Genomic DNA, 57,671 nt, shown 5'->3' on the forward strand with positions numbered 1-57,671 from the left:
AGTTTGCCTTCAAGCCCTCCGCACATTCCCTCACGAGCATGCACTGCCTGTCAGCTATACACTTCCGCCACTACGGCGTGTTTGGGACTTTCACCCTTAAGTTCGGAGCGCTGCCAAGCGCACAAAAGACGACCACTTAATTGTGATCGTCTCCAAATAAAAAATTTTGTAAAGCATCTTTATCGGATATGTACTGACCTCGATTTCCCACCAACGTTTCAAATATCCAATAATTCGTTTTCTTGAGGAAACTAATAAAATGAATACTGCTTTAAATCATTTACAACTTTATGATATTTTTTACACACCACACCCGGTACATGAATATTCAGTTCTTACTGTTTGACCTAAATAAACATTTTTACCCTTATAAACAGCATGGTCAAGTGATACCGCCTTTTTGGTCCAAAGGGGGTGTATACCTTTTGTATAGATCCAAACTTCTGAATAACCTACATTGGTTGGATATTTTTCGGATGCTGCATAGTTGTATGCCATTCCTGCACCCAAACTTGCAACGATACCGCCAATAATAGTCATACCCAAAGCGGCGGCCATGAGTGTTCCTAAAATCCCCCCCAGTGCACTGTATGTATAGGTGTCAAAATTTCTTTTTGCATTTACATTAACATATTTCGTATCATAATACTCCCAAGTACTCATTGTACCAACCTCAGTAGGTTGAATAATTCTGTCATTGAAAGTAATACTAGTGGATATTGGACTGCTTGGACCATCACTTATAGTTAATTCAAAGTGATGTTTTTCTCCATTAATTAAGAATTCATTTTCACCAACCTGCTTCACTACCTCAACTATTTCATCTGTAATAGCCACAAATGTGTCTTTATTATCTGAACTTAATATCATGCTTTTTTCACCATCTATTATTCCCGCATAGATAAGGTTTTTTCAATGTTTCCCAAAGCCTTCATGGCAATTTGTTCGTTCTCCTTAGATAATTCCTCGTTATTCACAGCCGTTTCAACGTTTAATGTTTCAATGTGATTTTCAATTACGCGTTTATCAACTTTGCTTAGGTTGTCCAATACCCCAGGGGATGCCCCCAATTTTTGACTTTCGGCAAAGGCAGGTGAGACATTATTGAACACTAATATTACTATTAATCCCACAAGAATAGTTTTAAATATATTAATTTTCAATTTTTCCACTCCTTTTATTTTGTTATACCCAAAGACAAAAAAACAATTAACTTGGTGCCCCCTCTCAAAAACTTAATGTATACGCTATGAATACGAGTCTATCATTCAGTTTCAATATTTTAAAGGTTCTAAATACTCATTTTAAATCATACATTTTATGTTATTATTATGGTAGATAGGTACAAATAGTCATCTGGACTTGCTTGTCTGGTTATAGATCAACTTTGTTGATTTAGAATTCGTACAATTGAAATAGCAAGCTTTTGAATATGAGCCTGTTTGCACAGGCGAAAGGAGTGACAATATGTCTAAAGATAAACAACAGTGGTATCCTAGTATAGTGGGCTTAGGTGCATTTGTGCTCGGTACTATTTTGAACTTGATACTTGGTCCCGACATTTATGTCATACTTGGTTTTTTAACTGCGGCGATAATATTAACTAGCGCAAATACTATCTATCTGTTTTACAAAAAAAAGAAATCGACGAGGAGACGGAAATAAACCCGTTGTAAATCCGCATTTTCCTGACGATCCCCCATAACTAAGACAAATTAATCTCTTGTTATTAGTTATTTTACTTTTGGGGGGAGTACAGGAAACGCAATACATTTGTGTTATTAGTCAGCTACCATTACACTAATTACTTTTTTCATAATAATTTCCGCCTCACTAGTCTGTACTCTCTATAATCATTTCCGAATAAATAAAAAAGCGCTCCACGGAACGCATATCAGTTGCTTCTTTCTGCTATCCTTCTAATAATTGCAAAAAATTCGCTTAAACCCGCTTACCCCTCACGTTTATTCACTCCTGCTTTTCTTACGATATTTCCAATAGCAGCTAAGCACCGAGGACTTCTTGTAGCATTAGACCACCTAATCTATAATCGTCATTTATGTAATGGAGTTGAATAGTTTTATTACAATTATAAAATTCGATATGCTCTAAAATTATAGCATCTAGGTATAAAGAATCACTAGTAGGTGAAACTCCACCACTAGTAGATTCAAATTATCCGGATGGTTATGATTATTTTCCCTAACAAAAAACCTCCAGAACTAAAGATCCGGAGGCAATTCTTATTGTATTAAATTCGTTCATTGCATAACCAATGCTGGTACTGTATCATCTAGACTGCTTACTTCTACATCCTTGTAGTAATACTTCACGATATCTTCGTATGTCTTTCCTTCTTTAGCCATTCCATTCGCACCGTATTGGCTCATTCCGACACCGTGTCCATTTCCTTTCGTCGTAAAAATCAGGTAGTCATTTTTTTGTTCGATTGTAAAATCGCTTGAGCGTAATTGAAGCTTTTCGCGTACTTCACGACCTGAAAAGGCGTTACCTGCGAGGTTTAATTCATCAACGCGATTACTTTCTGTTCTCGTTACATCAATAGTAAGCTTTTTTTCCGCTGGTAAATCAATTGCGAGTGCCTCTTCCACTTGCTCCAAGGAAAAGACTTCTTGGTCTAAATAGTATGGTGAGTCCTCATCCCACGGGCTTGGCACACTCCGTAAGTATGGTATTTCGTTCACATAGTAATCCTCGGAATTCTCGGTATACCCATTACTTGTCGAGAAGAACTGCGGATCAATAGGCTTATCCTTATACGTAATAATTTTCCCCTTTGTAGCCATAACCGCTTCGGATATTTTCTCCATATTCTTCTGATAGTTCTTGCCCCACTTCGCACGTAACTCAGCATCATCATTATAAACCTGATCTTGAATTGTATCCGTGACATTGGAAGCCGCTTCCTCTGTTTGGTACATCATTTTATTGACAATATAGGTTCTTGCTGCCAGAGCCTGAGCCTTTAATGCTTCTGTTTCAAATTCAATTGGCATTTCAGATGCCACAACCCCCATGACATATGTCTCTAGTGGTACATTTTCCACTACCTCACTTTGAGCTCGCATTACTGCAACTTCGACAGCCGAATCATCTACCAACACTTCTTCCTGTTCCGGTGTTTGCTTATGTTCAATAGATTGTGACAATACCTCTGTACTCGAGATAAATGGAAGAACAACTAATGTCGGAACAGCCAGAATGAGAAAAGATATACTGAACAGAAATAAAGCCGGATATTTCCATTTTAAGCGCCCTCTATTCATAGGAAGGGGCTTCATATTTGATACGTTCGACAACCGTCTTTGAAGAGATTGATACTTTGATGCAGCTTTTTTCTTTTTTAATTTCTGGATTTGTTTCATAGAATTTTTGCGATTTTTCAATAGGGCATCCTCCTCTTTTAGACTTTTTCATATCTAGTAATCCTATTATTAAACTTATACAGTTCGTGAAAATAATAGAACTAGAAATTAAAAAATCTACTGTTGAAAGAGTTAATAGGACAACTAACCAGGGGGGTGGGTGCATCTTTTCGGGTTCTGGGCACATCTTATCCTAAGTTGGGCTCATCTCTCCGGCGGGTGGGTCTATCTGACCTGGGGGCGGGCTCATCTTTCCGGGAGTTGGGCGCATCTTATCCTGAGTTAGGCTCATCTATCGGGCGGGTGGGCCTATCTGACCTAGGGGCGGGCTCATCTTTCCGGGAGTTGGGCGCATCTTATCCTGAGTTAGGCTCATCTATCCGGCGGGTGGGTCTATCTGACCTGGGGGGCGGGCTCATCTTTCCGAAGTTTGGGCCTATCTGATCCGAGCGCGGGCTCATCTTTTCTGGTTTTGGGCCCATCTGACCAAGGAACGGGCTCATCTCACTACCACTCGGGCTCATGTCCTCCAATTTCGGGCCCATCCTCCCCAGAAAAGAGCACCTCCCCCTAACCTAACACAGCCCCCCACCGTTACTACACCACAAAAACAGCATTATCTCATTCCACGCTGCTTCTCAATACTCAAAAAACTTCTTTTCCTATATACTAAAACATGTATAAGCATATTTCCCCATTATTTTCCACATCTCAGATTAACCTATCCTATTTCCCATGATGCAAGGTATCACTGGATAAGATTTGTAGCTCTCATTTAAAACTTGTCCTATATTAGCAAGGTAGATTCATATACTTTTATTACAAGATCAGTAGTCTTTTTATCTAACGGTAATGTTAGACATAAACACCATCAAATACGTCCAATTAACCATAAAGGAAAGGAGGCATTCGGATGCCATTCAAAAAGATACACGGTAGGAACGTTCATTATCAGCTGCATAATCCCTCTTCGAATCCTAGCACCGACGAGACGATCATCTTCGTTCACTCGAACGCAGTCGATTTGCGTGCCTATGATTCAATCCTCAAGAATTTAGACTGTAACTATTCCATTTTACGTTACGATTTAAGAGGGTATGGGAAGAGCGAAAATGATATTCCCATAAACGAGCTGACGATTCAACACTTTATTATGGACCTACATGATTTAATAGATGCCTTACACCTAAAGTCTGTCCACCTTGTAGGCTGGCAATTAGGTGCACTGATTAGCGCAGGCTATGCTGCTCAATTCCCTACTATGGTAAAGACGGTTATGCTGATGGCAATGCCATGCCATCCTCCACATATGATTGAAAGTATCCGTACTCATCGCAGGGAATTATCAGCAAATCAAAAGGAAATTCCCTTTGATTACCTTGAAGCTATGGCCACTACGTTACCAAAGGGACACCCAGAACTGAAACGGCTGCGGGAATATGCTAAAGGAATTGAATTTGAATTATATGTTAAAGTGATGGATCTAAGTGTAAGCGCTGATCCGATTACTCCTATCAAGCAAATTTCTTGCCCGGTGCTCATATTATCCGGGGCAAAGGAGAGGCTATTTCCGTTTCATTATTTAAAATTACATACCGTGCATATTCCGCATTGCCATCATTTAATCATTCCAAATGCAGCAAGCTTCATCGTTTTGGAGCAACCAAAATTGATTGCTCAAATTATCGATGACTTTGTCACAGAGCAGCATGATACACCCGCTATAAAAGATTCTTTTATCCAAGATTTAGGGGAATCGATGCTTGAGTATGTCAATCAAATTCAAAACGAATGGTTACATAAGCTCCATGCTCATAAGCAGCTGCAAGTTAAAATGCTAGGATATTTTCGTGTTACGATTCAAGGTAAGCCTAGTGAAGTCGGATGGAATAAACGATTTGCTAAACAATTACTGCTTTACCTGTTACTGAACCGCTCCACAACGAGGGAGAATATTTGTGAGGCACTATGGCCGAATATGCCGATTCAACAAGCAAGAGCAAATCTACGAGTATATTTATCTCATCTACGAAAGCTATTAACCATTCCTGATAGTGAGTACTCCTTTTTAATCATTGATGGTAGCCATGTATATCTTCAAGGAGACATCCATTGCGATGTAACCACTTTACTAGAACAAATTCGCGAAGCAATGAAAGAGCGCATACCGAGTATTCGGCAACAGCTTATTGACCAGCTAGTTCAATCTCTTCCTATAGATCTTATAGAGGATACTCAAGCCACCGATTGGCTATTAGCATGGCATACGCAACTAGAAGAAGACATCATCGAACTTGTTCTCTGGAATGCTCAGCAATACCAAAAGCAAAAGGACTATGATTCAGCAATTCACCAGTTAAAAAAAGCGTTACAATTTTCTCCGGATATGGAACTCTATCAATGCTTAATCGACATCTATGAGGAAATTGGAAATCTAGATAAAGCAATGAAATGGCGGCAAAGAATGAAGCAATTCGATCACCTTTGAGGAAAAAAGATAGGCAATTCCTTGGTACTGAAATGAGTTGAATAAAATGGCATAGATAGTAAGGGTACAAAAATGATTTATGTACCCTTACCCTTTGCCAGCCAGGGGGACATTGAAACTTTCTAAGTAAAATCCACCTCTCCCTCCTTCCAAATCGCTTACCTTACATTCACGATTGGTTCTCGGATCTGGCTTTTCTTCCCTTTTTCATGATATAAATGACAAGCTACATAATGATTCTCCTCTACCTCTTGCCATTCTGGTTTTTCCTTGCCGCAAATATCCATCGCTAATGGACAGCGGGTTCGGAACACACAGCCACTTGGTGGATTGATTGGACTTGGCAATTCCCCTTGTAGGATAATTCGTTCCCTTGACTCTTCGATATCTGGGTCTGGAATTGGGATAGCGGAAAGTAGCGCTTGAGTATAAGGGTGAAGAGGATTTTCATAGAGATGCTCACTATCCGTCAGCTCTACCATATTTCCTAAATACATGACACCGATCCGATCTGAAATTTGCTTTACCATCGATAAGTCATGTGCTATAAATAAGAACGTGAGCCCTTTTTCCTCTTGAAGTTCCTTTAATAGATTGACTACTTGTGCTTGAACCGATACATCCAGTGCCGAGATTGGTTCATCCGCTATAATGAAATCAGGGTTAAGTGCTAACGCGCGGGCAATACCAATCCGTTGTCGCTGCCCACCACTGAATTCATGTGGATAGCGGTTTGCATGGTCACGGTTTAATCCTACCTCTTCTAGCAATTGATAAACTCTCTCCGTTTGTTCTTGTTTTGTTTTATATAGCCTATGAACCTCCATTGGCTCCGCAATAACCTCTCGTACGGTAGAGCGTGGGTTTAATGATGCATACGGGTCCTGGAAAATCATTTGCATTTTTTGACGTAGTTGGAACATCTTCTTCTCATCTAATTCATGCACATTCTGTCCTTTAAACAGAACCTTTCCTTCTGTCCGGTTATAAAGGCCGATAATCGTTCGCCCAATCGTCGACTTTCCACAGCCAGATTCCCCTACCAGTCCAAAGGTTTCCCCTTTGTTCACATGAAAGGTGACATCATTAACCGCCTTTAAAACCTGGTTCTTTCCCAGGTCAAAATATTTTTTCAACTGTTTAACTTCTAATATCTTTTCTTCCACCATATTCTACACACCTGCCGATTCCCAATATCGTCTCGCTATACAGAGCTCTTTCTCGTATTTTGTATCTTTCAAACTAATAATCTCAATTCCTCTTCCAGTCATTGGCGAATGAATCATCTTTCCATCCCCATAATAAAATCCAACATGATGAATACTTCCTTTTCCTTCTTCATAAGCAAAAAATAATAAGTCACCAGGGAGTAGTTGGTCAAAAGGAACCTCCTTGCCAAATGCAGCTTGATCGGATGCATCTCTACTAATCTGATAACCATTAGCCTTATGCATATTATAGGCAAAACCAGAGCAATCATAGCCAAACGAACTCATACCACCCCAGAGGTATTGTAATCCTACATACGCTTCAGCTGCTTCTATCATGCTATCTCCATTCCCTTTAGGACCGCCTTTATCCGTAGGAAAGATTTCTACTACCTGCTTCGGTAAAAATCTCGAACCATCTGGTGTCATAACCTCAACCCGGTCACCCTTAACCTGTACCACTGGTAAGCACGTCATATAACTCAATTTAAGTAACTTTTCTCCCGATTCATTCTCTAACCAAGCATGCTTTTCCCGAATTACGGCAGTTTCTGGTCGAATCCAGGAGGTTTTAGATACTGGCTGCAATTGTTTCAACGGCACCCATCCTGGATACCCGTTCGAATCCTTTTTTGAAGGCTGGCTTGGTATCGTAACCTTTGCCCATTCCCCCTCTATTTCTGTAACAACAGCGATTTCCCCATATAGCAACTGTGTCTGTACACGATTATCATTACATAAGGCCACTTTTTCCTCGTTAGATAACGCCGCTAACCATTTTTCTATATTAGTTGGATTAGCGATTCCCGGTTGGTCTATTTCTCTTGTAGACTCGGGATTCGTCCAAACAGTTGCCACCTGAACTGTGGCAACATGGAATGAATCTGGTAATGGAAAATCTTGCTTAAACATACATCGTATCCCCTTTCCAAATGGTGATTTAGTGTTCCACTAGGTATTCTTCATTTAATGCTTTGATTCCTAATCCAGCTTCCTCACCGAATGAGATAGCGCTATCACTGTAGGTAATCCCACCTTGGATCAGGTCCGCCGCTAGCATTAATGGGGCGTCAAAATCATAATAGTGTACATTAGGCTGACTAGCAGCGAAATGTGCTGCAGCTGTAATACCAATTTTCGTTTCAATCATACTACCAACCATACACGTTACCCCATAAACATCTGCTAGTTTCGCTATTTTAATGGCCTCCTGTATGCCACCAGATTTCATTAGTTTTATATTAATTAAATCGGCCGCTCCTAGCTCTAAGACTGTCTTTGCATCACTTGCGGAAAAGACACTTTCATCTGCCATAATGGGAATCTGGGTATTATCGGTGACATATTTTAACCCTTGTAGGTCATGTGCTTTTACCGGCTGCTCGATAAATTCAATTCCTAATCCAAGCTCTTCCATCTTTTGAATGGCTCGGACTGCTTCTTTTGGATTCCAACCTTGGTTAGCATCTAACCGTATCGTAATATCCGGCCCTACACGTTTACGGATCGCTTGAATACGTTGGATGTCTTTCTCGATGACATCTTTTCCTACTTTTACCTTCAGGACAGAAAAACCATCCTTCACATATGCTTCTGCATCCTGCGCCATTTCTTCCGGACTATTAACACTAACGGTATAATCCGTTGCGATATTCGTTTGATAGCCTCCTAAAAATTGCCCAAGGCTCATATTGGCATGTTGTGCAATACAGTCATAAATCGCCATATCCACTGCTGCTTTTGCACTTGTGTTCCCAACGATGACATGATTCAGCTTTTCAAAAATCCGTTCTCGCTCTAGGCATGACACCCCGATTAGAGCAGGGGAAATAACGTTTGTAATCGTATAATGAATACTAGCTAATGTATCACCTGTAATGACATGGGTAGGTGGTGCCTCCCCATAGCCAATGATGCCATTATCACAGATAACCTTTACTACAATGGTTTCAGCCACTGTCACGGTTCTGAGTGCGGTTTTAAAAGCCTTCTTCAAAGGAATGGCAGCGCTAAACGTTTCTATTTGCTGTATTTTCATTATTCTTGAACCCCCGGACATATGGTTAAGGTTTTATTTACGGTATTCAAAGTCGCTTCTGTACCTAATGGAACAGCGAAGTGCGGGAAGCAATGCCCAATTTTAAAGCCTGTCATTACCGGACAATGTAAGTCACCCAAATAATATTCGAACACTTCTTTTAGTGATAAGGAAGACTTATCCTTAGGGTCAGCATTGGCAAAGTCCCCAATAACAATTCCCGATACTTGATCTAGTTTCCCCGCTAGCTTCAATTGATTTAGCATAGAATCGATTCGGTATGGGAGCTCCCCTATATCTTCCAAACAAAGGATTTTTCCATTTGTTTCAATTTCAAATTCCGTTCCCAGTGTACTCGTAATAAGGGAAAGATTTCCCCCTACTAATGCCCCAGTACCTTCTCCTTCTACTAGCACTTCGAGTGGCGCTATACGCTCGTCATAAACAAGGGTTATTGGATGAAATAATTGGCAAAAGGAGTTGCTAGATATTTCATCAAAACTCGGGTCTGCTATGTCAGAGGCGGGCATCGGTCCGTGAAAGGTAACAAGTCCGGTCTTTTGCCTAATCGCAGTATGTAAATAGGTAATATCACTATATCCCCACATAATTTTGGGATTGTCTTTTATTAACTCATAATCAATCGAGGCAGCTATTCTCCCGGTTCCATAACCACCGCGTGCAAAGATAATGGCGCTGACTTCTTTATCGGCAATCATATCATGCAAATCTCTAAGGCGTTGTTCATCTGTTCCGGCTAAATAACCATATGTTTGATTGATATATTTCCCTAGCTTCACGTTGAGACCTAAATTCGTGAAAAAAGGAATAGCTTGTTGGAGGCGTTTCATATCTGGAGGGCTTGCAGGGGCAACTACACCAATGGTATCACCTTTACATAACTTTTTAGGAAGTAGCATCTGAATACCTTCTTTCTGTATGTAGATAATGAATGAAAAAGGAGTAGCTCACACTATCAGTGAGCCAATCCTTCGTTAAAAAAGTTTACTTCCGAGAGCGTCAAATTGTGTACATAGCCATGCAAACAGAAGACGCGAGAGAAGCCTTCTCCTATATGCAATGCTTCGATTAAATCCTTCCCTTATCTGCTTACATCAACTATACACACAATCCCTTTTGCTTATTTCTTATCCGCATACTTCAAGTCAAAGTATCCAACAGGGTGGCGTAGGATTCCTTCCACACCATCTGCTTCTAGTACTACAGTATTGTAGTAACGAATCGGGAATGCCATCATTTCATCTGCTAGCATTTTTTCCGCTTCGTATAAAGCCTCCCAACGCTCTTCTTCATTGGTTGCGGATTTACCTTTAGCGATTAAAGCATCATATTCTTCACTAGAGAAACCAGTACGGTTCATGTAAGAATCCGTGATAAAGCTCTCTAAGAAGTTAACTGGGTCATTATAGTCATTGATAAACGAACTACGTGAGAATTGTAGTTCTAATGCTTGTTGGGCTTCAGCGAATACATTCCATTCCTGATTAGTTAATTCCACTTTCACATCTAAGTGTTCCTGGAACATCGATTGTAATGCTTCCGCTACCGCTTTGTTCGTATCACTAGTACTGTAAGTTAACGTAATTTCTGGAAGCTCATCATAGCCTTCTTCCGCCATACCTTCTTCTAGTAACTGTTTGGCACGTTCTGGATCAAACGGTACAAGATCACCATTTACATCACGGAAATCCTCTCCTGTTGGACTTGTATAACCAGGATTAATGAACCCAAATGCTGGTTCTACTCCGTTTTTCACAACGTACTGAGCGATGTCCTCACGGTTAACCGCATAAGCAAACGCTTGGCGTATTTTCTTATTTTGGAATGGTTCCATTGTTAGGTTAAAACGATAGAATTCTAATCCACCATATGGACCGATAAATACATTATCTCCATCAATTAATTGGTCTGAAAGCTCTGGTGGAATACTCGCTGTATCTAAGTCCCCACTTTGGAACATTTGATACTGGGTATTGGAATCGTTAATCATAGCAAAATGAACTTTATCTAGCTTCACGACATCCGCATCCCAATAATGTTCATTCTTGGCGAACACCATTTCCTCATCATGCTTCCAAGACTCCAATTTAAATGGACCATTTCCAACAAATGTATCTGCTTCTGCATGCCATTTAGGATTATCTTGTGCCACTTGATGGTTAATCGGGAAGAATGCAGGGTTTGTTAATACATCTAGGAAGAAACCAGTTGGCTGCGCTAACACAACCTCCAATGTCTTCTCATCCTTTGCTGTGACCTTTACATCATCAGCAGACCCTTCCCCACTGTTATAGGCTTCAGCTCCTTCAATAAAGTAACCTAAAAATGCTGCAGGAGAACCTGTTTCTGGATCAAGCATATACTTCCAGGCATATACAAAATCCTCCGCCACCACAGGGTCGCCATTCGACCATTTAGCATCTTCACGCAAATGGAATGTGTACGTTAGACCATCGTCTGAGATGTCCCATGTTTCTGCGGTTCCAGGACCTGCTCTATGGTCGCTATCTAGTCTTGTAAGACCTTCCATCAAGTTATTCAGTGGATCCCATGATACAGCATCAAATCCAATCGATGGATCTAATGATGTTGGCTCTGTGCCATTATTCAGGCGAAGTACTTTGCCATCTGCATCTGCTGTTTCGCCATTGTCATCCCCATCTGGCTCATCAACGTTTTCTGTAGGATCTTCTCCATCAGTATCCTCACTGGCAGTACATGCAGCTAACACCACTACTGTTAATACTGCAAACAATAGAAACAGAAACTTCTTCATCTTTTATCCCCCTTATTCATTAGTTTGTGACCATCTTGGCCAGTAATTTTTTTGCCCGTTCATCCTGCAACCAGCAATCCACAGTGTGTGAATCACTAATGGTAGTAGATTCCGGGTAAACTTTATTACACACCTCCATCGCAAAAGGACATCTTGCAGTAAACGGACATCCTTTTGGAGGTGAGAATAAATCTGGTGGTGTCCCATCGATTGGCTTTAGTTTTCCTTTCATATCCAAGCGCGGAACGGAGTTTAATAAGCCTTTCGTATACGGATGCTCAGGGTTATAGAAAATATCCCGCTTTGTCCCTGTTTCGATAATCTTTCCTGCATACATCACAGCAATACGGTCGGCAATTTTGGCAACGACCCCTAGATCATGTGTAATTAGGATAATAGAGACACCTGTAACCTCTTGAATCTTTTCAAATAACTCTAAAATTTGGGCCTGAATCGTTACATCCAGTGCCGTTGTTGGTTCATCTGCAATTAATAGTTCAGGCTCACAAATTAGCGCTATCGCGATGACAATACGCTGTCTCATTCCACCACTAAATTGGTGTGGATACTGTTTCATTCGTTCCACTGGATTAGGAATACCAACTAGTTCCATCATCTCCAGAGCGCGTTTTTTGGCTTCGTTATCGGATAGTTTCCGGTGTTGCTTCAAACCTTCCGTAAGCTGGGTTCCTATCGTTAAAGTAGGATTCAGCGCCGTCATTGGGTCCTGGAATATCATCGAGATATCTACACCGCGAACAGAACGCATTTGCTTCTCCGAAATGTTAGTTAAGTCTCTCCCTTTGAACTTGATTTCTCCAGCCGTAATTTTACCGGGAGGATTTGGAATTAGGCGCATAATCGCATTGGATGTAACGCTTTTCCCACAACCAGACTCTCCTACGATTGCTAGTGTTTCGCCTTTATTTAAATGGAAGTCCACACCTCTTACCGCTTGGACGGTACCTCCATAGGTTGTGAAGGTAACATGTAAGTTTTTTACTTCTAGAATTTTTCCCATCCCTACACCTACTTCCTTAATTTCGGATCCAGCGCATCCTGTAATCCATCCCCTAGAACATTAAAGGCAAACATCGTAAAGGATATAAAAAATGCTGGGAAGAATAATGTCCACCAATTTCCAGATAGGATGGCACCAAGTGAATCATTGGCCATCACACCCCAGCTCGCGTTTGGTGACGAAATACCTAGTCCTATAAAGCTTAAGAATGCCTCTGCAAAAATTGCCGATGGTACGGTTAAGGTCATTTGCACAATAATTGGGCCCATCGAATTCGGTAACAAATTCTTTCGGATAATCCGAGGTGTTTTCGTCCCAAATGATTTAGAGGCTAGGACGTATTCATAGTTTTTAATCTGCATGACCTGGCCCCGGACAATCCTAGCCATGCCGACCCATCCCGTGACGGTCAGGGCAATAATAATCGTTGATAAACTTGGTCCTAATACTACTAGCAACAAAATAACAACTAGTAAATAGGGAATCCCATATAAAATTTCAATAATACGCATCATGAAATTATCCGTACGTCCACCCTTATAGCCGGATATTCCTCCCCAGATAATACCGATAGTAACGTCAATAAGTGCCGCCATAAACCCGACAAAGAGGGAAATTCTCGCTCCATGCCATGTTCGAGTAAATACATCTCTACCAGCACCATCTGTTCCAAACCAATGCTCTAACGAAGGTGGCTGATATTGTTTGGATAATACTTGTGTATTAGCATCGTATGGGGAGATAATCGGTCCGAAAATAGCCATCAAGATTAATAGAATTAAAAATACTAAACCAGCCATCGCTAAATAGTTCTTCTTCAATCTGCGCCATGCATCCTGCCAATAAGAAAGGGATGGCCTTGCCACAACTTCTTGTTCACGCTTATTCTTTTCCCGCCATGTAAACCATTCATCTGGTACATTATCTCTTGAGAAATGTTGGGGATTTTGATTTGCTTTCATATTATTCCCCTTCCTTCTTGCTTACTTTAATTCTTGGGTCTAATATTCCATAAGCGATATCTACTAGGAATAGCATAATGATTAAAAATGCACTATAAAATACCGTCGTTCCCATAATGACAGGAAAATCTCGGTGATTAATACTCTCTACAAAGTATTTACCCATTCCTGGTATTGCAAAAATTTGTTCGATAACAAAGGATCCAGTCATAATACCTGCAACTAAGGTTCCCATTATCGTAATAACCGGCATCAACGCATTACGAAGTGCGTGCTTGAAGATAATTTTCCATGGTGGTAATCCTTTTGCACGTGCCATTTTTATATAATCCTGTGTCAGGACCTCGAGCATTGTTGATCTCGTTAACCTGGCAATGATCGCCATTGGCCCTGTCGCAAGTGCTATGACGGGAAGGACCATATGCATGGGGCTTTTCCAAGTCGCAACCGGGAATATCTCCCAATCAACGGCTAGTTTTTGTATTAAAATTGTTGCTAGTATAAAGTTTGGTATGGAAATACCCAGTACTGCAATCCCCATCGCTAAATAATCAATGACGCCATTATGCCGTAGTGCAGCAAGGATTCCTAATATAATTCCAGAAATAACCGCAACAATAATCGTAACAATCCCTAATTCAGCAGATATCGGAAACCCTCTTCCTAATAAATCATTTACCGTCTGATTCGGTTGTTTAATAGATGGACCAAAGTCTAATGTTACAATTGACTTCAAGTAGAGAAGATATTGTATATGATATGGCTTATCAAGATTGTAATGTCTCTCTAAGTTTTGTTGGACAATCTCATTGGAATTCCCTTCACTGTTAAAGGGGGATCCAGGGACTGAGATCATTAGGATGAATGTCAAGGTTATAATGATCCAAAGTGTTATGACCATGATGAATAATCGCTTTAAAATATATTTCAGCACTGCCTCCAACTCCTGTATCGATACGCTCAAATAAGCGCAGATAATGTAGATAAGCTTCTAAAAATAAGCTATGATAACTTGCCTCTCTTTATGAGATAATCCTAATTTTCTTGTTTAAGATAGTGATAGATTTCCAAACCAACTCTGCCAATCAGTTCTGGTGACTCTAGCTCATCCAAGCCACTCGTTAAAATGGAAGCAATAAATGTACGCTTCTCCACATAAAAGACGCCTATATCATGACGAATTCCGAATACATTACCTGTTTTATTAGCAAGCTCCCATTCTGGTAGAGCACCAATCACCGTATCGTCTGCTTTTGGTATTTTTACTGGTAACGAATCTCGAATTTGTTGTTTCTTCATAATATCTATCATGTGCTCACAAGCATAAACGGAAATAAACTTTCCTGTTACTAGATTTCTCAGCATATCTGTCATTTCTTGTGCTGTTATCGTATTTCTACCTTCACGATCTACTTCCATTGTCATCATCTTATGATAAAACCTACTCTTCTCTAACCCGATAGCTTCCATCGTTTCCTGAATATACTGCGTACCTACTAAGTCAATCAGCATATTCGTTGCCGTATTATCACTCTGGATAATCATCAAGGTGATTAAATCATAGATGCTAACATAAGTCCCAGGGGTCAAATACTGTAAGACACCACTACCACCAACAACATCCTCCCGTTTTAACTCCAATTGATCGCCAAGGTTAATCTCGCCTTGGTGACTTCGAGCAAAAGCTGCAATCATGATCGGTACTTTAATCACGCTCGCAGAATAAAAGCCTTCCTGCTCATTCATTCCCCAAGACGCATTCCGATCTAAATCGAATAATGATATCCCCCATTTGCCTCCAGCTTGTACTGTAATTTCACGTATTCGCTCCGTAAGCTCCTTCAATACTATTCGCCCCTATTATGCATATTGTGTATAGTAAGCAAGCTCAATCATAACAAGTAGTGCTCGATAAGCTTCCAAAATATCGTTAGCCTGATATGTTACAATTGTCGTTCCAGGAATAATTTCCGTTCCCGGCATCATATGCGCCAATTCCGCGGCACCATAATTGACAAATTCTATCTTTAGGACTGGATTGTCCGGCGGAAGTAATGGTTTAACCTGATGACGATTTTCAATGGCTTGTTTAACCTTTTCTTGTAATAGTTCCCCTGCTTTTTTCGGTGTAAGGCTTTTTGTAGCAGATCTGGAAACGGCTTCCTTCACAATCACTGTCGTTATATTCGGAATTAGTTCTTCTGCTTCTTTTGCCGTTTCATCATCCCCTGACACCAACAGCACCGGTACACCATGGTATCCTGCAACCATCGCATTCATTCCTATTTCTCCAACCTGTTTATCGTTTATATAGAAATTCCGTACCATATGTATCATCGAGTGTGACATTACCCCTGGCATACCTGCTCTTGTATGGTAGCCAATAAACATCGCCCCACTAAAACTATCATCCAAACCATGCACCATGGAATACGTTTTAATTCCACCTGTAATCAGCTGTGCTTCTGGGTGGAGCTGGTCAATTAGTATATTATTCATTTTCATATGACTATCATTAACTAGTACTTCACCACATCCAGATTGAAATGCAGCATCGACCACATAATTCGTTTCATCGGTCATGATTTTGCGAGCACGTTCATAATTATGCATGGAAGCGCTAACAAACGTGTAATCTGGTAAACCTGTGATACCTTCCATATCGACTGATAGATAAAGTTTCATACTATGTCCCCTTTAGATGTTTTTATTAAATTATATGATTGGATTTGATATAGATGATTGGATAATGGAGTAGTGTCAAATAACAATAGGAAAATAACGAGCTTTGGGAGGAGAAATCATCATGTAGTAGTGGCAAAACTCGACATTTTCCCTTACGTAAGTTAGGTTAATATGATAATATTTTACCTTTTATATCATTAAATTGCAAGATAATTTATAATATTTATCATTGTTCCAATTAATGGAATATGCTGGTCTTATGGAGGGATTTTTAGAAATAAAAAAGTGAAGCACAAAATCAGGTGTGCTCCACTCTATTAATCTCTCGTATTTAATTAAGATAACTCTGCTACATATTTAATTTCATGTGGTTTTACGATATCTCCGTTTTCATCTACACGTTCAATATCGGCACCAAGGCTTGCTAATTTTCCAGCAAAGTTTACATAACCACGATCTAAATGCTTCAGTTCTGTTACTCTTGTTAAACCATTCGCACGAAGTCCAGCAAGAATTAATGCAGCTGCTGCACGTAGATCGGTTGCAGCTACTTCTGCACCTTGAAGTTCTGATGGTCCGTCGATAATAACATTACGTCCTTCAATTTTCATTTTCGCATTCATGCGGCGGAATTCTTCCACATGCATGAAGCGATTTTCAAATACAGTTTCTGTAATCACACTTGTACCATGGGCACATAGCATTAACGCCATCATTTGTGATTGCATATCGGTTGGAAAACCAGGATGTGGTAACGTTTTAATATCTGTAGCTTTTAAAACATCTGGACCGATAACACGGATGCCATTCTCTTCTTCAAAGATGGTTACACCCATTTCCCCTAGTTTAGAAATCAACGGTCTTAAATGCTCACTAACGGCATTCTCAATTAATACATTTCCACCAGTAATTGCTGCTGCAATCATGAATGTACCTGCTTCAATACGGTCTGGTATAATAGAATGAACCGTGCCATATAATTTCTCTACGCCATCGATTCGAATGGTTTCCGTACCTGCACCAACAACTCGCGCACCCATTTTATTCAAGAAATTAGCTAAATCAACAATTTCTGGTTCCTTTGCAGCGTTTTCAATAATGGTTCTACCTTCGGCTAATGTCGCTGCCATCATAATATTTTCGGTAGCACCTACACTAGGTACATCAAGATAAATCTTAGCACCTTGCAGCCTACCGTCAACCTCTACCTCTACAAAGCCATTTCCAACATGGACTTTAGCACCCATTGCTTCAAAGCCTTTTAGGTGTAAATCAATCGGTCTTGAGCCAATTGCACATCCACCAGGCATAGCAACATTTGCATGGCCATAACGTGCTAATAATGGACCCAAAACAAGAACGGAGGCACGCATTTTTCGAACATACTCAAATGGCGCTTCCGTCTTTAATTCCTTTGAAGCATCAATCAACACTTTATTATCTTCAAACTGAACATCAGCATTCATATTTCGTAGCACTTCATTAATTGTATAAACATCAGCTAGAGCTGGGACATCATGAACAACGCTAGTTCCCTCACTAGCAAGAATACTCGCAGCAATTACAGGTAGAACGGCATTTTTCGCACCCTCTACATGAACATTACCATTCAATTGCTGTCCGCCTCTTACGATGATTTTATCCATATTCCAAATCTCCTTCAGATCCAATTTCCCTATATTAATATTCATTTATTAGGATAGGTGTTCCAATCGTGTATTGGACATCACCATTGCCAAGTATCTCTGTAACAATTTGTACATTTACCGGCGTATCCTGAATGGTAATTTTTCGTCCCCAAAACGATGTATACCCATATATATATTCTGCATTTTTCGTTGATTTTATCGTGTCATATTGTTCCTTTACATGTTGCAAATTGAATTTTTCAATAAAAAAATCCGCAATATAACCATTTTCCATTATATCATCAGCCATAGTAGTCATACAAGAGAATATTTTAATATCATCTGTGAAATATTTCTTTGTTAATACCGACAATAATTGCATATAAGATGATTCCATTTCCTCGTTCCATGAGGTTCCATTAATTGTTATCACTAATTCTGATTTATAATGCTTGTCTTTGGGGAAAATCACACTATAATTTACGTTTATATCATGTTTTTTTTGAGTGTTTGTTGCTAAATATATCGTACTGTTTTCATTTTCTTGTTTTGTGATGGAATGGCTAGTACTTAGCTCTTGTATAAGTGCTTCTAATCTTTCCACTTCAAGATGTTCTTTTAATGTTACTTGCCACTCCTTAATTGCTAAATTATTCTCTAACATAAAATCAGCAATATCTACTAATTCGTATTGTTCCTTTTCAACCGCTAAGGCTGTATTAGCATAAAATAATACAATTAGACATATAACTAAAGCTTTCTTCATAAGTAAATCCCCCTTGTTCAACTTACCATCAGTATGAACAAGAGAGAGACATTACATACATTGTTTTTAATAGTTTAATAGATTTGTACAACTTCCTATTTTAAAGAAGATAAGAAAGATCTAGTGACCACTGTAAAAACTCTAAGAAGAACCTACTCACACCAGTACCAATCACAATAGTAAGGAATAGAATTAATATTCTTGCTTCCATCCCTCTCCCTTTGCGAATTAAAGGCTCAAAATTAATGGTCTGTATGAGTCGCCATGTAATGTATATGAAAATAATATGCGAAATAATACTCATCATTGCAATTTGTCCAATTGACAACATAATAACCACCTTTAGCATTAGTTTCACTCTATTAGAAGATGCCATGTCTTCCTTAAAATGTCAACTGAATTGAAGTGCCTTCGTTTCTTCGACAATATAGAATATTTCAGTCAATATTTTTTGCATTTCCCGGGAAATATCGACAAATATGCTGAACATTTTTTTCAATTTTGTTTGGATATAGTTAGAGAAGTTTTTAATCTAAAAATTTTGGTTGGAGATGTTAGTAATAGATGGTTTTCATACCATTTTAAAACTTAAGGAAAACCTCAACTAGATTGCAACGCTAATTTAATTAAGGTTAGGGTAACCAGACAGGTGATACAGGGATTTCTATTACTAATATGGTCAATGACAACATGTAAGCCCCTGGATTAAGTCAAAGTGGTATCTTAACTAATATCAAAACCCCCCACTCTAGTAGTAGGGGGTTTTTCATATATATTATCTTTGAGCAACGTCCAATCGGTTCGCTGCTCTTCTGAGTGCTAATTCTGCCCTTACTCGATCGATATGATCTTCTTTTGATTGAAGACGGCGTTCTGCACGTTCTTTTGCTGCTTGAGCACGTGCAACATCAATATCTTGAGGTCTCTCTGCAGATTGAGCAAGAATTGTTACTTTATCTGGACGAACCTCTAAAAATCCACCGTTAATAGCTAGCTTGTCTTCACCTGAATCACGTTTAAGGCGAACGCCTGAGATTGCAAGTGGAGCAACCAATGGAATATGCCCTGGTAAAATACCGAGTTCACCATTTTCTGCTTTACAGCTAACCATTTCATACGTATCTTCTAAAACAGGGCCATCAGGAGTAACAACACTCACAGTTAGTGTTTTCAATGTAACCCCTCCTAGAGACTTACGGGGGAGAATCCCCCTTTAGCCTACATATTATTCCATGCTTTTCGCTTTTTCTACTACTTCTTCAATACGACCAACTAGACGGAATGCATCCTCAGGTAAATCATCATATTTACCTTCTAAGATCTCTTTAAATCCTTTTACAGTTTCTTTTACTGGTACATATGATCCTGGTTGACCAGTAAACTGTTCTGCAACGTGGAAGTTCTGTGATAAGAAGAACTGGATACGACGAGCACGAGCAACCGTTAATTTATCCTCATCTGATAATTCATCCATACCTAGGATAGCGATGATATCTTGTAATTCACGGTACTTTTGCAGTGTAGCCTGTACTTCACGTGCAACTTCGTAATGCTCTTGGCCAACAATCTCAGGGTCAAGGGCACGAGATGTTGATGCAAGTGGATCCACCGCAGGATAGATACCTTGCTCAGAAAGCTTACGATCAAGGTTTGTTGTTGCATCTAAGTGAGCGAATGTTGTAGCTGGAGCCGGGTCAGTATAGTCATCGGCTGGTACGTAAATCGCTTGGATTGATGTAACAGAACCTTTATTAGTAGATGTAATACGTTCTTGTAATTGACCCATTTCTGTCGCAAGTGTTGGTTGGTAACCAACGGCAGATGGCATACGGCCAAGTAGGGCTGATACCTCTGAACCTGCTTGTGTGAAACGGAAGATGTTATCGATGAATAATAGTACGTCTGCACCTTGTTCATCACGGAAGTATTCCGCCATTGTAAGACCAGTTAACGCAACACGCATACGTGCACCTGGTGGTTCGTTCATTTGTCCGAATACCATGGCAGTTTTTGCGATAACGCCAGAGTCTTTCATTTCATAGTAAAGGTCGTTTCCTTCACGAGTACGCTCTCCTACACCAGCGAATACGGAGATACCACCATGCTCTTGAGCGATGTTGTTGATTAATTCCTGGATTAATACGGTTTTACCTACACCGGCACCACCGAATAAACCGATTTTACCACCTTTAATATAAGGTGCTAATAAGTCTACTACCTTGATTCCCGTTTCTAGAATCTCTGTTTCAGTAGATAGTTCTTCAAATTTAGGAGCAGGACGGTGAATTGGATCTAAACGGATTCCTTCTGGAAGATCTGGATCCAAGTCAATTTTATCTCCTAATACGTTAAATACACGTCCTAATGTTACTTCACCAACTGGTACAGAAATCGGTCTACCTAAGTTCTCGACTTCCATTCCACGTTTAAGACCATCTGTTGATGCCATCGCAATGGTACGAACAGAATTGTCACCTAGATGAAGAGCAACTTCTAGTGTTAACGTTCCACCACCATTTGCTTCATCAAGTTGGACTGTTAATGCGTTATAAATTTCAGGAAGCTTGTCGTCATCAAATCTTACGTCAACGACTGGTCCCATTACTTGAGTAACGTGTCCTTTGCTCATCGATTTCCCTCCTAACTTACTTTCCTTAAGACTATTCTAGGGCGCTTGCTCCACCAATAATCTCGGTAATTTCCTGTGTGATTGCTGCTTGGCGAGCACGGTTGTAAGACAAGGATAAATCATCGATTAAATCAGATGCGTTATCACTTGCACTACGCATTGCCGTCATACGTGCAGCATGTTCACTTGCTTTTGCATCCAGTAATGCACCATAGATTAGACTTTCAGCGTACTGTGGTAAGAGCACTGCTAAAATTTCTTCTTCCCCTGGTTCATATTCGTACTGGCTGCTAGATCCAGCAGTATTCATATTTTCAATTGGCAATAGCTGATTCGTTGTAACAACTTGAGATATTGCACTTACATAATGGTTATAGATAATCACTAACTTATCAATTTCTTCATCACTGTACATTTGTACGGTTTCAGAAGCAATCTCTTTAATGAATGCAAATGACGGCTGATCTGGAAGACCAATAATACTTTTAGCCATTGGAAGATTGCGCTTCTTACAGAAGTCAACTGCCATTCGTCCGATTGCAATAATCGTATATTCATCAGAAGATTTGTGATTTTGTTGAATTGTATTGTTTAAATTACGTAAAATGTTCGCATTATACGCACCTGCTAAACCACTATCCGCAGTGATGGCAATATAACCCGTCTTTTTCACTTCACGTGTTTGGAGCATCGGATGAGTTGCATCGGTATTTTTAGCAATGTTTGCTACAACCTCTTGCATCTTTTCACTATAAGGAACAAATTTCTTCGCATTTTGCTCTGCTTTGTTCATTTTAGCTGCCGATACCATTTCCATCGCTTTTGTGATTTTTTTCATTTTCGTAGTTGAATCAATACGCTTTTTAATATCTCTAAGTGATGCCAAGCTCTTTCACCACCCTTTCGTAGGCAGAGTGCAGGAGGTAAAAAGCTTAAACGTTTCGGTAAACCCCTAAGCTTTTTACTCTTCACTCTTAAAGGTATTTATTAATTGTCAGATGTGATAAATGTCTTTTTAAATGCTTCAATTGCACTGTTTAAATCTTCTGTTTCTGGTAGGTTACCAGTGTCGCGAATTGTAGCAAGTAACTCTGGTTTATTAGAATCTAACCACACATTGAATTCAGACTCAAAACGAGTAATATCTTCAACTGGGATATCATCTAAGAAGCCTTTTGTTAGTGCGTAGATAATCATGACTTGATATTCTACTTTAAGTGGCTTATGTAAGCCCTGTTTTAATACTTCTACTGTACGTGCACCACGGTTAAGCTTTGCTTGTGTTGCCTTATCAAGGTCAGAACCGAACTGTGCAAATGCTTCTAGTTCACGGAATGAAGCAAGGTCTAGACGTAATGTACCTGCTACCTTCTTCATCGCTTTGATTTGTGCGGAACCACCAACACGTGATACCGATAGACCTGCGTTAATCGCTGGACGTACACCAGAGAAGAATAGATCAGACTGTAAGAAAATTTGTCCATCTGTGATGGAGATAACGTTAGTTGGAATATAAGCAGAGATATCTCCTGCTTGTGTTTCAACAAATGGTAGTGCAGTTAAAGAACCGCCACCTTTTGCATCACTAAGCTTCGCTGCACGCTCTAATAAACGAGAGTGTAGATAGAATACATCCCCTGGGAATGCCTCACGACCTGGAGGACGACGAAGCAATAGGGAAAGCTCACGATATGCTGCTGCTTGCTTAGATAAGTCATCATATACTACAAGCACATGCTTGCCATTGTACATAAAATCTTCACCCATTGTTACACCTGCGTATGGAGCTAGGTATAATAGTGGTGCCGGGTCAGATGCACCTGCAGATACTACGATAGTATAGTCTAATGCACCATAACGACGGAATGTTTCAACTGTTCCACGAACAGTGGATTCTTTTTGACCAATTGCAACATAGATACAAATCATGTCTTGGTCTTTTTGATTCAGGATTGTATCAACTGCTACAGTTGTTTTACCTGTTTGACGGTCCCCAATGATAAGCTCACGTTGTCCACGTCCGATTGGTACTAATGCATCAATCGCCTTAATACCAGTTTGTAATGGCTCATGAACGGATTTACGATCCATTACCCCTGGAGCAGGAGATTCGATTGGACGAGTTTTCGTCGTTTCGATTGGCTTACCACCATCAATTGCTTGCCCTAATGGGTTAACAACACGACCAATTAGCTCCTCACCAACTGGTACTTGCATGATACGTCCTGTGCGACGAACTTCATCGCCTTCTTTAATTTCTGTGTAAGGGCCTAGGATAACGATACCGACGTTAGACTCTTCTAAGTTCTGAGCCATACCCATTACACCATTCGAGAATTCAACAAGCTCTCCAGACATGACATTGTCAAGACCGTGAGCACGTGCGATACCGTCACCAATTTCAATAACTGTTCCGACATCACTTACTTCAATATCTGAATCGAAATTTTCGATTTGCTGTTTTATCAGTTTACTGATTTCTTCAGCTTTGATGCTCATACCATTTCACCCCTATCATCAAATGTTCGCAAGTTTAATGTTTTGCTCAATACGGCGTAATTTACCACTGATTGTTCCATCATAAATCGTATTACCCATACGGATTTTAACGCCACCAACCAAGTGTGGGTCTACTACGTTTTCAAGCTTGACCACTGATTTGTTTAAACGTTTGGCAAATGAGTTTTCAAGCTCCGTTTTTTCCGCATCCGATAACTCACGAACAGAATATACTTTTCCTTGCGCAACTCCGCTAGCTTCGTTAACAAGCGATTCGTACGTATCCACAACGTCAGAAATTCCACTTAATCGATGACGTTCAACAAGAAGCTTTAATGTATTTAGTACATCTTTAGAAACTCCTTTGAACACTTCATCTAAGAAGGCACGCTTTTTATCATTTGTAACACGTGGATGTGCTAAGAATGCTTGTAATTCCCTGTTCTCATTGAATACTTGTCTTACAACACGCAACTCTTCTAACACTTCATTAAGTGTTGCTTTTTCGCTTGCGAGTTGGAAAAGAGCATCTGCATAACGTTTGGCAACTACTGCTTCACTCATCGCTCTTCTCCTACCTCTTTAATGTATTCGTTGATCAACTTCTCTTGATCTTGTGCACTTAATTCTTTCTCAATTACTTTACTTGCAATAAGAACAGATAAGGACGCAACTTGATCTTGAAGTGCTTGTAGTGCTTTTTCTTTTTCGTTTTGAATTTCTTCTTGTGCTGCTTTTTTGATGCGTTCTGCTTCTTGGCGAGCAGACTCGATAATATCTTGTTCCTGCTTCACACCTGCATTTTTAGCATCTTCTATCATTTTTTGAGCTTCTAATTTTGTTTGTTTTAATTGTTCATTAGCTTCTTTTGCTGCTTTCTCAGCCTCTAAACGACTTTGTTCTGCAGCTTCGATTTCATTAGCTACATATTCTTCACGCTTTTTCATCATATTCATTACTGGTCCCCATGCGAACTTGCGCACTAAGAAAAGTAAGATGGCGAAGAAGAATAATTGATATAACATGTCACCAACATGGAATCCCCAAATTACACCTGAAGCGTATATAGTGAATGCTTGCACTGAATTCACTCCTTTCAACCTGATTCAACAATCATCATTAATTGTTCATGTAGTTTCTGAGTAAAAACAACGGCGAAGTTATATTGGACAATCTTCGCCATTTTAATAGATATATGAATTAGTTACCCATTACCATTAATGCGATAACTACTGCGATGATAGGCATAGCCTCTACTAGACCTACACCGATGAACATTGTAGTTTGAAGTTGACCTTTAAGTTCAGGTTGACGAGCGATCCCTTCAACTGTACGACTTACGATTAAACCGTTACCAATACCTGCACCAAGTGCTGCTAAACCTACTGCTACTGCTGCTGCTAAAGCTCCCATAATATAAAATCCTCCTTAAAATGTATAAATAAATTTTTAATAATTTCCGGTTTTAACAGATTACTATTAAAACTGGTTAATTAATGAGATTAATGTTCTTCACTTACTTTATGTGAGATGTATACCATTGCAAGCATTGTGAAGATGAATGCTTGGATACCTCCGATAAATATAGAGAATCCTTGCCATGCTAAGAACGGAATTGCTCCACCGACAAATCCTAAGAAGCCAGAAGAGACTAAACCTACTAATAAGGCAAGTAATACTTCCCCTGCATATAAATTACCGAATAGACGCAAACCTAATGTTAATGTGTTTGAAAACTCTTCAATAATTTTAATCGGGAATAGTGGCCACATTGGTTGAAAATATGATTTCACATATTCTTTACCACCACGAAGTTTGATTCCATAGAAATGAGATAAAACAATCACCATTGCTGCTAGAGTTAGGGTAATACCAGGATCTGCTGTTGGTGATTTCCACCAAACATTATGATCATAAACTCCATTTGTAATAACACCCAACATATTTCCAACTAATATATAAGAAAATAGAGTTAATGCTAATGGTAAAAACAGCTTACCCGTTTTCCAATTCATAGTGTCATTTACGATTCCTTTAACGAAATCAAGAATCCACTCCATGACATTCTGAGCACCAGTTGGTTTCATTTGTAACTTCCTAGCACCTAGAACAGAAAGGATAAACACAATTAAGGATGTTACAGTAATCATAAATATGTTAGACAAATTGAAAGAAAGCCAGCTAATTCCAAAGACGTCGTGTACTATCGGCGCTCCGTGATCCATACTTATTCACCCCTCTTTCAAGCGCTGTTTTTATTTTTGTTCATAATAAAATCTATCATAATGACCAAATAAGAAGTCATTAATCCAATTATTACTGCAATCATATTGAAGTATTCCTCATAGCGAAGTGCTATAATGACTGCTAACGCAGCTGCGGCAAACCTTGAAATTGTACCTAATCCTCGTGTCTTCTGTTTTTTTGCTACCGCTTCCGTAAATTCAATTGTTTTCTTTTGTAAAAGATATAGATTGTAGAAACTGATGGCACTTCCTAAAAGTAGCCCGAGGAAAATACGTAAATAAGGAGTAAAGCCTGCCCCAAGTACGAGTATTGCTAGAAGGTAAAACATCCACTTCCGTTGACGGGCATATTGTATTTCAATGTTGGTCATTCCCTACTCTTCTCCCGCTCCGTGAATTTGTTTACAGTCAGAATCATTCCATAGATTCCTGCTGCTAATCCTACTAAAAGGCAAATTATTGTGAAAATTGGTTTTGTAGATAGTAGTTTATCAGCTTCTATGCCTAGGAATATTCCGAGAAGTGTTCCACCCGCTAAATTAGCAGAAACCGCACTTACTAATATAATTGCTAGGTGTGGGTTTTTCCCCATTTTGTCCACTCCTAATCTAGAGTTTTATTTAGGGGAGTCATTTTGGAGAGATTTTTATCAAGATTTCCTATGTAAGCAAAAAAAATTATACCGTCAAGATACCTTGATGAAAACCTTATCATTCCACACTAAGTCAGTTTACCTTAGCATGCCTTCCTTTGTCAATTGGTTTCCTAGTATTTTTGACATTTTTCACACATTCCAATTTTTGTATTTCGTGATGATGATTCGGAAGGTTATGAATGGTTCATTTAACACTTTCATTATATCGGAAATAACTAGTGTAATTCGTGACATTTTTGTGAATTTGATAGACATTTTTTAAAGATTTTCATTAGTTTTACGATGTTACAATCTGAGAATATAAAGAAAGCATATAATCGCTCCGAAAATAGACTGATACTATCTGGTATACCGCCGCACACCGATAAGGGTAAAGCCTATTTCCGAAGCTAATAAGAAAGTGATTTATCGTTCCAATCCTAGTAACATAATTGCTATGGACTGATATACAGCTCTGTTTCATAGCTTTCGAACCTACCGTCTTCCAATTGCACAGTGATGACTGCTAGATAACTACCTGCTTGACCGATATCTCTCAGTTCTAAATATCCTTCGTTCATGCCAATTTGTGTTTCTTCTAAACGAAGTAGTGTTCGGTCATAGAGTAATGTTTGCGGGTCATAGAGTTCTACTTCTACATATCGTGTATCCTCTGTTAAATAAAGGCGATAAACAAATTCATTCTTCGAAAAAGGCTTGAGGGTAAATTCAAATCCCGATGCTTTTGGATAATCTGCTGTTTCATTGATAAACAAATATGGCAGATGATAGGTCTCCCCTTCTGAATCTAATTCTATCCACCCTTGATGAATTCCTTTTTCAAGCTGTGGAGAAGTAATACTTACTTCGACAGGAACCTCCATCTTTTCTCCCGCTTCGACGCTAAACGTCATTGGTAGCTCCCAACTTAATCCCTTTTGTTTCTTCGGTATATGAAAAGTATAGGTCTGTTCTTGATTAGATGTATTTTCGATAGTTAGATTTATTGTTTGTGTTTTGCGATATTCATTAATTTTTCCAAAGGCTAAGGATGGGTTATACATAATGGTTGGTGTTTCAATGGCTCGCTTCGGATCAACTAGTCCCATACCTTGCCCTATCGGTTCAATTGGGTTACCTGCTTCCTCCTCCATGCGAACTGCTGTTGTTTTTAAAGCACCAAAAATTTGTTCATTGGTCCATGTTGGCTTTGCTTCTTTCATTAGGGCAATGACACCCGCAACATGCGGCGCCGCCATACTCGTTCCTTGAAGTGGCATATAACCACCTGGAACAGTGCTCACAATATTCGTTCCTGGTGCTAATATGTCTGGCTTCAATTCCCAATTGACTGTCACTGGACCTCTAGAGCTAAACGGAGCAATTCCACTTGGGACTTCTTCATATACCGTGTCGATATAGGGATGGCTCTCTTTCTTCGCGAATTCCTGTAACCATTCCCCATCTTCCTTGGATACAGACACAACTGGGATTTGAATTTGCTCGTTAGGACCTGTGATTGCACCTTGAAAATTACCTTCTTCATTGTTAAAAATAATGACCGCAATTGCCCCTTTCTCCTCCGCTTCCTTCGCTAATTCATAAAAAGGGATTTCCCCACGTTGGATTAAGGCAATTTTTCCATTCAGACTAGCTTCATCCGCTAAGCCAATTTCATAATCCAAGGAGAGGTCCCATGGATTGGATCCCATCATAAGGGTCATGGGTACTTTTTTCCCAGAAAGAGGGTCATATAGTATTGGTGCGGTATGTGCATTAGCGAATGCTCCAACTGCGAGTGCATTGGATGCCGTGGCAGGGGCGCCTACTGTCCAATTATCTGGCCCACTATTTCCATTGGCAATCACAACGGCTACTCCTAAATCGGCAGCGCGATTTACTGCGATACTTGTCGGATAATCTGGTCCGTTCACAGAATTACCAAGGGAAAGATTAATGATATCGACACCATCCTCCACCGCCTGCTCCATTGCTGCAATCACTTGTACCGAGGTACCACTTCCTCCTGGTCCGAGTGCGCGATAGGCTCGAATCTCTGCATTCGGTGCAACCCCTTGAAGGCTTCCATTTGCCGCAATAATGCCAGCTACATGACTGCCGTGATTCGTAGGGATCCCTTCTGATTCTAATGTTTCCATCGGATCATCATCCAAATCTACTACATCATATCCACCCGAATAATTTTCCTGTAAATCTGGGTGATGATAATCAATCCCCGTATCGACAACCCCTACCGTAATTCCTTTTCCTGTGTAATTCGTGTTGTTCAATTCAGAAGGAAGCACCATATCCGGGCTATCTTTCTCTATCTCCTCAAAGGGAATAATAGGTTCTAATGTTTGGGTTGTTTCATAGGTTTGGACAGAATGAACCGCTTTAACAAAATCCAAAGTTCCCATCTTCTCAAGCTGATCTGGAGAACCTTGTAACGCCAATCCATTAAACAGTCTTTCATAGGTCGCAATAACCGTTATAAAAGGGTGATATGTTTCTAAGTATTGTTTGTGTTCAGATGGATTTCCTTCTACTTCAATGATAACCGATTGCAAATTATCTTCTGCCAACGATGTACTAGCCATAACCAAAAGTGAGCTACAAAGCAATATTGCTAGTAGTAAAGAGCGCACGTAATCCCTCCTTATGCTTAGCATTTGTAGAAATAAGGGGTTTGATACATAAAAAAAGAGACCACCAAATGGGTCTCTGAATTGGATTATTGATTAAAATAGTCGACTATCGCATCTGCTATTCGGCGGGATGCTTCCCCATCTCCATACGGATTAGAGGCTTTAGCCATTTTATCATGCGCTTCCTGGTCAGAAAGTAGTTCATCTGCTAACTGGAAGATTGTCTCTTCATCCGTTCCAGCAAGCTTTAACGTTCCTGCCTCGATACCTTCTGGACGTTCTGTCGTGTCACGTAATACTAGCACGGGTACACCTAAGGAAGGTGCTTCCTCTTGAACACCACCTGAGTCTGTCAGAATTAAATGTGCTCGAGCAGCAAAGTTATGGAAATCTACTACGTCTAATGGTTCAATTAATTGAATGCGGTCATCATTTCCTAAAATATCATGAGCCGTTTGGCGAACGACTGGATTTAAATGAACCGGATACACTACTTGAATATCTTGATGTTTTTCTACTAAACGCTTAATTGCGCGGAACATTTGCTGCATATTAGTTCCTTGATTCTCCCTACGGTGAGCAGTCATTAATACTAATCGCTTCCCGTTTAAATCATCAAGAATGGAATTATGATACGCTTCATCTACTGTTGTTTTTAACGCGTCTATTGCTGTATTCCCTGTAACTACAATCCGTTCTGCTGGTTTATTTTCATTTAATAGATTTTGCTTCGATTTTTCTGTCGGAGCAAAATGCAAATCAGCCATAACCCCTGTTAACTGGCGATTCATCTCCTCAGGATATGGAGAATATTTATTCCACGTACGAAGTCCTGCTTCCACATGACCAACTGCAATTTGATTATATAAAGCGGCAAGCGATGCTGCAAAAGTCGTACTTGTATCACCATGAACTAGCACCATATCTGGCTTTGTTTTTTTCATTACTTCATCTAAGCCTTCTAGTGCACGGGTTGTAATCTGAGCAAGTGTCTGCCCTTGCTTCATAATGTTTAAATCAAAGTCTGGCGTAATGTTAAAAATCTCCAACACTTGATCCAGCATTTCTCGATGCTGAGCTGTTACCGTAACAATCGGCTCAAACTCATCTGAACGCTTTTTCAACTCTAGAACAAGCGGAGCCATTTTAATCGCTTCTGGCCTTGTCCCAAAAATCGTCATTACTTTAAGGCGTTTTGGCATCTATACCACTCCATCATGTTGGTTTATTATTTTGTACCAAACAAACGGTCACCAGCATCGCCTAGACCAGGTACGATATATGCATGATCATCTAGCTTTTCATCCAAGGCTGCTAAATAAATATCAACATCCGGGTGTGCTTTCTTCACTACTTCTACACCCTCAGGAGCTGCGATTAAGCACATCAGGCGAATATTTTTAGCGCCACGCTTTTTAAGAGATTCGATTGCATCATTTGCCGATCCCCCAGTTGCAAGCATCGGATCAATCACAATAAGCTCACGTTCTTCAATATCAGAAGGTAATTTTATGTAATATTCAACTGGCTTTAATGTTTCCGGATCACGGTATAATCCAACATGACCAACCTTTGCAGCAGGAATTAACTTTAGCATTCCGTCCACCATTCCTAAACCTGCACGAAGAATTGGAACAAGGCCAATTTTCTTACCAGCTAACACTTTTGTTTTCATAGTTGTAACTGGTGTCTCGATCGTGGTCTCTTCTAGTGGTAAATCACGGGTGATTTCAAATGCCATTAGCATAGCAACCTCATCCACTAATTCACGAAATTCCTTTGTTCCAGTATTCCTATCACGGATAAACGATAATTTATGTTGGATCAACGGATGATCTAAAACATGTACATTTCCCATTTTGACGACCACTCCTTTAGTTTAATAACATCTTTAAAATTGTACTGAAAAATAACTAGTTATTCAAGGTTAAGGTTGAAATTGTTAATAAGATGTCATGGAGACTGGGGTTTGATTATGGTTGTGTAGAGTATATGTGAATGATTTTCATTTGTTTGGGATCCTTAGTTCAGTTTATGGGACCGGTTTGCTTTTGGTTGTGACCTTTATTTCAGTGCATGGGACCAATTTCCTTTTGCTTGTGACCTTTATTGCAGAACTTGCGACCAATTTCCTTTTGCTTGTGACCGTTATTCCATCACATGCGACCGATTCCTCCTTACTTGTGCCCTATTCTCCACCACATGTGACCGATTCCTCCTTACTTGTGCCCTATTCTCCATCACATGCGACCGATTTCTCTTTACTTGTGCCCTTTACTCCATCACATGTGACCAATTCTTCCCTGCTTGTGCCCTTTACTCCATCACATACGACCATTCCATCCCTGCTTGTGCCCTATTCTCCATCACATGCGACCGATTTCTCCTTACTTGTGCCCTTTATTCCATCACATGCGACCAATTCTTCCCTGCTTGTGCTCTTTACTCCATCACATGCGACCGATTCTTCCTCACTTGTGGCCTACACTACACCACATCCACCCAATCTTAAGACCAATCTCACACCACATACAACCAGCTATAATTTCCCACCAAAAAAGAGGACACCAAAAGGTATCCCCTCCACACTTATACATATAATGGTGATTTTTCTGTTAACGCTAGTACGCGATCTGCAGCTTCTTTTAGCACTGCTGTGTCCTCGTGACTTTTTAATGTCATGGAAATAATGGCAGCAATTTCACGCATTTCTGCTTCTTTAAAGCCGCGGGTCGTTACTGCTGGTGTTCCAATACGAATACCACTTGTAACAAATGGGCTTTCTGTATCAAAAGGAATCGTGTTTTTGTTTACGGTAATTCCAATTTCATCTAAAACATGTTCTGCAACCTTGCCAGTAATACCAAGTGGTGTTACATCTAGTAACAATAAATGATTATCCGTGCCACCTGAAACGACACGAATTCCTTCTTCAACCAATGCTTCACCAAGTGCTTTTGCATTGGCGATGATTTGCTGGCAATATACTTTAAAGTCATCGGATAGAGCTTCCTTGAATGCTGTAGCTTTTGCCGCGATGATGTGCATTAATGGACCGCCCTGCATGCCAGGGAAGACCGCTTTATCGATTTTCTTTGCAAATTCTGCTTTACAAAGGATCATACCACCACGTGGTCCACGTAATGTCTTATGTGTCGTTGTCGTAACAAAATCAGCAAATGGTACTGGATTTGGGTGTAAGCCTGCTGCGACTAGACCTGCAATATGTGCCATGTCTACCATTAAATATGCGCCTACTTCATCAGCGATTTCACGGAACTTCGCGAAATCGATTGTGCGAGAATATGCACTAGCACCAGCTACAATTAATTTTGGTTTTACTTCTTTTGCTTTTTCCAGTACTGCATCATAATTAAGCTGTTCTGTGTCTTGATCCACACCATAATCAACAAAATTATACAATGTACCACTGAAGTTTACAGGGCTACCATGGGTTAGGTGCCCACCATGGTTTAGATTCATACCAAGAACTGTATCGCCAGGCTCTAGCACGGAAAAATAAACAGCCATATTCGCTTGTGCACCTGAATGCGGTTGTACATTAGCATGGTCTGCACCAAATAGTTCTTTGGCGCGGTCACGAGCAAGGTTTTCCACTACATCAACATGCTCACAGCCACCATAATAACGTTTGTCCGGATAGCCTTCCGCATATTTATTGGTCAAAACAGAACCCATTGCCTCCATAACTGCTTCAGATACAAAGTTTTCCGATGCAATTAGCTCAATTTTCGTTTGTTGACGCTTTTTCTCTGCTTCCATTGCTTCAAATAATTCAATATCTGTCTGCTTTAAATGTTCCATTGGTAAAATCCTCCCTGTTTTGTCTGTATCTAAGTAAACGTATTACGATCTATACGTCATATACTGCCCGCATACCACCTATTAATTTTGGACGCGTTTTTGCCATGGTCACTCTTGCTTTCCCAATATAGCGTTGATTTAATCGCACAGGGACAGCTACATGCTTCAGATGCATGCCAATCAATGTTTCCCCGATATCAATACCCGCATGTGCTTGAATATGTTCTACCACTACCGGATGTTCCATATTTTGATAAGCATAAGCAGCCATCGAGCCTCCTGCTTTCGGAACCGGAACGACAGAGACTTCTTCTAATTGGTACTGGTCAGCGGTTTCCTGTTCGACAACAATGGCACGATTGAGATGCTCACAGCACTGAAACGCTAGCTGCACACCTTTTATCCTCTTTAATTTATTCAACGTGGAAAATATCGAGGCGGCAATTTCCTCACTACCAGCAGTACCAATAGTTTCTCCCGCAATCTCACTAGTAGAACAACCAACAATGAATATGCTGTCCTTTTTCAAGTAATCTACCTGTTGAAGCTCGTGCAAAATCTCCTCTAAATCTGCTTGAATATTCATATGCTCACCTAGCCTATACGAAGCAGACGAAGCTCTTCACTTCGCCTCCAACTCTTAAAGATTTTTATCCTCGTATTCTTTAAGCTTGTTAAGACGATTCTCGTGGCGTCCACCTTCAAAGTCTGTTTCTAACCAAGCTTTTGCGATTTCTCTAGCAAGACCTGGTCCAAGTACACGCTCCCCTAAAGCAATCATATTCGAATCATTATGCATACGAGTTAACTTAGCACTATAAACATCAGAAAGTAATGCACAACGAATTCCCTTCACCTTATTTGCAGCAATTGACATGCCAATACCTGTTCCACACACTAAAATCCCGCGGTCAAACTCTCCATTCGCAACACGCTCGGCTGCTGGTAAAGCATAGTCTGGATAATCTACAGAGGTTTCACAAGAACAGCCTGTATCCTCATATTCAATACCCATCTCTTCCAGTAAGCTTTTTACTTCATTACGAATTGTCATTCCGGCATGGTCACCTGAGATAATTACCTTCATTTTATTAGCTCCTTTTCTAGTTGTGATTAGTTGACGTTAAACTTTTGAATTTGCTTGTTTAATCCATTGGCCTGTTGTTCTAAATCATGTACTAAGCTATCTACCTTGCCTATGGATGCTGCTTGTTCATGTATCGATGCATTCACTTCTTCCGCACCGGCTGAGGTTTCTTCCGCAATAGCTGCCACCTCTTGCGATTGAGATGCTGTCGCTTGAATAGACGCTAATTGCTGGTTAACAATCGTTAAAATTACTTCAATTTCACCTGCTACTTCTTCAACAGAACCAGACATTTGCTCAATAGCTGCATTCGTCGTTACACCGCTATCTGCTTCTTTCATTGCTAGCTGTACATTTTCATTAATCTTCTTCACTACTCGACTAACATCATCTTGAATTGCTTCAATCAATTCAGAAATACGTTGAACTGCTTGTGCGCTTTGGTCAGCAAGCTTGCGGATTTCTTCTGCTACTACCGCAAAGCCTTTCCCATGCTCACCCGCTCTTGCCGCTTCGATGGATGCATTAAGCGCAAGTAAATTCGTTTGCTCTGCAATTTCTCCAACCATGGTAATAATTGACTCGACCTGAAGAGCATTCTCTTTTAAGTGGTCTACATCCTTTAACGAAAGCTCCTGGTCCTTTGCAAGCTTTTGAATTCCATCTACTAATTGATTAACAACCTTTTTACTGTTATTCAATGTTTCCAACATCGTATTGGATTTTTCTTTCGATTGGCCAGCTTTTTCCTGAACTTTTTCTGCTAAGGCTGTTGCTTCTTCTACTGCTTCAACAGTTTGTTGAATAGCCTCTGAGGAGTTCTCTGCTCCTTTTGAAATATCTTCTACAGATGCACTAATTTGTTCAGAATGCTGGGATACTAAACTAGAAGCTTCCCGCAATTGCACAACCGATTGATTAGTATTGTTGAAATGAACATCTATATTATGCACAATTTCTTTTAAATTTGTTACCATCGCGGCAAAAGAAGTACTTAACTCGCGAATTTCATCATCAGAAGATGGAATCTCCACTTCCTGATTAAGATTCCCATTTGCAACCTCGGACGCTACTTCAGCCAGTCGGTTTAAAGGCTTCGTAATCAATCGGGCTGCAAAATAGGCCAATATTCCAGACCAAATTATCCCTAGAGAAAGAATGAGAAACGTATACACTTCCATCGATACTTGCCAAAACTCCGTTACATAATCATAGAGAAAATAAAGGAAAAAGGCACTAGTGGAGTAGGTAATCATCGCTAGAATTGTTGTAAATAATACTAGCTTTAACCTTAACCCAAAGCGATATTTTTTGTTCATCTTGTTATCCCCCAGCTTTTTTTACTTTTTATATTTTTTTAATTAATAACGTAATATAGTCCTCTAATTCGTCTAATGTTTTCTGATAGGTGCTTATATCGCCTCCGAATGGATCGGAAATATCATAATTAATTAGACTACTCTCCAACTGATTAATTTTTTCTATCTCTGGGTGTAAGTGTTCTTCAAGCTTTTCCTCCAGCTGGTCGTTTTTAAGCTTATGCTGATATTGTTGAATAATTTGGGAACGCTTTAGTTCATAATCGGCATATAGCGATTTTAGTTCTTCCCATACTTTTTTATCGGAATCAGATACGAATTCCTTCAAGGTATAATACTTGTCCTGAAAATTGGGAAATTGCATCATTAATGACTGCTTATGTCCGGTCGTCATTGTTAAAACGACATCCGCCCAATGAAGAATTTTTTCTTCCACAGGTTGTGACTGGTGATCTAATGTAATTCCCTTCTCCTCCAGTACCTTTATGGTATGATGAGAGGCACGTTGATTCTTCGCAGCAAAAATCCCGGCAGATTTCACTTCTATATTTGGCATTTTCTCTTTTAATAAAGCTTCTGCCATTGGGCTGCGACAAGTATTACCTGTACAGACAAATAAAATCTTCATGAAGAATCCTCCAATTCCAGGCAAAATCATATTTCTAACTAAAATATACCATAGAATAAAGTGAGTTGACAGAAAAACAACAAATGAATATTTTGAATTACGAACCCATCAATTATAGTACTTTTTACCTAGTTACAAATCAGTAAATTGTCAAAAAATGATAAAAATTTGTGGAAATTATAATCCATAAGTATTACTATTAACATAATAAACTTAATACCTAAGTAACTAATTTAGCAATGAACATAAACTAAATACCAATTATCACCACATAACCTTTGTCATTTCTTTATACAATATAGAGTAGTCTCATTTAGGTATTATCCTTTGGGAGGGGTTTTATTTATGAAGAAAGCTGAAACTGCAAGCGTAGGGGATACAGTACTTTTCGATCGAAGAAACGGGCAGTATGAGGGAAAAGTATTTCAAGTAAGAGAAAATAGCGTTTTAGTAGAATTATCAAAGGATGCTGCAAAGGTTTTAGGTTATGAAATGCCTAACACTGTTGTGAGGCATGGTAGATATAGTATTATTTCGTAAAGTTAGCTAATAAAAATGATTGCCCCTTAAGTTACTAACTTGGGGGCAATTATGGTTTGAATTAAAAAATAATGAAGAGACCGAATCCACAAAGGATGCTCCCTCCTACTATTTCACTATACACTCCCAAAAACCCGTGCACTTTTCTTCCAATCAACATTCCAGCCCAGGTAAGGAACATACTTGCAGCACCAAAAGATAGAATAATAAGTACCGTTTTTGCCCCTGATAATCCTAGCCCTAGTCCAACAGAAAAACTGTCCATACTAACACTTAGTGCAAAGATAATTAATCCAATTCCAGTTGTTTGAATCACTTTGTTTACTTCATGGTTAAAGGCGGAGAATAACATATGGGCTCCAATTCCAAATAGTAAAAGACCACCTGCTAATGTAGTCCATCCACCAGCTTTAGTAGAAATCAACGTACCAGCTATGATGCCTAAAGAAGGCATAATCATATGAAATAATCCAATTACAATACCGATTAAGGCAATCCGCTTCAGTCGAATCTTCTGCATTCCCAAGCCAAGGCTTACAGAAAAGGCATCCATTCCAATTGCTAAAGACATAATGAATATTGATAATAGTTCACCCATGAAATATCCCCCTTGGACATGCTTTTACACTATATGCTTTTCCAAAGGGGAATATGATTCACCGAGTAAGGTTGAAGAATTTAAAACCTATTATAGCAATTACTGATACTAAATAACCCTAGCTTTCCATTATAGGTTATATGTGAAACGTCCAAGAAAATGGAAAAAAAAAAAATGTATCTAAAAAACCGAATGATGCGCAAAGACCACGCTCCGGAAATATACTTGCGGTCACTTCCAGCACAGGGGCGACATCTGCTCGATAAAACCATCGCAGTGTCTACCTTGTACTTTATCACAGCATAAGGGCGACATCTGCTCGAAAAAACCTCGCAGTGTCTACTTTACCGCCGGGCGGCTGGTGAGCCTCCTGTGCTACTTCTTTAGGGGTCTCACCGATGCCTATCATCCCGCAGGAGTCTTTGAGTTACTTCCCAGCCTCTTCACTACTAATATAACGACTAGCTGCTTTTCGCAATCGATTCATAATTGCTTGGCCTATGCCATATTCAGGATATGTGTCACATAAAATAATATCCACATCCTCTTGTCTAAACTTCCTCAAACCATCATACAGATTCGCTGCGACATCCTCGAGCGTTTCACCAAGTGATATTTTCTGATCTACATGTAATGATTTCAATGTGACACTACTTGCTAAGATGCCAACTCGTTTTCCTTCTGCTATGAGCTCGTCATATACCTGCTGTACTCTGTCACTTCCACCTTCAATTAACCATAAAGGTACTTCGGGTGCATAATGTTGATATTTCATTCCAGGGGCTTTCGGTACATGTCCCTCTTCCTTATTCAACATGGCAGGGTCTACTAACACCTTATCCACAACTTCTTCTAATTCTTCCTTAGAAATTCCACCTGGACGAAGAATGATGGGAATATCTTGTGTACAATCGATAACCGTCGATTCTACACCAACACCAGTCGGACCACCATCAACAACACCAGCAATTTTCCCATACAGGTCTTCCCATACATGGTCAGCTGCTGTAGGGCTTGGCTTCCCAGAAATATTAGCACTAGGTGCAGCAATTGGGATATTGCATTCTTTTAATAGAGCAATGGACACTGGATGACTCGGAATCCTTACGCCCACTGTTTCTAAGCCAGCTGTAACATTATCTGCACAAGTACCGTTACTAGGTAACACATACGTGATTGGACCTGGCGAGAAATTATCAATTAGTCTATTCACATAGTCTGGTACATCCTTCACTAACAGAAGTAGCTGCTCTTTCGTAGCAACATGTGCAATCAGTGGATTATCCTGTGGACGACCTTTCGCTTGGAATATATTCGCAACTGCCTTTTCATTCGTGGCATCTGCTCCTAATCCATAAACCGTCTCGGTTGGAAAAGCAACTGTACTTCCTGCTTTTAGTAATTTTGCTGCTTCTTTTATCATTTCTTCTTTATTATTCCCGTTCACTAGATTCCAACGTTTTGTATCTATCATGAAAACTACCTCTTTTCCTTCCCTCATTTTATCTAAACAAGGAAGGTTTCGCAAAGCATTATGTTATCCACAAAGAAAGAAGAAAAACCCGCAGTTTATCCACAGGTTTTTTAAAGCAAATGTTTATTTAAACGCTTTATTCCTACATTATCCACATACCATCCACCGTTTTTTTATTTATCGACAGTTTTTTCACAACTTGTGCACAGGTTCATGTGGATTATGTGTATAAATTGAAAATTCTTTCTAGTATGGATACGCTGCTAGTAAGATGATGTATCAAGAAACTTCGTAAGCCCACCAGTTCCCTTGCTTATTCTTCATAGGCTGTACATTCAATGCCTCTTTTTGAGGATGGAATTGTAAGGAACCAAGCAATATATCCACAACCGGCTGGTGACTAAATACATATACCTTCTTCGCTTCCTTTGATTTCGCTAAAACAATAATAGTTTCTAGTAAGACTGGCAGTTTCTGCGCTTCTTCTTGGGCAATATATAGCTGCTTCAACCAAAACACACCGTCCTCTACAGAGGCTAGCTCAAAGCATCCCTTAATCTCACCAGCAAACTCTACTACATAGCCTTCTTTTAATAGACTGTCTTTATTCACTTGATCTGTTGTACTAAAAAATTGATTCATCTTCTCTTTCGGTACATCACGCGCAATTCTTATTTTCATTCCTACACCCCTATTTTGATAGAAATTTTTTAAAAGCGATCTGCCAAATAACACATAGGAAGCTTGTTGCTTCAAACAATATTTACTAGAATCTCGCATTTCTATCATTTTATGCATGTTTTGGGTGCTCTATGACAATCCTAACCATTCTAATAGAAAAAATTTAATCTGTAATCCACTGTCTTGCTCTTCCTCATCCTCAAATCCTCCATCACTCGCCTGTGCAACACTAATTCCATTAGCAAAATCTAAAAAGCATAACGGCGGGAATAGTACACACCACCAATTAGAGCCCTCGCCTTCTCCAAGAGTAATTAATATTGCTTCATATTCCCCGGCAGGATAGAGATAATTTCCATATATTTTCATTGGAAAACCGACACTATCATTATATTCCACATCAAAGTCACGATTTTCGCCCTCTTCTGCTAGCGTTTGCTTCACGATTTCGCTAATCTCTGGAATCCTGTTTTCTAACAATGACCTTGCTTCGTCAATATCATCGATTTCAGCCACCCATTCCGTAATGGCAGCATTAACTTTATCTCGAACAATACGCTTAATTTGTTGATCTGCCTCATTATCACTGTTAGCCAATATCCGTAAGCGAATCGCATCATCCGGTATTACCTGGTAATCATCAGTCTTATGTTCATTCCCCTGACCATAGACCGGTAGAGAAAGTGCAATCAAAATAATTACAATAACGATAAATGCTAATTTTTTCATCAAAATCCGTCCCCCACAATTTGATTTAGTCACAGTATGGACAGAAGAAGATGTATTTAAACTAGTAATCTAGTATTTTTTTATTCAACAGTATAGAAAGAAACATCATATAAAGCTAAAACGCAATACATGGACTAGATACCTATAGACTAGAGAGGGATTTAAAGAGGAGGAATTACTATCCACAATAGAAAAAGCAACTCTTTCTAATGCAAGAGGTCCAGCTATAACCTGTTGGTGATGTAATGACACTCATTTATGGTCGGGATGATATTCCTTGCATGATGTAGCCTAACAGGTAGGACAAAGCGAAAAAAGTTAAAAACCGAATGATGCACATATCCAGCGTGGACAATGCCATATTTCATTCGGTTTATCGTTCTTTCCTCTATTCAACTAAAGATTTTTTGCTGAAACAATTCGGTCCTTGCCATTTATATCCTTCCTAACCGTTACACTACTTTCAGGAAATGTTTGCTGAAGCAAATCTTGAACTGCCTTCCCTTGTAAATGACCGATTTCAAAGGCAATACTTCCACCGGAAAGAATAGCGGCTGGCAGCTGAGATATTATTTTTTTATATGCAAAAAGCCCATTATCTTCTGCAAACAATGCTATCTCAGGATCATAATTAACTACGGTATCTGAAAGCTCAGACCGCTCTTCCTCGGCAATATATGGTGGGTTCGAAACGATGATATCAGCACGTAAGCCCTGTTTTACAAAAGGATCTAAAAAATCGCCTTGTAAAAATGTAACATTAGCCGCTAGATCTTCTGCGTTCTTCTTAGCCATTCCTAATGCATCTGGTGAAATATCGATTGCATACACGTCAGCATTCGGTAATTCCAGGGCTAGTGTAATCGCAATAACCCCGCTACCCGTTCCAACATCAACAATGGTAATCGGTTTGTCCTTCGGTGCATGCTCCATTACATGGAGAACTAGCTCCTCCGTTTCCGGACGTGGAATTAATACATTTTCATTTACGGAGTATTTTCTTCCATAGAACATCTCATACCCCATTAAATGTTGGATTGGAATCCCAGTTTCGGCATGCTTCACCACATCAGCACGAAACTTCTCTATAATATGCTGTGGGATGTCTTCACGCATTTGCGCAAAATATTGCGCCCTTGACACATTCAAATGGTGTTGAAGTAACAGCTCAGCTACTCGTGTTTCCCGATTGTTTTTCTCTAAAAAAAGAGAAGCCCACTCTAGGACTTCGTATTGTTTTTGTGCCATGTTATTCACCAATTTGTTCTAACTTTTTCGTTTGTTCTTCCATAATTAAGGCATCGATGACTTCATCAAGCTTCCCTTCTAAAATCTGGTCAAGCTTTTGAATGGTAAGTCCAATGCGGTGGTCTGTTACACGGTTTTGCGGGAAGTTATAGGTACGAATACGCTCTGAACGATCCCCAGTACCGACAGCCGATTTACGGTTTTCATCAATCTCTGCCTGTGCTTCTTGTTGAAACTTATCATATACACGTGCACGAAGAATCTTCATCGCTTTTTCTTTGTTTTTAATTTGCGATTTTTCATCCTGCATGGATACGACTATTCCAGTTGGTAAGTGGGTTAGGCGAACAGCAGACATGGTTGTGTTAACACTCTGTCCACCAGGTCCACTAGAGGCGAATGTATCAACACGAATATCCTTTTCGTGAATTTCCACTTCTACTTCTTCTGCTTCCGGAAGTACTGCCACAGTAGCTGTTGACGTATGGATACGACCGCCTGATTCTGTTTCCGGAACACGCTGTACACGATGTGCACCGTTTTCATACTTCAGTTTAGAATACGCGCCATTACCTTTAACCATGAAAATAATTTCCTTGTAACCACCGACCCCTGTCGTATGGGCCTCCATTACCTCGGTTTTCCAGCCTTGAGTCTCTACAAAGCGGCTATACATGCGGTAAAGATCACCAGCAAATAATGCTGCTTCATCCCCACCAGCAGCACCACGAATTTCCACGAACACGTCCTTATCATCGTTCGGATCCTTCGGCAGAAGAAGAATTTTCATTCGATCCTCTAATTCTTCCTTCGATTCGGTTAGTTCAGCAATTTCTGACTTTACCATCACTTGCATTTCGCTATCCAGGTCATCCTCTAGCATTTCCTTTGCGTCCTTTAGTTGTTCGGTTACATCTTTATATTCACGGTAGGCCTGTACAACATCTTCTAGTCCAGCCTGTTCCTTCGAATAATCACGTAACTTTTTCGTATCGCTAATTACTTCTGGGTCACTTAATAATTCATTTAATTTATTATAACGATCTTCCAATGTTTGCAAACGATCTATCATCACGGTCACCTCACTCAGATTAACAGTATAATTATAGTATACGGAGCCCTCTAGGTCAAAATTCTTCCGGCATTATCACCTGGAACAAGCAGATAAAGATCCTCACGATAAGACAGGAACACTACATCCTATGGAGGGGAATACGAAAAAACCCGAGCTAATTCAACTCCGTATGAGAGAATTTAGTTCGAGTTTATTAAACAGAGAGGAATGGTTAACCATCTTTTCCGTTAGGAATAGAAAAGCAAATAGGAGCTTTTCTAAAGGTTAACGCTGCTTTACTTCCCTACATTCATCAATTTCCGCATTTCAGAGCTCATCGGACGGTTTGGTACATCATGGTGGTGACGGCATCTTGGTTCATAGGATTCTGATGCACCAACCAGTATGATTGGGTCATTATAGGAAGCTGGTTGTCCATTAATTAAGCGTTGTGTACGACTTGCAGGAGATCCACAAATTGGGCAGATTGCATTTAGCTTCGTAACCGATTCAGCTAAGGCCATTAAGACAGGCATAGGGCCGAATGGTTCACCGCGAAAATCTCGATCTAAGCCAGCAGCGATGACACGAATGCCTTGGTCTGCTAGTTGTTCTGCAACATCAATAATACCATCATCGAAGAATTGTGCTTCATCTATTCCAACTATTTCAATGCCGTCTTGGATATTTTCTAGTATATCTTTAGAAGTATCCACTGGAGTTGCCGTTACCGAATTTCCGTTATGAGATACAACGGCTACATCATCGTAACGATTATCAATTGCGGGTTTAAACACTTGTACCTTTTGGTTCGCATAGGTTGCTCTTCTTACTCGTCGAATTAATTCTTCGGATTTACCTGAAAACATGCTGCCACAGATTACTTCTAGCCAGCCACTTTGCTTCATAACATACATGCTTCTTGGATCTCCCTTCATTCTTCTATGTTCATGCTTATCATCTGTGAATTTATTTAAGTAAAAACGTATTAATTTATCGTTTAAAATACTTCATTTTATTATGCAGGTGGTAAGAGCTTTTATACGTTCCTATCTATTAAGAAAAAAGTAGGACGTCCAAAGCTAGACCGCTCTCGAGTTTGTACTTGTCTTATCTTTTAAATAAAAAACAGGCAAAGCATAATTGATTTGCCTGTTTCTACCAGAATGATTAATCTCATCCAACTGTGTATTACTTAGTCTCACTACTACATGTAGTGATAACTAATCTTATTTCATATTATATTTCTTCTTGAAGCGATCTACACGTCCACCAACTGTATCAGCTTTCTGCTTACCAGTATAGAAAGGATGTGATTCAGAGCTAATCTCCACACGAATCAATGGGTATGTGTTACCATCTTCCCACTCAATTGTTTCGTCTGAATGCTTTGTTGAACCGCTTAAGAATTTGAAGTCTGAGCTAGTATCTAAAAATACTACTTTTCTGTACTCAGGATGAATTCCTTCTTTCATGTCTTTCACTCCTTCTGCCCTGAATCCTTTGGAAACAGAGTTATTTTAAGAGCCACAATTAGGTATAAACCTTTTCTAAACTCACTAAAAAATTATAACAATCTGCGTGACTATTTGCAAGTAGCTATTGTTATATTTCATAGAGAAAAAAGCGATAAAGCCCTCTAATTATCTTCCAGAACGTTTACGCTGCATTTCTTCTTCTAGCTTTTGTAAAAATTCTTGGTTACCTTCTGATGCTTTTAGTTTTCTTAGGAAGCGTTCCAGAAAATCAGGCGAATCTTGCATTGTTTTACGAATTGCCCACATTTTGTCAAGCTGTTGTTTGTCTACTAACAACTCTTCTTTCCGTGTACCGGAACGTAAAATATCGATAGCTGGGAATATTCTACGATTTGCCAGGTTACGATCTAGATGTAATTCCATATTACCAGTACCTTTAAACTCTTCATAAATAACATCGTCCATACGAGAACCCGTATCTACTAGTGCTGTCGCAAGAATCGTGAAGCTTCCACCTTCTTCAATATTACGCGCAGCTCCAAAGAAACGTTTTGGTCGGTGGAATGCCGCAGGATCAATACCACCTGATAGTGTACGACCACTTGGTGGGATAACGAGGTTATATGCACGTGCTAAGCGCGTAATACTATCCATTAGGACAATGACATCACGCTTATGCTCTACTAAGCGCATCGCACGCTCTAATACAAGTTCAGATACTTTAATATGATTTTCAGGTACTTCGTCAAAGGTAGAGCTTACCACATCCACATCCGGGTGTACCGAGCGTTCGATATCGGTTACTTCCTCAGGACGTTCATCAACTAATAAGATAATCAGTTTGGCTTCTGGATGATTTACCGAAATACTATTTGCAATTTCCTTTAATAGCATCGTTTTACCAGCCTTTGGAGGGGCAACAATTAATCCACGTTGACCAAATCCAACCGGTGCCATTAAATCCATAATTCTAGTGGAAAGCTTGTTCGATTTTGTTTCAAGCTTCATTAAACGGTCCGGGTAAAGTGCTGTTAAGGCCGGGAAGTGGACACGTTCTTTAGACGAATCAGGATCTTCCCCATTTACCGCGTCTACATGTAGTAACCCATAGTAACGTTCGTTTTCTTTTGGAGGACGAACCTTACCAGATACTTTATCACCATTTCGCAAGTCAAAACGACGGATTTGAGAGGCAGAAATATAAATATCTTCTGCACTTGGCGAATAATTAATTGGTCGTAAGAAACCGAATCCTTCTGAAGGAATAATCTCTAAAACGCCATCCATAAATAGAAATCCATCTTTTTCTGCTTGTGCTTTTAAAATTGCAAAGATAAGTTCTTTTTTCGTTAGTTTCGCATAGTAAGATACTTTATATTCTCTTGCTAATGCATAAATTTCTTTTAACGTTAGTTCTTGAAGTTTACTTAGTGTTAATTCAGCCATATTCACCACGCCTATTCATATACATTTTACTATTTTGATAGAAACATCACTGGTTATGTACATACATATACAAAAACAGCAAAGAATCTTTGATACCGGAGTATTTTAATTTGATAAGACTTATCTGATTAGTATTAAATGAATTATTGCTTCCTGATGTGAAATCTTAATTTAGAAGGGAAGAATAGTTAGAAGCTAGAATAGAAGTTTTCGGCTTCTCTAGTAGTAGAGAAGGCGATAGATTAATTTTTCTTATATTTTGTATATTAACCAAACAATACTTATCTTAAACATTTACAATGTTAACCGTTTTAAAAGGATTATTCAATACTTTTTTTCATTTGGAAAATGAGTTTCTAGTGTAGGGTAGAGTAAACCAATATAAACTGGTTATAAGTGGAATGGTATCCTTTGCTTTCCTAAGTAGATAGACTGGAAAACATCGACACAAGAGCCGATGTTTTCCATGTATATGAGTATTATTCCGGTTTCATTACTAAATTGGGTTTTTTTCTTAAACTATGCTCTCCATCAATAAAACGAACTGTTCCGCTTTTCGCTCGCATTACAACGGTTTGTGTCTTAGCTTTGGTCCCCTTGAACTGGACTCCCTTTAATAGCTCACCATCGGTTACGCCGGTTGCTGCAAAGATAGCATCATCTCCACCACAAAAGTCATCCATATAAAAGACTTTATCGATATCGGTAATGCCCATTTTATGGCATCTAGCAATTTCCTCATCATTCTGTGGTACAAGCTGTCCTTGCATTTCACCACCTAAGCATTTCAAGGCCATGGCAGCGATAACACCTTCAGGGGCACCACCTGTTCCCATAAATAAATCAATTCCGGTTTCATCGAATGCTGTATTAATTGCAGCTGCAACATCACCATCTTGAATTAGTCTAATTCTCGCTCCTGCTTCCCGAATTTCTTCGATTATCTGCTGATGGCGAGGACGATCTAATAAGATGACTACAAGGTCTTCTACCTCTTTATTTTTAGCTTTCGCCACTGCTTTTAAGTTATCAATAGTTGGTGCATTAATATTAACTTTGCCCACCGCTTCAGGTCCAACGGCAATTTTTTTCATATACATGTCTGGTGCATGGAGAACTTTACCATGGTCGCCAATTGCGATAACGGTAAGGGCGTTGGTTGTACCTTTAGCAACAATATTCGTCCCTTCTAACGGGTCAACCGCAATGTCTACTAATGGTCCAGTACCAGTGCCTAATTTCTCTCCTATGTATAGCATTGGGGCCTCGTCCATTTCGCCTTCTCCAATTACTACTGTACCTCGCATCGGTATGGTGTCAAATACGTCTCGCATTGCTGTAGTTGCTGCATCATCTGCTTCTTCCTTTTTTCCTCTTCCCATCCATCGGGCTGAGGCAAGTGCTGCTGCTTCTGTAACACGTACGATTTCCATTGTTAGACTTCTTTCCATGATTTCCATCTCCTTTAAATAAATAGCCTCATCCCAAAAAGGTTTATTTATTTAAATGTATCGGTAAAAAATGGTAAGCCTGCGATTCAAATACGTTGTTTTTAAGCGACGATAGGTGAGCCTCCTGACAAGCGAATAGCGGAGTTCACCCTCACCTCTGTGTACGCTAGCTTTATAGCAGTTGATAAGATTTCATTATGATTTGCGATAGACCTAAGAGTTTTGAAATTGGATGATTTCTTCTTCAGACAAGTCTTCTCGCCAAACATTTGCACCGAGATTGTTTAGCTTTTGAGTCATGTTTTCATAGCCTCGGTCTATATGTTCTAATCCAGTGATTTCGGTAATACCCTTAGCCATTAAGCCTGCTATGACTAAAGCGGCACCTGCCCGGAGATCGCTTGCTTTTACTCGTGCGCCTTCTAGTTGGACTGGTCCAGTGACAATAACAGAGCCACCTTCTACCTTGACAACGGCATTCATTCTTCTCAACTCATCTACATGTTTAAGTCTCGCCGAATATATCGTGTCTGTTACAACACCAGTATTATGGGCCTTAGTCAGCAGACTAGTAAAAGGCTGCTGTAGGTCAGTTGGAAAACCAGGGTATACTAATGTTTTAATATCCACGCTTTTTAGTGGGTTCCTTGATGCGATGTATAGTTGGTCGTCTGAGTCTTCTACGGTAATACCCATTTCGCGTAGTTTCGCTAGCAATGATTCTAAATGCTGCGGAATTACATTATCAATGATTACTTCGTTACCAGCGGCTGCAGCTGCAATAGCATAGGTACCTGCTTCGATTCGGTCAGGTATAATGGTATGTCTACATCCATGTAAGGATGGTACTCCTTCGATGCGAATAACATCTGTACCAACACCCTTAATTTTGGCACCCATATTGGTTAGTAAGGTTGCTACGTCAATAATTTCTGGTTCTTTAGCTGCATTCTCAATAACGGTTTTACCCTTTGCTCGAACTGCAGCAAGCATAATATTAATTGTCGCACCTACACTAACGACATCTAAATAAATTCTTGCACCTGTTAGCTCTTTAGCTCGTAGGTATATAGCACCTTGTTCGTTCGTCACTTCAGCACCTAATGCTTCAAAGCCTTTAATATGTTGGTCAATCGGACGTGGGCCTAAAAAACAACCACCCGGTAAGCCGATTACTGCTTTACCGAACTTACCAAGCATCGCCCCCATAAAATAGTAGGAAGCACGAAGCTTCTTTACTTTCCCATTTGGCAATGGCATCGAGATCATGTTTTCCGGATTTATATGTACCGTTTGTCCATCCCAGCTTACATTACCGCCGATTTCTTCTAACAAATCACTAAGTGTATACACATCCGAAATTTCAGGCAAGCCTTCAATCGTAACTTGTGAATCCGCCAAAATCGCTGCCGGTAAGAGTGCTACCGCGCTGTTTTTCGCGCCACTGATGCGAACCTTTCCATTTAAGACATGACCGCCCTCAACTATCATTTTTTGCATGTTTTAACCCCGCTTTTGAGGTGAGAATGTAACTTGTACATCCTCCACTTATTTAAATAGTATTCCAGTTATTTTTTCCACTTTTACTTTATTTAAAACAAAAAGCGAATATACTGGTTATTTTAAAAATAGTTTAACCTTGAGAATTTATTCTAATAATTATTGATTTGCTTTATTCCAATCTGCAATAAATCTTTCAATTCCTTGATCTGTTAATGGGTGTTTAACAAGCTGACTTAATACATTATAAGGAACTGTCGCAATATGAGCTCCGTTAAGTGCTGCATCTGTTACGTGTAGTGGATGTCTGATACTCGCTGCAATAATCTCAGTTTCAATGCCATGACGATCAAAAATATCGGCAATCGTTGCGATTAATTCCATCCCATTATGACCAATATCATCAAGACGACCTAGGAACGGTGATACATAGGTTGCACCTGCTCTAGCAGCAAGTAGTGCTTGGTTTGGATTAAAGATAAGTGTTACATTCGTTTTAATCCCTTTATCACTGAAAGCTTTTACTGCTTTTAAACCTTCTAAAGTCATAGGTACTTTAATCGTAATGTTTGGTGCAATAGCAGCAAGCTCTAATCCTTCTTTAATCATACCCTCTGCATCTTCTGACATTACCTCTGCACTAACTGATCCAACAGAAACTTCTGAAGTAATTTCACGTAGACGATCATGGAAGGATACGCCTTCTTTTGCTACTAAGCTTGGGTTAGTTGTAACTCCCGCTAAAATCCCTAACTCATTTGCAGAACGAATTTCCTCAATGTTTGCAGTATCAATAAAAAACTTCATCTTGTTGCCTCCCCAATATTAATTTATTCCTTTTGTTATAGGAATAGCCCTAACTGTTTCACGCTACATTATGGTATACGTAGGACAATGCAAAACAGAGAGGGCATTTTATTCATGTTATTAAGCTTTATTAGAAGATCCGAATTCGCGCATTTTACCAATAACAGTTTGCTTGATTGCTTCTGTACCTGGTCCTAAGTATTTACGAGGATCGTAAACTTCTGTATTGTCATTTAATACTTGGCGAATCGCTTTTGTTTGAGCAATTTGGTTCTCTGTATTGACATTGATTTTAGCAGTACCAAGAGAAATTGCTTTTTGAATATCCTTAGTAGGAATTCCAGTACCACCATGTAATACTAATGGAACTTGGGTTAAGTTAAGAATTTCTTCCATTTCTTTAAATCCTAAGTTTGGTTCACCTTGATAAGGACCGTGAACAGAACCTAATGCTGGTGCTAAGCAATCAATTCCAGCTTCTTTTACTAGACGTAAGCACTCCTGTGGATCAGCATAATTGATGCCACCAATAACACCATCTTCTTCTCCACCAACAGTTCCAACCTCTGCTTCAACAGAAACACCGTGGATATGTGCTAATTCTACTACCTTTTTCGTTAATGCAATATTTTCCTCAATTGGAGAATGTGAAGCATCGATCATAACAGAAGTAAATCCTGCATGAATAGCTTGGGCAACTTTTTCAAAGCTTGAACCATGGTCTAAGTGAATCGCTACAGGAACTGTAGTACCATACTCTTCCATTAAAGCTTTTACCATTGCTACTACTACTTTAAAACCACCCATATATTTCCCAGCACCTTCAGATACTCCTAAAATAACTGGTGATTTTTCTGCCTCAGCAGCCTGCAGGATAGCTTGTATGTACTCCAAGTTATTTATATTGAATTGTCCAACAGCATAGCCGTTGTCCTTAGCCTTTTCTAGCATATCTTTCATTGATACTAATGGCATTTGTTTTTCCTCCTTCTGATATATGAAAATCCTTATATGATTGTTCACTTCAGTATAAGAATACCAATACAAATGCCATGGTGCAAGATTATAGTGTTAGTGTTTTATTTTCAAATATTTCTACTAATCTGCAAGTAGTTGGTTTATATATCCTTTAAATTCCATCACATCAAATGGCTTAGAGAGTACTTTTGTAATAGATGATAGTTGATATATTTCATCTGTTAAGCTCTCTGCTAAGCCACTCATAAGGACAATCTTTATTTGTTTGTTATCTCTATCTAATTGTTTAATCACTTCAATACCATCGATAATCGGCAGCTTATAATCAATGATCATTAAATCAATCTTATGTAGATTTATTAGCTCTAATGCTTCTTTCCCTGTTTGAGCAGTATAGACCGTATAGCCATCAGCTGCCAATAAATCTTCCAGTAACAGTCTTATCCCTACTTCATCATCCACCACTAAAATGTTTCGATTCATTTCGACAATACCCCCTTTTTTGATTAACTATTCGACAGAAACCTCCAAAACCCTTCTTTTTAACGAACAACTCATGTAGTACTTTTGGGAATCTCATTAGTTAATCATTGCATGTAGTAAAGTAAATGCCCTATACTTATACCCCCTTGAATAAAAGTTAAAACTTAATTTGAATATAGCAAAAAAGCCGCGATTCGTACCCTTTCAAGTACAAATTTGCGACTTTTTTACTATTCTTATTAACGATAATGATTTCGATTATTGGTTCTTTTGTTCTACAGCTGCACCAATAAATCCTTTGAATAGATTTTGAGGTCTTGTCGGACGAGATTTAAACTCTGGATGGAACTGACATGCGACAAACCATGGGTGGTCAGCAATTTCGACAGTTTCCACTAAACGTCCATCTGGACTGGTACCTGAGAAAATAAATCCTTTTGCTTCCATTTCCTCACGATACTCATTATTAAATTCATAACGATGACGATGGCGTTCCTCAATCATATCTACCCCGTCATATGCTGCTTTTGTTTTTGTACCATCTTTTAACTTACAAGGATACAAGCCTAGACGTAATGTTCCACCTAAGTCTTCCACATCCTTCTGTTCTGGAAGTAAGTCAATGATTGGATGTGTTGTATTCGGATTAATTTCCGCTGAATGTGCATCTTCATACCCTAATACATTACGCGCGAACTCTACTGTAGCCAACTGCATTCCTAAGCAAATACCAAGGAATGGTACTTTATTTTCACGTGCATAACGAATTGCTTCAATTTTTCCTTCGATTCCACGATCACCGAATCCACCTGGCACGATAATCCCGTCAACCTGTGATAGTTTTTCTCTGATTGATTGCGCATCTAATTTTTCTGAGTTAATCCATTGAACATGAATATCAGCATCAAATGCATATCCTGCGTGTTTTAGTGATTCAACAACAGAGATATAAGCATCTTGTAGCTCAACATATTTACCGACTAAGCCAATCGTAACTTTCTTCGATAAATTACATACACGGTCAACTAGCTTTTTCCATTCTGTCATATCTGCAGGTCCTGCCTCTAAGCCAAAATGATCGCAAACAATCTGATCAAGGTGTTGAGCTTGTAGTGCTAGTGGAATTTCGTATAGATTTGCAGCATCACGCATTTCAATCACTGCTTCTTCATCAATATCACAGAATAGGGCAATTTTACCCTTCATTTCTTCGCTGATTTCGTGTTCTGTACGTAATACTACGGCATCTGGTTGAATACCTAATGAACGTAATTCTTTCACACTATGCTGAGTTGGTTTCGTCTTCAGTTCACCAGCCGCTTTAATATATGGTACTAATGTACAATGGATATACATGACATTTTTCTTGCCGATATCACTTTTCACTTGGCGAATTGCTTCTAAAAACGGTAGTGATTCGATATCCCCTACAGTACCACCAATTTCTGTAATAACAACATCCGCACCTGTTGCTTCACTTGCTCGGAAAACTTGGTCTTTAATCTCGTTTGTAATATGTGGGATTACTTGTACAGTCCCACCTAAATAATCTCCACGTCGTTCTTTACGAATAACGTTAGAGTACACTTTACCAGTTGTAATATTGCTATATTTATTTAAATTCTCATCAATAAAGCGCTCATAATGTCCTAAATCCAAATCGGTTTCTGCACCATCATCTGTTACAAAAACTTCCCCATGCTGATAAGGACTCATTGTACCTGGATCGACATTAATATATGGATCAAATTTTTGAATGGTAACTTTTAAACCACGGTTCTTTAATAATCTTCCAATTGATGCTGCTGTAATTCCTTTTCCTAAAGATGACACTACGCCACCAGTGACAAAAATATACTTAGCCACAACTATCCCTCTTTCTATATATAATAAATAATAAGTGCGACCACTGTTTGTATTTATTGTGCACACTATCCTCCAATAGAATCAGAGAAAACAAAAATAAAACAGTGATGCTCGGGTTAGGCATCTTTTTTTATTTGATTGCTATAAAAAGAACAATTCTCCAACCAAGGCTCTAAGCGAGACTGGGACATAACGAAAAGAATTAAATGTAAAACCAGATGATACAAGATACTAGCTCCGGAACTATACGTAGACTCCTACTGGAGGATAGGGCAAGGTTGAGACCCCTAAAGAAGTAGCACGAGGAGGCTCACCAGCCGCCCGCGAACCGCAAGTATATTTCCGGAGCGGGGGCCTTGCTCATCATTCAGTTTTTCCTTTAAGATAAATTCTTTTGTCCCAGCCACGTGCACATGATTAGAGAGAATAACAATCTATAAAAAAGCCCTAAAAAAATAAAAAACAAGAATCAACACCAGTATGTAGAAAAGAATTTAACCACATCTTCTCTTCCGCCACTAGGGATTAGATTCCCATTAAAAGCTTGTTTAAAACACAAAAAGCGCCTCCCCATGTAAGGGGAAACGCTTTGAATAAATAAATTAAAGAGCCCAATACAAATTGTACTAACCTGTCTTCTAAAAGTCAAGCAGTCATTTTATTTATCTTCTTCAAAATCCTCATCGATTTCATCTTCATCAATCTCATTTAAGTCTTCTAGCTCATCTTCAATCTCGTCTTCATCATCAAAATCATCAAAGTCATCATCAATATCTTCGTCAAAATCTTCATCAATGTCATCAAAATCATCGTCTTCGTCTAACAGAACATCATCATCATCTAAATCAAGATCTAAGTCATCGTCAAGATCTAAATCATCATCCAGTTTCTTCTTCGCTTTTTTCTTCTTCTTCTTCGGTTCATTATGAATGTCTTCATCAATTTGTTCAAATGGATACCAACGCTTTAGTCCCCACATATTAGAACCAAGCGTAATGAATCTGCCATCCACATTTAGATCCGTATAGAATTGTGCTAACATGTCATCCTTTTGCTCATCCGTAAACTCTTTTAATTCTGCAATTTTATTAAAAATATCTCTAAAGTCTAGTGCCTTTGTTTCTTCTGTTAGTATTTCTTTTGCCAACTCTAGCATTGACATTTTTGTGATTTCCTCGCGGCTAAGATTTTCCAAGCTCACAATACCGCACTCCCTTTTCATTAATATATCGATTTGTTAGAATAACTTGATTGGTAAAGATTGAACCACATACTCTAACACGTAATAAAAAGCCAATCCTATTTGGGATTACTCTTGTTGATTTATGGTATGTATGTTTTTAAAAGCTATCATACATTATAAACAAATTATGCAGGAATTATCAAATTTATTTTCTTGTTTTTACAGTTTATTTACTACCAGAATCCCCTAAATTGGAAATTTAAGGAGATCAATACGTGCAGCCCGAATACACTTCGCCTTTCTATGGGGGATAGTGAGTCTTAATGAGCTTTGCTAGTCGACATTCTTCTAAGTCATGAATCCCATATAGGCTGTACGTATTCGGGCTATTCCATACTCCTTACTATGTTCTAATACCGTTCACTAGAAAAACTCGCATTTGCTTATGCCGATAGAAATTATAATACTATCTACCTACTAGGCAAAAAAACACTTCCTACATATTTCTTCTATACTGCCCACCTACTTCATATAAGGCAGTAGTAATTTGACCAAGGGAGGCTACTTTTACAGTTTCCATTAGTTCCTCGAAGATGTTTCCACCTGATGCCGCTACTTGCTTTAATTTCTTAAGTGCTGTCTCTGCTTCGTGTTTATGTTTGTCTTGGAATTTCTTTAGCTCCTGGATTTGGTGCTCTTTTTCTTCCTTTGTCGCACGTGCAAGCTCCATGGAATCTATTTCTTCCTCTGATGGTGGATTAGGGTTTAGGTATGTGTTGACGCCAATAATTGGAAGCTCACCAGAGTGTTTCTTTCCTTCATAGTATAGTGATTCCTCTTGGATTTTCCCTCGTTGATATTGCCGCTCCATCGCCCCTAATACACCGCCGCGATCATTAATACGTTCAAATTCCTGTAGCACAGCCTCTTCCACCAAATCGGTTAGCTCATCAACAATAAATGACCCTTGTAGAGAGTTTTCATTTTTCGTTAAACCGAATTCACGGTTAATAATCATTTGAATTGCCATCGCTCGTCGAACTGATTCCTCTGTTGGTGTTGTAATCGCCTCATCATATGCATTCGTATGAAGTGAATTTGTATTATCTTGGATTGCGATTAATGCTTGCAGGGTTGTGCGAATATCATTAAAATCAATTTCTTGTGCATGTAAGGACCGGCCAGATGTTTGAATATGGTATTTTAATTTTTGACTGCGCTCATTAGCCCCGTACTTATCCCGCATCGTGACAGCCCAAATTCGTCGAGCAACCCGACCAATCACCGTATACTCTGGATCTAACCCATTAGAGAAGAAGAAGGATAGGTTCGGTGCAAACTGATTAATATCCATTCCACGGCTTAAATAGTATTCTACATACGTAAAGCCATTAGCTAATGTAAAGGCAAGCTGGGTAATTGGGTTTGCCCCTGCTTCTGCAATATGATAGCCAGAAATAGAAACGGAGTAATAATTGCGAACGTGATGATCAATAAAATACTCCTGGATATCTCCCATCATCCGAAGCGCAAACTCTGTTGAGAAAATACATGTATTTTGCCCTTGGTCTTCTTTTAAAATATCCGCTTGAACGGTACCTCGGACTACTGCTAAAGTATCCGCTTTTATTTTTTCATACTCTTCTGGGGCTACTTTTCTCCCCTTTTCTGTTTCAAACTTCTCCACCTGCTGATCTATCGCTGTATTAAAGAACATCGCTAAAATAATCGGAGCCGGACCATTGATCGTCATGGATACAGAGGTTAATGGATTGGTTAAGTCAAAGCCTTTGTATAGTTTCTTCATATCATCTAACGTACATATATTTACACCACTTTCTCCGATCTTTCCGTAAATATCTGGGCGATAGGCTGGGTCCTCTCCATATAAGGTTACCGAGTCAAAGGCAGTCGATAACCGTTTGGCATCATCATTTCTAGATAAGTAGTGGAAACGACGATTCGTACGCTCTGGTGTACCTTCTCCTGCAAATTGACGAGTAGGATCCTCTCCCTTTCGCTTAAATGGGAAGACACCAGCTGTAAAAGGAAATGCACCTGGAACATTTTCCTTTAATAGCCAGCGCAATCGTTCCCCCCAGTCCATATATTTCGGAAACGCAACTTTAGGAATTTTCAAGCCAGCTAGTGATTCAGTAGTAAGCTCCATTTGAATTTCCTTATCACGGATCTTAAAGGTATACGTGTCACCCGAATAGCTTTCCTTTGTTTTATCCCATGATTCCAGTAATTGCTTGGCGGCTGGAGAAAGTTTTGCCTCATATGTTTTATAAGAGGCCTCTAGTGAAGCGCTTACATTCTCTTCCTCGATTAACTCCATGGCACCATGTAATTGGTACAACTTGCTTGCTAACTCACTTTGCTCTTTGGCAAACTTTTGATAGTTACGAACATGGGTCGCAATTTCACGCAAATAATGGCGACGCTCATTAGTAATAATTAAATTTTGCTTTTCAGAAATCGTATGACGATCGAAATCGACCTGCTCATTCCAATCATATTTCTCATTCAATTTATCAATGAGCGCTGCAAAAAGTGCATTCGTACCACTATCATTAAACTGACTAGCGATAGTCCCAAAGACAGGGAAGGTCTCCTTATCCTGATGGAACAGCATATGACTACGCTCATATTGTTTACGCACTTGATTTAATGCATCCTCAGAGCCCTTTTGTTCAAATTTATTAATCACGATAAAGTCAGCGAAATCAATCATATCAATCTTCTCAAGCTGTGTCGGCGCCCCATATTCAGAGGTCATGACATACATGGATAAATCCGTTATTTCTGTAATTGCAGCATCTCCTTGACCAATACCACTCGTTTCTACCACAATAAAGTCATAGCCAGAAGCACGCACAACCTGTATGACATCTTCAATAGCTTTAGATAACTCACTACTAGAATCTCTCGTAGCTAACGAGCGCATATAGACACGATCTGTAAAAATAGCGTTCATGCGAATACGGTCCCCTAATAAGGCACCACCCGTCTTCCGCTTTGTTGGGTCAATGGAGATAATGGCAACTTTTCTATCTGGAATTTCATTCAGATAACGACGAATTACTTCATCTGTTAGGGAACTTTTTCCCGCACCACCAGTACCTGTAATACCAAGAACCGGGATATTTGAGTTTGATAATTCTTGTAAAGCATCCAGTACTTCCTTCTTTTCCGAATCCGAGATCTCTCCATTTTCTACAAAGGTGATAAGCCTCGCCATCGCTTGACGGTCACCCGCTTGTAGGCGTTCTAACTGGTTTTCAATATCAAATGGTGGCAAGAAATCGCATTCCTCAAGCATGAGATTAATCATCCCTTGTAGCCCGTGTTTACGACCATCTTCTGGGGAGAAAATTCGCGTTACCCCATATTGGTGTAATTCCTTAATTTCGCGTGGGATGATGACACCACCACCGCCACCAAAGACTTTAATATGACCAGCCCCCAGTTCCTTTAGAAGGTCGACCATATATTTAAAATATTCGACATGTCCGCCTTGATAAGAGGAAATCGCAATTCCTTGCACATCCTCTTGAATCGCTGCATGTACTACTTCCTCTACGGAACGATTATGACCGAGGTGAATAACCTCGGCTCCGCTCGCTTGTAATATTCTACGCATAATATTAATGGACGC

53 protein-coding genes (1 of these 53 running past the window's edge) are annotated in these 57,671 nt (G+C 39.5%); 2 read left to right on the forward strand and 51 right to left on the reverse strand.

Translation table 11 applies throughout. The features are described 5' to 3' along the window. Positions 1–300: 300 nt before the first annotated feature. From AAIB49_RS04530 to spoIID, 3 genes are all read right to left on the reverse strand, one after another. Positions 301–870: a hypothetical protein gene (locus tag AAIB49_RS04530; protein ID WP_343457329.1), complete on the reverse strand. Its 570-nt coding sequence runs from the start codon at positions 868–870 to the stop codon at positions 301–303. A 17-nt stretch (positions 871–887) separates the two neighbouring features. Beyond that, complete coding sequence (locus AAIB49_RS04535) at positions 888–1,163, reverse strand: hypothetical protein (protein WP_343457330.1); 276 nt, start codon at positions 1,161–1,163, stop codon at positions 888–890. 1,098 nt (positions 1,164–2,261) lie between these two features. Further along, positions 2,262–3,407, reverse strand: a complete 1,146-nt coding sequence (gene spoIID, locus AAIB49_RS04540) for a stage II sporulation protein D (RefSeq protein WP_343457331.1) — start codon at positions 3,405–3,407, stop codon at positions 2,262–2,264. Positions 3,408–4,299: 892 nt separating this feature from the next. Between spoIID and AAIB49_RS04545 the strand changes: the two genes are divergently transcribed. After that, entirely contained in the window at positions 4,300–5,874 is a 1,575-nt protein-coding gene (locus AAIB49_RS04545; RefSeq protein ID WP_343457332.1) for an alpha/beta hydrolase, read from the forward strand. Positions 5,875–6,032: 158 nt separating this feature from the next. Here AAIB49_RS04545 and AAIB49_RS04550 read toward each other — a convergent pair whose 3' ends face one another. The 31 genes from AAIB49_RS04550 to AAIB49_RS04700 all read right to left on the reverse strand — a co-directional run bounded on the left by AAIB49_RS04550 (position 6,033) and on the right by AAIB49_RS04700 (position 36,494). Beyond that, positions 6,033–7,043, reverse strand: coding sequence for an ABC transporter ATP-binding protein (locus AAIB49_RS04550; RefSeq protein WP_343457333.1), 1,011 nt, complete (start codon positions 7,041–7,043; stop codon positions 6,033–6,035). A 3-nt stretch (positions 7,044–7,046) separates the two neighbouring features. After that, entirely contained in the window at positions 7,047–7,994 is a 948-nt protein-coding gene (locus AAIB49_RS04555; protein ID WP_339213173.1) for a C40 family peptidase, read from the reverse strand. A gap of 28 nt (positions 7,995–8,022) precedes the next feature. Further along, positions 8,023–9,120 (reverse strand): dipeptide epimerase, encoded by a 1,098-nt coding sequence (locus AAIB49_RS04560; RefSeq protein ID WP_343457334.1) that lies wholly within the window; start codon positions 9,118–9,120, stop codon positions 8,023–8,025. Beyond that, on the reverse strand, positions 9,120–10,040 hold the full coding sequence (locus tag AAIB49_RS04565; RefSeq protein WP_339213169.1) for a S66 peptidase family protein: 921 nt from the start codon (positions 10,038–10,040) through the stop codon (positions 9,120–9,122). Before AAIB49_RS04565 ends, AAIB49_RS04560 begins: the two co-directional genes overlap by 1 nt. A 221-nt stretch (positions 10,041–10,261) precedes the next feature. Continuing rightward, on the reverse strand, positions 10,262–11,917 hold the full coding sequence (locus tag AAIB49_RS04570; RefSeq protein ID WP_343457335.1) for a peptide ABC transporter substrate-binding protein: 1,656 nt from the start codon (positions 11,915–11,917) through the stop codon (positions 10,262–10,264). A 19-nt stretch (positions 11,918–11,936) separates the two neighbouring features. Beyond that, positions 11,937–12,938: an ABC transporter ATP-binding protein gene (locus AAIB49_RS04575; protein ID WP_343457336.1), complete on the reverse strand. Its 1,002-nt coding sequence runs from the start codon at positions 12,936–12,938 to the stop codon at positions 11,937–11,939. 8 nt (positions 12,939–12,946) lie between these two features. Continuing rightward, complete coding sequence (locus tag AAIB49_RS04580) at positions 12,947–13,900, reverse strand: ABC transporter permease (RefSeq protein ID WP_339213163.1); 954 nt, start codon at positions 13,898–13,900, stop codon at positions 12,947–12,949. 1 nt (position 13,901) lies between these two features. Then, on the reverse strand, positions 13,902–14,834 hold the full coding sequence (locus AAIB49_RS04585) for an ABC transporter permease (RefSeq protein ID WP_343457337.1): 933 nt from the start codon (positions 14,832–14,834) through the stop codon (positions 13,902–13,904). A 101-nt stretch (positions 14,835–14,935) separates the two neighbouring features. Further along, the gene (locus AAIB49_RS04590; protein ID WP_343457338.1) at positions 14,936–15,745 is read right to left on the reverse strand and encodes a serine hydrolase; all 810 of its coding nucleotides are present in this window, start codon (positions 15,743–15,745) and stop codon (positions 14,936–14,938) included. A gap of 15 nt (positions 15,746–15,760) precedes the next feature. Then, positions 15,761–16,585 carry a M55 family metallopeptidase gene (locus AAIB49_RS04595; RefSeq protein ID WP_343457339.1) on the reverse strand — a complete coding sequence of 275 codons (825 nt, stop codon included), beginning with the start codon at positions 16,583–16,585 and terminating at the stop codon, positions 15,761–15,763. A gap of 335 nt (positions 16,586–16,920) precedes the next feature. Continuing rightward, complete coding sequence (gene murA / locus AAIB49_RS04600; protein ID WP_343457340.1) at positions 16,921–18,231, reverse strand: UDP-N-acetylglucosamine 1-carboxyvinyltransferase; 1,311 nt, start codon at positions 18,229–18,231, stop codon at positions 16,921–16,923. A gap of 34 nt (positions 18,232–18,265) precedes the next feature. Further along, positions 18,266–18,979: a YwmB family TATA-box binding protein gene (locus AAIB49_RS04605; RefSeq protein WP_343457341.1), complete on the reverse strand. Its 714-nt coding sequence runs from the start codon at positions 18,977–18,979 to the stop codon at positions 18,266–18,268. 100 nt (positions 18,980–19,079) lie between these two features. Then, positions 19,080–19,310, reverse strand: a complete 231-nt coding sequence (locus AAIB49_RS04610; RefSeq protein ID WP_211741210.1) for a DUF1146 family protein — start codon at positions 19,308–19,310, stop codon at positions 19,080–19,082. 444 nt (positions 19,311–19,754) lie between these two features. After that, entirely contained in the window at positions 19,755–20,153 is a 399-nt protein-coding gene (locus AAIB49_RS04615) for a F0F1 ATP synthase subunit epsilon (RefSeq protein ID WP_339213154.1), read from the reverse strand. A 51-nt stretch (positions 20,154–20,204) separates the two neighbouring features. Further along, a complete protein-coding gene (gene atpD, locus AAIB49_RS04620) occupies positions 20,205–21,608 on the reverse strand; it encodes a F0F1 ATP synthase subunit beta (protein ID WP_343457342.1) in 1,404 nt (467 codons plus the stop codon). A 31-nt stretch (positions 21,609–21,639) separates the two neighbouring features. Continuing rightward, on the reverse strand, positions 21,640–22,494 hold the full coding sequence (gene atpG / locus AAIB49_RS04625) for an ATP synthase F1 subunit gamma (RefSeq protein ID WP_186868334.1): 855 nt from the start codon (positions 22,492–22,494) through the stop codon (positions 21,640–21,642). Between the two features lie 101 nt (positions 22,495–22,595). Further along, positions 22,596–24,107, reverse strand: coding sequence for a F0F1 ATP synthase subunit alpha (gene atpA, locus AAIB49_RS04630; protein ID WP_211741129.1), 1,512 nt, complete (start codon positions 24,105–24,107; stop codon positions 22,596–22,598). A gap of 18 nt (positions 24,108–24,125) precedes the next feature. Beyond that, entirely contained in the window at positions 24,126–24,671 is a 546-nt protein-coding gene (locus AAIB49_RS04635) for a F0F1 ATP synthase subunit delta (RefSeq protein WP_343457343.1), read from the reverse strand. Next, a complete protein-coding gene (atpF, locus tag AAIB49_RS04640) occupies positions 24,668–25,189 on the reverse strand; it encodes a F0F1 ATP synthase subunit B (protein WP_339213146.1) in 522 nt (173 codons plus the stop codon). The genes AAIB49_RS04635 and atpF overlap by 4 nt, the downstream gene beginning before the upstream one ends. 118 nt (positions 25,190–25,307) lie before the next feature. Beyond that, on the reverse strand, positions 25,308–25,520 hold the full coding sequence (gene atpE, locus AAIB49_RS04645) for a F0F1 ATP synthase subunit C (protein ID WP_186868331.1): 213 nt from the start codon (positions 25,518–25,520) through the stop codon (positions 25,308–25,310). A gap of 89 nt (positions 25,521–25,609) precedes the next feature. Beyond that, positions 25,610–26,332 carry a F0F1 ATP synthase subunit A gene (gene atpB, locus AAIB49_RS04650; protein WP_339213144.1) on the reverse strand — a complete coding sequence of 241 codons (723 nt, stop codon included), beginning with the start codon at positions 26,330–26,332 and terminating at the stop codon, positions 25,610–25,612. Between the two features lie 17 nt (positions 26,333–26,349). Continuing rightward, positions 26,350–26,724: an ATP synthase subunit I gene (locus AAIB49_RS04655; protein ID WP_339213143.1), complete on the reverse strand. Its 375-nt coding sequence runs from the start codon at positions 26,722–26,724 to the stop codon at positions 26,350–26,352. After that, positions 26,721–26,945, reverse strand: a complete 225-nt coding sequence (locus tag AAIB49_RS04660) for an AtpZ/AtpI family protein (RefSeq protein WP_343457344.1) — start codon at positions 26,943–26,945, stop codon at positions 26,721–26,723. The genes AAIB49_RS04655 and AAIB49_RS04660 overlap by 4 nt, the downstream gene beginning before the upstream one ends. 497 nt (positions 26,946–27,442) lie before the next feature. Next, positions 27,443–29,635, reverse strand: a complete 2,193-nt coding sequence (locus tag AAIB49_RS04665) for a S8 family serine peptidase (protein ID WP_343457345.1) — start codon at positions 29,633–29,635, stop codon at positions 27,443–27,445. An 86-nt stretch (positions 29,636–29,721) separates the two neighbouring features. Further along, positions 29,722–30,837 (reverse strand): non-hydrolyzing UDP-N-acetylglucosamine 2-epimerase, encoded by a 1,116-nt coding sequence (gene wecB, locus AAIB49_RS04670; RefSeq protein ID WP_343457346.1) that lies wholly within the window; start codon positions 30,835–30,837, stop codon positions 29,722–29,724. A gap of 26 nt (positions 30,838–30,863) precedes the next feature. Beyond that, the gene (upp, locus tag AAIB49_RS04675) at positions 30,864–31,493 is read right to left on the reverse strand and encodes a uracil phosphoribosyltransferase (RefSeq protein ID WP_339213135.1); all 630 of its coding nucleotides are present in this window, start codon (positions 31,491–31,493) and stop codon (positions 30,864–30,866) included. Positions 31,494–32,224: 731 nt separating this feature from the next. After that, positions 32,225–33,460, reverse strand: a complete 1,236-nt coding sequence (locus AAIB49_RS04680) for a serine hydroxymethyltransferase (protein ID WP_343457347.1) — start codon at positions 33,458–33,460, stop codon at positions 32,225–32,227. A gap of 49 nt (positions 33,461–33,509) precedes the next feature. After that, entirely contained in the window at positions 33,510–34,046 is a 537-nt protein-coding gene (locus AAIB49_RS04685) for a TIGR01440 family protein (RefSeq protein ID WP_343457348.1), read from the reverse strand. A gap of 54 nt (positions 34,047–34,100) precedes the next feature. Beyond that, complete coding sequence (gene rpiB / locus AAIB49_RS04690; RefSeq protein ID WP_186868323.1) at positions 34,101–34,547, reverse strand: ribose 5-phosphate isomerase B; 447 nt, start codon at positions 34,545–34,547, stop codon at positions 34,101–34,103. A 26-nt stretch (positions 34,548–34,573) separates the two neighbouring features. Beyond that, positions 34,574–35,866, reverse strand: a complete 1,293-nt coding sequence (locus tag AAIB49_RS04695; protein ID WP_343457349.1) for a methyl-accepting chemotaxis protein — start codon at positions 35,864–35,866, stop codon at positions 34,574–34,576. Positions 35,867–35,894: 28 nt separating this feature from the next. Further along, on the reverse strand, positions 35,895–36,494 hold the full coding sequence (locus AAIB49_RS04700) for a low molecular weight protein arginine phosphatase (RefSeq protein ID WP_343457350.1): 600 nt from the start codon (positions 36,492–36,494) through the stop codon (positions 35,895–35,897). Between the two features lie 345 nt (positions 36,495–36,839). On the opposite strand from AAIB49_RS04700, the gene AAIB49_RS04705 reads away from it, so the two are divergent. After that, complete coding sequence (locus AAIB49_RS04705; RefSeq protein WP_186868320.1) at positions 36,840–37,034, forward strand: DUF2187 family protein; 195 nt, start codon at positions 36,840–36,842, stop codon at positions 37,032–37,034. A gap of 61 nt (positions 37,035–37,095) precedes the next feature. Here AAIB49_RS04705 and AAIB49_RS04710 read toward each other — a convergent pair whose 3' ends face one another. The 17 genes from AAIB49_RS04710 to icmF form a co-directional block, all read right to left on the reverse strand. Next, positions 37,096–37,632 carry a manganese efflux pump MntP gene (locus tag AAIB49_RS04710; protein ID WP_339213126.1) on the reverse strand — a complete coding sequence of 179 codons (537 nt, stop codon included), beginning with the start codon at positions 37,630–37,632 and terminating at the stop codon, positions 37,096–37,098. 427 nt (positions 37,633–38,059) lie between these two features. Beyond that, entirely contained in the window at positions 38,060–39,103 is a 1,044-nt protein-coding gene (locus AAIB49_RS04715) for an L-threonylcarbamoyladenylate synthase (protein ID WP_481857836.1), read from the reverse strand. 282 nt (positions 39,104–39,385) lie between these two features. Beyond that, positions 39,386–39,787, reverse strand: coding sequence for a GNAT family N-acetyltransferase (locus tag AAIB49_RS04720; protein WP_343457352.1), 402 nt, complete (start codon positions 39,785–39,787; stop codon positions 39,386–39,388). Between the two features lie 129 nt (positions 39,788–39,916). Beyond that, the gene (gene spoIIR, locus AAIB49_RS04725) at positions 39,917–40,516 is read right to left on the reverse strand and encodes a stage II sporulation protein R (RefSeq protein WP_339213121.1); all 600 of its coding nucleotides are present in this window, start codon (positions 40,514–40,516) and stop codon (positions 39,917–39,919) included. 396 nt (positions 40,517–40,912) lie between these two features. Then, complete coding sequence (gene prmC, locus AAIB49_RS04730) at positions 40,913–41,764, reverse strand: peptide chain release factor N(5)-glutamine methyltransferase (RefSeq protein WP_343457353.1); 852 nt, start codon at positions 41,762–41,764, stop codon at positions 40,913–40,915. A 1-nt stretch (position 41,765) separates the two neighbouring features. Then, positions 41,766–42,836: a peptide chain release factor 1 gene (gene prfA, locus AAIB49_RS04735; protein WP_339213117.1), complete on the reverse strand. Its 1,071-nt coding sequence runs from the start codon at positions 42,834–42,836 to the stop codon at positions 41,766–41,768. A gap of 278 nt (positions 42,837–43,114) precedes the next feature. After that, positions 43,115–43,735 carry a thymidine kinase gene (locus AAIB49_RS04740; RefSeq protein ID WP_339213115.1) on the reverse strand — a complete coding sequence of 207 codons (621 nt, stop codon included), beginning with the start codon at positions 43,733–43,735 and terminating at the stop codon, positions 43,115–43,117. Between the two features lie 312 nt (positions 43,736–44,047). Continuing rightward, on the reverse strand, positions 44,048–44,293 hold the full coding sequence (locus tag AAIB49_RS04745) for a type B 50S ribosomal protein L31 (protein WP_186868313.1): 246 nt from the start codon (positions 44,291–44,293) through the stop codon (positions 44,048–44,050). Between the two features lie 168 nt (positions 44,294–44,461). After that, positions 44,462–45,742 carry a transcription termination factor Rho gene (gene rho, locus AAIB49_RS04750; protein WP_186868312.1) on the reverse strand — a complete coding sequence of 427 codons (1,281 nt, stop codon included), beginning with the start codon at positions 45,740–45,742 and terminating at the stop codon, positions 44,462–44,464. 479 nt (positions 45,743–46,221) lie between these two features. Then, positions 46,222–47,193 carry a class II fructose-bisphosphatase gene (gene glpX, locus AAIB49_RS04755; RefSeq protein ID WP_339213114.1) on the reverse strand — a complete coding sequence of 324 codons (972 nt, stop codon included), beginning with the start codon at positions 47,191–47,193 and terminating at the stop codon, positions 46,222–46,224. 213 nt (positions 47,194–47,406) lie between these two features. After that, entirely contained in the window at positions 47,407–48,693 is a 1,287-nt protein-coding gene (locus AAIB49_RS04760) for a UDP-N-acetylglucosamine 1-carboxyvinyltransferase (RefSeq protein ID WP_339213113.1), read from the reverse strand. Between the two features lie 159 nt (positions 48,694–48,852). Beyond that, complete coding sequence (gene fsa, locus AAIB49_RS04765) at positions 48,853–49,500, reverse strand: fructose-6-phosphate aldolase (RefSeq protein ID WP_339213112.1); 648 nt, start codon at positions 49,498–49,500, stop codon at positions 48,853–48,855. A 120-nt stretch (positions 49,501–49,620) separates the two neighbouring features. Next, positions 49,621–50,475, reverse strand: a complete 855-nt coding sequence (gene fba, locus AAIB49_RS04770; RefSeq protein WP_343457354.1) for a class II fructose-1,6-bisphosphate aldolase — start codon at positions 50,473–50,475, stop codon at positions 49,621–49,623. Between the two features lie 123 nt (positions 50,476–50,598). Then, positions 50,599–50,961: a response regulator gene (locus AAIB49_RS04775; RefSeq protein ID WP_339213109.1), complete on the reverse strand. Its 363-nt coding sequence runs from the start codon at positions 50,959–50,961 to the stop codon at positions 50,599–50,601. A 258-nt stretch (positions 50,962–51,219) separates the two neighbouring features. Then, entirely contained in the window at positions 51,220–52,827 is a 1,608-nt protein-coding gene (locus AAIB49_RS04780; protein ID WP_339213107.1) for a CTP synthase, read from the reverse strand. A gap of 658 nt (positions 52,828–53,485) precedes the next feature. Then, positions 53,486–54,028: a DNA-directed RNA polymerase subunit delta gene (gene rpoE / locus AAIB49_RS04785; protein ID WP_343457355.1), complete on the reverse strand. Its 543-nt coding sequence runs from the start codon at positions 54,026–54,028 to the stop codon at positions 53,486–53,488. A 478-nt stretch (positions 54,029–54,506) separates the two neighbouring features. Beyond that, positions 54,507–57,671 carry the 3' portion of a fused isobutyryl-CoA mutase/GTPase IcmF gene (icmF, locus tag AAIB49_RS04790; RefSeq protein ID WP_343457356.1) on the reverse strand. It continues 78 nt past the right edge of the window, so 3,165 of the gene's 3,243 nt are visible here — the last part of the coding sequence; its start codon lies off the right edge, out of view; its stop codon occupies positions 54,507–54,509.

The organism is Ornithinibacillus proteolyticus, assembly GCF_039581225.1.
GTDB classification, from domain to species: Bacteria; Bacillota; Bacilli; order Bacillales; family Amphibacillaceae; genus Ornithinibacillus; species Ornithinibacillus massiliensis.

Excerpts from the sequence above, each read along its gene's own strand:
- AAIB49_RS04530 (WP_343457329.1), bottom strand. The coding sequence starts at position 870 with ATGATATTAAGTTCAGATAATAAAGACACATTTGTGGCTATTACAGAT.
- AAIB49_RS04545 (WP_343457332.1), top strand. The coding sequence starts at position 4,300 with ATGCCATTCAAAAAGATACACGGTAGGAACGTTCATTATCAGCTGCAT.
- AAIB49_RS04550 (WP_343457333.1), bottom strand. The coding sequence starts at position 7,043 with ATGGTGGAAGAAAAGATATTAGAAGTTAAACAGTTGAAAAAATATTTT.
- AAIB49_RS04555 (WP_339213173.1), bottom strand. The coding sequence starts at position 7,994 with ATGTTTAAGCAAGATTTTCCATTACCAGATTCATTCCATGTTGCCACA.
- AAIB49_RS04560 (WP_343457334.1), bottom strand. The coding sequence starts at position 9,120 with ATGAAAATACAGCAAATAGAAACGTTTAGCGCTGCCATTCCTTTGAAG.
- AAIB49_RS04565 (WP_339213169.1), bottom strand. The coding sequence starts at position 10,040 with ATGCTACTTCCTAAAAAGTTATGTAAAGGTGATACCATTGGTGTAGTT.
- AAIB49_RS04570 (WP_343457335.1), bottom strand. The coding sequence starts at position 11,917 with ATGAAGAAGTTTCTGTTTCTATTGTTTGCAGTATTAACAGTAGTGGTG.
- AAIB49_RS04575 (WP_343457336.1), bottom strand. The coding sequence starts at position 12,938 with ATGGGAAAAATTCTAGAAGTAAAAAACTTACATGTTACCTTCACAACC.
- AAIB49_RS04580 (WP_339213163.1), bottom strand. The coding sequence starts at position 13,900 with ATGAAAGCAAATCAAAATCCCCAACATTTCTCAAGAGATAATGTACCA.
- AAIB49_RS04595 (WP_343457339.1), bottom strand. The coding sequence starts at position 16,585 with ATGAAACTTTATCTATCAGTCGATATGGAAGGTATCACAGGTTTACCA.
- murA (WP_343457340.1), bottom strand. The coding sequence starts at position 18,231 with ATGGATAAAATCATCGTAAGAGGCGGACAGCAATTGAATGGTAATGTT.
- AAIB49_RS04605 (WP_343457341.1), bottom strand. The coding sequence starts at position 18,979 with ATGAAGAAAGCTTTAGTTATATGTCTAATTGTATTATTTTATGCTAAT.
- AAIB49_RS04610 (WP_211741210.1), bottom strand. The coding sequence starts at position 19,310 with ATGTTGTCAATTGGACAAATTGCAATGATGAGTATTATTTCGCATATT.
- atpD (WP_343457342.1), bottom strand. The coding sequence starts at position 21,608 with ATGAGCAAAGGACACGTTACTCAAGTAATGGGACCAGTCGTTGACGTA.
- atpA (WP_211741129.1), bottom strand. The coding sequence starts at position 24,107 with ATGAGCATCAAAGCTGAAGAAATCAGTAAACTGATAAAACAGCAAATC.
- AAIB49_RS04635 (WP_343457343.1), bottom strand. The coding sequence starts at position 24,671 with ATGAGTGAAGCAGTAGTTGCCAAACGTTATGCAGATGCTCTTTTCCAA.
- atpE (WP_186868331.1), bottom strand. The coding sequence starts at position 25,520 with ATGGGAGCTTTAGCAGCAGCAGTAGCAGTAGGTTTAGCAGCACTTGGT.
- atpB (WP_339213144.1), bottom strand. The coding sequence starts at position 26,332 with ATGGATCACGGAGCGCCGATAGTACACGACGTCTTTGGAATTAGCTGG.
- AAIB49_RS04655 (WP_339213143.1), bottom strand. The coding sequence starts at position 26,724 with ATGACCAACATTGAAATACAATATGCCCGTCAACGGAAGTGGATGTTT.
- AAIB49_RS04660 (WP_343457344.1), bottom strand. The coding sequence starts at position 26,945 with ATGGGGAAAAACCCACACCTAGCAATTATATTAGTAAGTGCGGTTTCT.
- wecB (WP_343457346.1), bottom strand. The coding sequence starts at position 30,837 with ATGCCAAAACGCCTTAAAGTAATGACGATTTTTGGGACAAGGCCAGAA.
- upp (WP_339213135.1), bottom strand. The coding sequence starts at position 31,493 with ATGGGAAATGTACATGTTTTAGATCATCCGTTGATCCAACATAAATTA.
- AAIB49_RS04680 (WP_343457347.1), bottom strand. The coding sequence starts at position 33,460 with ATGGAACATTTAAAGCAGACAGATATTGAATTATTTGAAGCAATGGAA.
- AAIB49_RS04685 (WP_343457348.1), bottom strand. The coding sequence starts at position 34,046 with ATGAATATTCAAGCAGATTTAGAGGAGATTTTGCACGAGCTTCAACAG.
- rpiB (WP_186868323.1), bottom strand. The coding sequence starts at position 34,547 with ATGAAGGTAATTATCTCAGGTGACCATGCCGGAATGACAATTCGTAAT.
- AAIB49_RS04695 (WP_343457349.1), bottom strand. The coding sequence starts at position 35,866 with ATGAACAAAAAATATCGCTTTGGGTTAAGGTTAAAGCTAGTATTATTT.
- AAIB49_RS04700 (WP_343457350.1), bottom strand. The coding sequence starts at position 36,494 with ATGAAGATTTTATTTGTCTGTACAGGTAATACTTGTCGCAGCCCAATG.
- AAIB49_RS04705 (WP_186868320.1), top strand. The coding sequence starts at position 36,840 with ATGAAGAAAGCTGAAACTGCAAGCGTAGGGGATACAGTACTTTTCGAT.
- AAIB49_RS04710 (WP_339213126.1), bottom strand. The coding sequence starts at position 37,632 with ATGGGTGAACTATTATCAATATTCATTATGTCTTTAGCAATTGGAATG.
- AAIB49_RS04720 (WP_343457352.1), bottom strand. The coding sequence starts at position 39,787 with ATGAAAATAAGAATTGCGCGTGATGTACCGAAAGAGAAGATGAATCAA.
- spoIIR (WP_339213121.1), bottom strand. The coding sequence starts at position 40,516 with ATGAAAAAATTAGCATTTATCGTTATTGTAATTATTTTGATTGCACTT.
- prmC (WP_343457353.1), bottom strand. The coding sequence starts at position 41,764 with ATGGCACAAAAACAATACGAAGTCCTAGAGTGGGCTTCTCTTTTTTTA.
- prfA (WP_339213117.1), bottom strand. The coding sequence starts at position 42,836 with ATGATAGATCGTTTGCAAACATTGGAAGATCGTTATAATAAATTAAAT.
- AAIB49_RS04740 (WP_339213115.1), bottom strand. The coding sequence starts at position 43,735 with ATGTATGTTATGAAGCAAAGTGGCTGGCTAGAAGTAATCTGTGGCAGC.
- AAIB49_RS04745 (WP_186868313.1), bottom strand. The coding sequence starts at position 44,293 with ATGAAAGAAGGAATTCATCCTGAGTACAGAAAAGTAGTATTTTTAGAT.
- rho (WP_186868312.1), bottom strand. The coding sequence starts at position 45,742 with ATGGCTGAATTAACACTAAGTAAACTTCAAGAACTAACGTTAAAAGAA.
- glpX (WP_339213114.1), bottom strand. The coding sequence starts at position 47,193 with ATGGAAAGAAGTCTAACAATGGAAATCGTACGTGTTACAGAAGCAGCA.
- AAIB49_RS04760 (WP_339213113.1), bottom strand. The coding sequence starts at position 48,693 with ATGCAAAAAATGATAGTTGAGGGCGGTCATGTCTTAAATGGAAAGGTT.
- fsa (WP_339213112.1), bottom strand. The coding sequence starts at position 49,500 with ATGAAGTTTTTTATTGATACTGCAAACATTGAGGAAATTCGTTCTGCA.
- fba (WP_343457354.1), bottom strand. The coding sequence starts at position 50,475 with ATGCCATTAGTATCAATGAAAGATATGCTAGAAAAGGCTAAGGACAAC.
- AAIB49_RS04775 (WP_339213109.1), bottom strand. The coding sequence starts at position 50,961 with ATGAATCGAAACATTTTAGTGGTGGATGATGAAGTAGGGATAAGACTG.